General features: G+C 65.0%; 50 protein-coding genes and 3 pseudogenes (1 of these 53 running past the window's edge). 32 read left to right on the top strand and 21 right to left on the bottom strand.

The genetic code is table 11. From position 1 onward, the window contains the following. Together SB771_RS15860 and SB771_RS15855 are read left to right on the top strand one after the other, a co-directional pair. On the top strand, window positions 1-112 hold the final stretch of the coding sequence (locus SB771_RS15860; protein WP_175658786.1) for an ABC transporter permease. The gene continues 656 nt to the left of window position 1, outside the view; 112 of the gene's 768 nt are visible here — the last part of the coding sequence; its start codon lies beyond the left edge, outside the window; it ends in the stop codon at window positions 110-112. A 219-nt stretch (window positions 113-331) separates the two neighbouring features. Then, window positions 332-1006, top strand: coding sequence for a lytic transglycosylase domain-containing protein (locus tag SB771_RS15855; protein WP_175658785.1), 675 nt, complete (start codon window positions 332-334; stop codon window positions 1004-1006). A 194-nt stretch (window positions 1007-1200) separates the two neighbouring features. Here SB771_RS15855 and SB771_RS15850 read toward each other — a convergent pair whose 3' ends face one another. From SB771_RS15850 to SB771_RS15815, 8 genes are all read right to left on the bottom strand, one after another. Further along, window positions 1201-2553, bottom strand: coding sequence for a HipA domain-containing protein (locus SB771_RS15850; protein ID WP_175658784.1), 1353 nt, complete (start codon window positions 2551-2553; stop codon window positions 1201-1203). Further along, window positions 2553-2879, bottom strand: coding sequence for a helix-turn-helix domain-containing protein (locus tag SB771_RS15845; protein WP_175658783.1), 327 nt, complete (start codon window positions 2877-2879; stop codon window positions 2553-2555). Before SB771_RS15845 ends, SB771_RS15850 begins: the two co-directional genes overlap by 1 nt. Before the next feature lie 243 nt (window positions 2880-3122). Beyond that, window positions 3123-3563: a dihydroneopterin aldolase gene (locus SB771_RS15840; RefSeq protein WP_006749884.1), complete on the bottom strand. Its 441-nt coding sequence runs from the start codon at window positions 3561-3563 to the stop codon at window positions 3123-3125. Beyond that, the gene (locus SB771_RS15835) at window positions 3560-4189 is read right to left on the bottom strand and encodes a sarcosine oxidase subunit gamma (RefSeq protein ID WP_175658782.1); all 630 of its coding nucleotides are present in this window, start codon (window positions 4187-4189) and stop codon (window positions 3560-3562) included. Before SB771_RS15835 ends, SB771_RS15840 begins: the two co-directional genes overlap by 4 nt. Further along, the gene (locus SB771_RS15830) at window positions 4179-7190 is read right to left on the bottom strand and encodes a sarcosine oxidase subunit alpha family protein (RefSeq protein ID WP_175658781.1); all 3012 of its coding nucleotides are present in this window, start codon (window positions 7188-7190) and stop codon (window positions 4179-4181) included. Before SB771_RS15830 ends, SB771_RS15835 begins: the two co-directional genes overlap by 11 nt. Further along, complete coding sequence (locus SB771_RS15825; RefSeq protein WP_166722563.1) at window positions 7187-7501, bottom strand: sarcosine oxidase subunit delta; 315 nt, start codon at window positions 7499-7501, stop codon at window positions 7187-7189. Before SB771_RS15825 ends, SB771_RS15830 begins: the two co-directional genes overlap by 4 nt. 25 nt (window positions 7502-7526) lie before the next feature. Continuing rightward, complete coding sequence (locus SB771_RS15820) at window positions 7527-8771, bottom strand: sarcosine oxidase subunit beta family protein (protein WP_006480591.1); 1245 nt, start codon at window positions 8769-8771, stop codon at window positions 7527-7529. A 15-nt stretch (window positions 8772-8786) separates the two neighbouring features. Continuing rightward, entirely contained in the window at window positions 8787-10172 is a 1386-nt protein-coding gene (locus SB771_RS15815; protein WP_006749888.1) for an L-serine ammonia-lyase, read from the bottom strand. A gap of 262 nt (window positions 10173-10434) precedes the next feature. Here SB771_RS15815 and SB771_RS15810 point away from each other — a divergent pair, with 262 nt between their 5' ends. Beyond that, window positions 10435-11517 (top strand): GlxA family transcriptional regulator, encoded by a 1083-nt coding sequence (locus tag SB771_RS15810; RefSeq protein WP_175658780.1) that lies wholly within the window; start codon window positions 10435-10437, stop codon window positions 11515-11517. Between the two features lie 444 nt (window positions 11518-11961). Here SB771_RS15810 and SB771_RS15805 read toward each other — a convergent pair. Together SB771_RS15805 and argP are read right to left on the bottom strand one after the other, a co-directional pair. Further along, window positions 11962-12282: pseudogene (locus SB771_RS15805) on the bottom strand (transposase); the annotation flags it as partial. Between the two features lie 14 nt (window positions 12283-12296). Next, window positions 12297-13220 carry an HTH-type transcriptional regulator ArgP gene (gene argP / locus SB771_RS15800; RefSeq protein WP_244096773.1) on the bottom strand — a complete coding sequence of 308 codons (924 nt, stop codon included), beginning with the start codon at window positions 13218-13220 and terminating at the stop codon, window positions 12297-12299. Window positions 13221-13944: 724 nt separating this feature from the next. On the opposite strand from argP, the gene SB771_RS15795 reads away from it, so the two are divergent. From SB771_RS15795 to SB771_RS15755, 9 genes are read left to right on the top strand one after another with little or no spacing between them, the layout of a single operon-like run. Then, complete coding sequence (locus tag SB771_RS15795; RefSeq protein WP_175658779.1) at window positions 13945-14574, top strand: LysE family transporter; 630 nt, start codon at window positions 13945-13947, stop codon at window positions 14572-14574. Between the two features lie 20 nt (window positions 14575-14594). Beyond that, window positions 14595-16484 carry a non-ribosomal peptide synthetase gene (locus SB771_RS15790; RefSeq protein ID WP_175658778.1) on the top strand — a complete coding sequence of 630 codons (1890 nt, stop codon included), beginning with the start codon at window positions 14595-14597 and terminating at the stop codon, window positions 16482-16484. Between the two features lie 7 nt (window positions 16485-16491). Continuing rightward, window positions 16492-19506, top strand: a complete 3015-nt coding sequence (locus SB771_RS15785) for a beta-ketoacyl synthase N-terminal-like domain-containing protein (RefSeq protein ID WP_175658777.1) — start codon at window positions 16492-16494, stop codon at window positions 19504-19506. Further along, window positions 19499-20653 carry a MupA/Atu3671 family FMN-dependent luciferase-like monooxygenase gene (locus SB771_RS15780; RefSeq protein WP_175658776.1) on the top strand — a complete coding sequence of 385 codons (1155 nt, stop codon included), beginning with the start codon at window positions 19499-19501 and terminating at the stop codon, window positions 20651-20653. The genes SB771_RS15785 and SB771_RS15780 overlap by 8 nt, the downstream gene beginning before the upstream one ends. Continuing rightward, window positions 20650-21180 (top strand): gamma carbonic anhydrase family protein, encoded by a 531-nt coding sequence (locus SB771_RS15775; protein ID WP_175658775.1) that lies wholly within the window; start codon window positions 20650-20652, stop codon window positions 21178-21180. Before SB771_RS15780 ends, SB771_RS15775 begins: the two co-directional genes overlap by 4 nt. Then, window positions 21177-21944, top strand: coding sequence for a thioesterase II family protein (locus SB771_RS15770; RefSeq protein WP_175658774.1), 768 nt, complete (start codon window positions 21177-21179; stop codon window positions 21942-21944). Before SB771_RS15775 ends, SB771_RS15770 begins: the two co-directional genes overlap by 4 nt. After that, window positions 21937-22758, top strand: a complete 822-nt coding sequence (locus SB771_RS15765) for a transporter substrate-binding domain-containing protein (protein WP_175658773.1) — start codon at window positions 21937-21939, stop codon at window positions 22756-22758. Before SB771_RS15770 ends, SB771_RS15765 begins: the two co-directional genes overlap by 8 nt. A gap of 41 nt (window positions 22759-22799) precedes the next feature. Then, a complete protein-coding gene (locus tag SB771_RS15760) occupies window positions 22800-24110 on the top strand; it encodes a homoserine dehydrogenase (protein WP_175658772.1) in 1311 nt (436 codons plus the stop codon). After that, a complete protein-coding gene (locus SB771_RS15755; protein ID WP_175658771.1) occupies window positions 24107-24871 on the top strand; it encodes an NAD(P)H-flavin reductase in 765 nt (254 codons plus the stop codon). Before SB771_RS15760 ends, SB771_RS15755 begins: the two co-directional genes overlap by 4 nt. 133 nt (window positions 24872-25004) lie before the next feature. Here the strand turns inward: SB771_RS15755 and SB771_RS15750 are convergent. Continuing rightward, window positions 25005-25180, bottom strand: a pseudogene (locus tag SB771_RS15750) (IS481 family transposase); the annotation flags it as partial. A gap of 187 nt (window positions 25181-25367) precedes the next feature. Here SB771_RS15750 and SB771_RS15745 point away from each other — a divergent pair. The 7 genes from SB771_RS15745 to denD all read left to right on the top strand — a co-directional run bounded on the left by SB771_RS15745 (window position 25368) and on the right by denD (window position 32295). Further along, on the top strand, window positions 25368-26072 hold the full coding sequence (locus tag SB771_RS15745) for a FadR/GntR family transcriptional regulator (protein WP_175658770.1): 705 nt from the start codon (window positions 25368-25370) through the stop codon (window positions 26070-26072). A gap of 70 nt (window positions 26073-26142) precedes the next feature. Continuing rightward, window positions 26143-27033: an L-threonate dehydrogenase gene (gene ltnD, locus SB771_RS15740; RefSeq protein ID WP_175658769.1), complete on the top strand. Its 891-nt coding sequence runs from the start codon at window positions 26143-26145 to the stop codon at window positions 27031-27033. Between the two features lie 19 nt (window positions 27034-27052). Beyond that, entirely contained in the window at window positions 27053-28351 is a 1299-nt protein-coding gene (gene otnK, locus SB771_RS15735; RefSeq protein ID WP_175658768.1) for a 3-oxo-tetronate kinase, read from the top strand. Further along, window positions 28351-28989, top strand: coding sequence for an aldolase (locus SB771_RS15730; RefSeq protein ID WP_410721192.1), 639 nt, complete (start codon window positions 28351-28353; stop codon window positions 28987-28989). Before otnK ends, SB771_RS15730 begins: the two co-directional genes overlap by 1 nt. A gap of 139 nt (window positions 28990-29128) precedes the next feature. Continuing rightward, window positions 29129-30454, top strand: coding sequence for an MFS transporter (locus tag SB771_RS15725; protein WP_175658766.1), 1326 nt, complete (start codon window positions 29129-29131; stop codon window positions 30452-30454). Between the two features lie 64 nt (window positions 30455-30518). Then, window positions 30519-31295 (top strand): 2-oxo-tetronate isomerase, encoded by a 777-nt coding sequence (gene otnI / locus SB771_RS15720; RefSeq protein WP_175658765.1) that lies wholly within the window; start codon window positions 30519-30521, stop codon window positions 31293-31295. A 28-nt stretch (window positions 31296-31323) separates the two neighbouring features. Further along, on the top strand, window positions 31324-32295 hold the full coding sequence (denD, locus tag SB771_RS15715; protein ID WP_175658764.1) for a D-erythronate dehydrogenase: 972 nt from the start codon (window positions 31324-31326) through the stop codon (window positions 32293-32295). A gap of 57 nt (window positions 32296-32352) precedes the next feature. On the opposite strand, the gene SB771_RS15710 is transcribed toward denD, so the two are convergent. Both SB771_RS15710 and hpnI read right to left on the bottom strand, forming a co-directional pair. Next, a complete protein-coding gene (locus tag SB771_RS15710; protein ID WP_175658763.1) occupies window positions 32353-33441 on the bottom strand; it encodes a lysylphosphatidylglycerol synthase domain-containing protein in 1089 nt (362 codons plus the stop codon). After that, the gene (gene hpnI, locus SB771_RS15705) at window positions 33438-34607 is read right to left on the bottom strand and encodes a bacteriohopanetetrol glucosamine biosynthesis glycosyltransferase HpnI (RefSeq protein WP_175658762.1); all 1170 of its coding nucleotides are present in this window, start codon (window positions 34605-34607) and stop codon (window positions 33438-33440) included. Before hpnI ends, SB771_RS15710 begins: the two co-directional genes overlap by 4 nt. 406 nt (window positions 34608-35013) lie before the next feature. Here hpnI and SB771_RS15700 point away from each other — a divergent pair, with 406 nt between their 5' ends. Next, complete coding sequence (locus SB771_RS15700; protein ID WP_175658761.1) at window positions 35014-35541, top strand: cytochrome b; 528 nt, start codon at window positions 35014-35016, stop codon at window positions 35539-35541. 209 nt (window positions 35542-35750) lie between these two features. On the opposite strand, the gene SB771_RS15695 is transcribed toward SB771_RS15700, so the two are convergent. Further along, complete coding sequence (locus tag SB771_RS15695; RefSeq protein ID WP_175658760.1) at window positions 35751-36029, bottom strand: DUF4148 domain-containing protein; 279 nt, start codon at window positions 36027-36029, stop codon at window positions 35751-35753. A 71-nt stretch (window positions 36030-36100) separates the two neighbouring features. Next, on the bottom strand, window positions 36101-36445 hold the full coding sequence (locus tag SB771_RS15690) for a DUF4148 domain-containing protein (protein ID WP_175658759.1): 345 nt from the start codon (window positions 36443-36445) through the stop codon (window positions 36101-36103). 204 nt (window positions 36446-36649) lie between these two features. Between SB771_RS15690 and SB771_RS15685 the strand changes: the two genes are divergently transcribed. After that, window positions 36650-37339, top strand: coding sequence for an aspartyl/asparaginyl beta-hydroxylase domain-containing protein (locus SB771_RS15685; protein WP_175658758.1), 690 nt, complete (start codon window positions 36650-36652; stop codon window positions 37337-37339). 28 nt (window positions 37340-37367) lie between these two features. Here SB771_RS15685 and SB771_RS15680 read toward each other — a convergent pair whose 3' ends face one another. After that, entirely contained in the window at window positions 37368-38309 is a 942-nt protein-coding gene (locus tag SB771_RS15680) for a LysR substrate-binding domain-containing protein (RefSeq protein ID WP_175658757.1), read from the bottom strand. Window positions 38310-38385: 76 nt separating this feature from the next. On the opposite strand from SB771_RS15680, the gene SB771_RS15675 reads away from it, so the two are divergent. From SB771_RS15675 to SB771_RS15665, 3 genes are all read left to right on the top strand, one after another. Next, complete coding sequence (locus tag SB771_RS15675; protein ID WP_011659528.1) at window positions 38386-38784, top strand: nuclear transport factor 2 family protein; 399 nt, start codon at window positions 38386-38388, stop codon at window positions 38782-38784. A gap of 137 nt (window positions 38785-38921) precedes the next feature. Next, entirely contained in the window at window positions 38922-39191 is a 270-nt protein-coding gene (locus SB771_RS15670) for a MoaD/ThiS family protein (protein WP_011659529.1), read from the top strand. Between the two features lie 55 nt (window positions 39192-39246). Then, the gene (locus SB771_RS15665; RefSeq protein ID WP_175658756.1) at window positions 39247-40395 is read left to right on the top strand and encodes a WD40/YVTN/BNR-like repeat-containing protein; all 1149 of its coding nucleotides are present in this window, start codon (window positions 39247-39249) and stop codon (window positions 40393-40395) included. Between the two features lie 101 nt (window positions 40396-40496). Here SB771_RS15665 and SB771_RS15660 read toward each other — a convergent pair whose 3' ends face one another. The 4 genes and pseudogenes from SB771_RS15660 to SB771_RS15645 all read right to left on the bottom strand — a co-directional run. After that, entirely contained in the window at window positions 40497-41444 is a 948-nt protein-coding gene (locus SB771_RS15660) for a choline ABC transporter substrate-binding protein (protein WP_006757406.1), read from the bottom strand. A gap of 110 nt (window positions 41445-41554) precedes the next feature. After that, a complete protein-coding gene (locus SB771_RS15655; protein ID WP_006749908.1) occupies window positions 41555-42553 on the bottom strand; it encodes a GlxA family transcriptional regulator in 999 nt (332 codons plus the stop codon). A gap of 118 nt (window positions 42554-42671) precedes the next feature. Then, window positions 42672-43568: a choline ABC transporter permease subunit gene (choW, locus tag SB771_RS15650; protein WP_006749909.1), complete on the bottom strand. Its 897-nt coding sequence runs from the start codon at window positions 43566-43568 to the stop codon at window positions 42672-42674. After that, window positions 43561-44852, bottom strand: a pseudogene (locus tag SB771_RS15645) (quaternary amine ABC transporter ATP-binding protein); the annotation flags it as partial. The gene choW and the pseudogene SB771_RS15645, both read right to left, overlap by 8 nt. On the opposite strand from SB771_RS15645, the gene SB771_RS15640 reads away from it, so the two are divergent. From SB771_RS15640 to SB771_RS15630, 3 genes are read left to right on the top strand one after another with little or no spacing between them, the layout of a single operon-like run. Further along, entirely contained in the window at window positions 44831-45319 is a 489-nt protein-coding gene (locus tag SB771_RS15640; protein ID WP_175658755.1) for a hypothetical protein, read from the top strand. The pseudogene SB771_RS15645 and the gene SB771_RS15640 overlap by 22 nt on opposite strands. Before the next feature lie 24 nt (window positions 45320-45343). Continuing rightward, window positions 45344-48745 (top strand): DUF2339 domain-containing protein, encoded by a 3402-nt coding sequence (locus SB771_RS15635; protein ID WP_175658754.1) that lies wholly within the window; start codon window positions 45344-45346, stop codon window positions 48743-48745. Continuing rightward, window positions 48742-50079, top strand: coding sequence for a DUF3999 domain-containing protein (locus tag SB771_RS15630; RefSeq protein WP_175658753.1), 1338 nt, complete (start codon window positions 48742-48744; stop codon window positions 50077-50079). Before SB771_RS15635 ends, SB771_RS15630 begins: the two co-directional genes overlap by 4 nt. A gap of 157 nt (window positions 50080-50236) precedes the next feature. On the opposite strand, the gene SB771_RS15625 is transcribed toward SB771_RS15630, so the two are convergent. Beyond that, entirely contained in the window at window positions 50237-51025 is a 789-nt protein-coding gene (locus SB771_RS15625) for a GNAT family N-acetyltransferase (protein WP_175658752.1), read from the bottom strand. 257 nt (window positions 51026-51282) lie between these two features. On the opposite strand from SB771_RS15625, the gene SB771_RS15620 reads away from it, so the two are divergent. From SB771_RS15620 to SB771_RS15600, 5 genes are all read left to right on the top strand, one after another. Then, window positions 51283-51588, top strand: a complete 306-nt coding sequence (locus SB771_RS15620; protein ID WP_165753762.1) for an NIPSNAP family protein — start codon at window positions 51283-51285, stop codon at window positions 51586-51588. Between the two features lie 300 nt (window positions 51589-51888). Further along, a complete protein-coding gene (locus SB771_RS15615) occupies window positions 51889-52539 on the top strand; it encodes an NADPH-dependent FMN reductase (RefSeq protein WP_041491524.1) in 651 nt (216 codons plus the stop codon). A gap of 222 nt (window positions 52540-52761) precedes the next feature. Continuing rightward, the gene (locus SB771_RS15610) at window positions 52762-52980 is read left to right on the top strand and encodes a hypothetical protein (protein WP_006749916.1); all 219 of its coding nucleotides are present in this window, start codon (window positions 52762-52764) and stop codon (window positions 52978-52980) included. Between the two features lie 91 nt (window positions 52981-53071). After that, window positions 53072-53974, top strand: coding sequence for a ferritin-like domain-containing protein (locus tag SB771_RS15605; protein ID WP_175658751.1), 903 nt, complete (start codon window positions 53072-53074; stop codon window positions 53972-53974). A 1076-nt stretch (window positions 53975-55050) separates the two neighbouring features. Next, on the top strand, window positions 55051-57119 hold a 2069-nt coding region (locus SB771_RS15600; RefSeq protein ID WP_410721807.1), incomplete at its 3' end, for an ESPR-type extended signal peptide-containing protein.

Below are 57119 nucleotides of genomic sequence, written 5' to 3'. Positions count from 1 at the left end.
CTCGAACACTGCGTTCGTGCTGCAGGGCGGCGTGATCGTCGGGCTGCTCGCCGTGCTGGTCAGCGATGCGATCGGCGCGCTGGCACGGGTGGCGAGTGCGCGGCGGCCGTAGCAAACGCCTGACGTCGCGGCTCTGCGCGGGAAAAAGACGGCGCGACAAAAAATCGGGGCGGGCTTGATCCGGACTCCGATGCGTGTTCGTGCAACGATCCCGTCTGCGCACGGCGTGCGGCGACACAAGCCTACAGCATGCTTTCATTCGAGCCCGTGCTCGAACGCGTCAGACGATTGGCCGATATACTATGCGCCTCCCATTTCCCCGCACTACACCATGCGACGACGGTTTTTCTGGCTGATCGTGCTTTCGCTCGGCATTGCGCAACAGGCTTCGGCGCAGCAGGCGCCCGCGCTGCCTGCGTCCGCGCCCGAAGCGGCCGCATCCGCGCCGGCCGCGGCATCTGCGCCGCTCGCCAACGCCAACGATCAGCCAAACGAAGCAAACCGCCGCATCACGTCGTACCTGACGAAGAAATTCGGTCTCGCGAAGGAGCGCGCCGCGCGGCTCGCCGATATCGTGAGCGTCACTGCAACGAAATATTCGCTGCCTCCCGCACTCGTTTACGCGATTATCTCGATCGAATCGCGGTTCCAGGAAAAGGCGCGCGGCCAGCATGGCGCGACCGGGCTGATGCAGGTCGTGCCGGCCGCCCATCGCGGCCTGCTGCGCAACGTGAAGGATCTCACCGAGCCGAATGCGAACGTCGAGGCCGGCTCCAAGATCCTGTCGGGCTATGTGCGGGCGGCCGGCGGCAACGTGCAGGCCGGGCTCAAGAGCTACGGCGGATCGAATGCGTATGCGGCGAAGGTGATGCAGCGGGTCGACGCGTTCAGGTTCGTGCTCGAACCTGACGACGATGCGAAAGCCGCGAGCGACGGCAACGCGCGCATGGTGCCGGTCAGCGATCCGGCGGCAGGGTCGCCCGCCGCAAGCCGCAACGCGAAGTAAGCAAGCCGCATGGCCGCACGTTCGTGCGTGGCTATCCTGACGCAGCAGAACGCAGACGGCATCCATCGCCTGTCACGCTCGCGCGAAATGCGTGCGCAGAAACTCGATGAAAACCTGCGTCTTTAATCGTCTTCAGGCGAACGCCGTCCCACGCACGATCGGTGTCGCGGCAATTGCAGGCGAACCGCGCGAGCTCAGAGCAGTTCCACGTTGACCTTGGGCACCATGGGTGCAATGCGAAGCACACGATCGGCCTGATCCCGAACGTACGCCGAAATACGGCGCACCCATGCCTGCTCGTCGCCCGCATAGATGTCCGATTGCGCCAGCTCGGGAGCCAGTTTCGCAGCCAGGGTCGCCATTCGCGTCATTTCGCGTGCAACGAGTGCCGGCCGGATCTGCGCACGATGTGCGAAGTCTGCGAGCGCGAAGGCGGTCAGCTCCTCGGTACGGAACACGTCTCCGTACGCCATCGCCATGTCTTGTACATAGGCGTCCCCGTATACGTTCACGCAGACCAGATCGTACAGCGGCGCCGGATCGAGCCCGCCGCTGCTGACGAAAAACGAAATGTTCTTGCCATGCGCGTCGCTGTTGCCGATCAGCAGTTGCAACAATGCCCAGCGCAGCATGGCCGAACGCGCGGCGGCCGGCGTCTCGAGCGACGGCGTCAACGAGAACAGTCGCTCGAAGCTCACGCCTTCACGGATATTGCGTACGTCCTCGTTGTTACCGAGATTGCGCTCGTACTTGAGCGTCGCCGGTAAATCGAGGGCCTGGCACCCATCGATGATATGAAGTCGCCGCACCGCGCTCACGCGGTGCGGATCGGCCGGGTCGGTCGTCACGATCCGGTCGAATCGTTCGATCAGCAGAATCGGTTCGGGGATGCGCCGAATCTCGACATGCGCGACCGGCAGGCCCATGCGAGCCGCCAGCGTCATGCAGAAATGCTCGTTGGCGACCATGCACGGCGCATTCGGGCTACGCGACTCGGGCTTGAGAATATGCGAACTGCTGAGCGCGCCATCGACAAGCGAGAACTGCTCGCCCTCGACGAGCACCTGCAACTTGTCCTGATGACCGGCGATCGACAGGCGCACCTGATCGTCCCACACGGCAAACGGGATCGCATCGCGCTTGCGGATACGGTCGGTCAGCTCTTCCACCGAAATCGGCCGGCGCACAGGTTCGGGGCTTTCGGGCACCCGCGCGGCCGAATCGTCGGCGCGAATGAAGCTCAACGCGCCGACCGGCTCCTTGCCGAGCATCCGGATCAGGCCGAAGACATTGTCCTTCGATATCTGATACATCGATGCGGCCACGTCGAGCGCGCGGCCCTCGGGCAGCAAGTTGCCCACGAAGCGCTGGACCGCGCCCGCCGGCGGCTTGCCGCCATCGAGCGGAATGCACGGCGATAACGCGAACGCATCGCCACGCGCGAGCCACGCCGGGTCGTACGAAAAGCCGTAATCGTCACGACCGGCGTCGTAAGTCAGTTGCCCGACGGGCGAGCCGTCGGTCGAGACGCGCAGGCGATGGACCATTACGCGCCCTCCTGCGAATCAGGTGACGCGGCACGCTTCTGCATATGCTCGCGCACTGCGTTGCGCGCCGCCGGTACGTCGCGTTTCGGCACGACGAGCAGATTGAGGCCGAGGCCGTCCAGTACCTTGAATAGCTTGTCGACACTCACCGCGCGGCCGTTCTCGAGCCGCGACAGCACGTCCTTGGAGACGCCGAGCATGTCGGCCGCATCATCGATCCGCATTTGGTTCTGCGCGCGTCGGTTGCGCACGAGCGCCCCCAGCGCTGCGAGATCGAGCGCGAGCGGGTCGGGGGCCGCGATCGGTCGCGGTAAGGTACGCGCCATAATTCCGGGATTTCAGGAACAAAGCGCTGACGCCCCGTGCCCGATCACATAGTTACGAGAATATCGGAATTATAGTTGACCGCCGGCCGAAAGCCCAATTATTCCGATATTTCAGGAACAATGCAGGACACAGCGTCTCATCGCCCTTTGTTCCGATATTTCAGGAACTAAAACAAGCGCGGCGACGCTTCCGCGCCGCCGCCCGAGCTGCGACCGAATCGCCCGCGAGCGGGCATCACCCGCTCACAACTGCCCCGCCGCCCCCGTCCACCGCAGGTAATCCCCACGCGTCCAGTCGAGCGACACGCCGACGCGCTTCGTCCCCGGCCGGATCTTCGGCTTGTACATCGACAGCGTCAGCGACTCCAGCGCCGGCCATTCGCGAAACGACAGCACCGCGAGATCGGCGACGAGCGTTTCGAGCAGCCGCGTATGCGGCTTGTGCGACAGGAACGATGCGACACGCGCGCAGTAGCCGTCGTAGTCGATCCACTCGCCCTGCTCGCTCGGCTCGCAGCGATACCCGAGCCGCGCATCGATCACGATCGGCTGCGGCGCCTCGTGCTCGTGCGCGTGGATGCCGATGCGCGCGGGCACCTTCAGTTCGTCGACGAACACGCTCCACCCGCGCCCGCGCAGGCGCGGCGCGTCGATCGCCACGAACGGTTCGTCGAACGGCTTCATGATGCGAGCGGCGCCGCGGCGTCGAGCATGATCCGCACGAAATAATCGGCGAAGCTGCGGCGCAGGACGATCTCGAACGTATCGTCGCCGGTCGGGATCAGCGTGATCGGCGACTTGAAGTAGTGCGACTGCGCGCACTGGCCCGGCTTGAGCACGCGCGGATGCAGATCGAGCGGGCAGCCGCGCGCGATCACGTCGCGCACGCGTTCGCCGCTGACCTCGACGACCGTATAGCCGCTGCCGACGTCGACAGCCGCCGCATACGAACCCTGCACGGCCTCCGCGAGCTGCGCCTCGAGCACGCCCGCCTGGACGGGCCCGTTCGAGCGCACGAGCCACTCGTCGGGACCGAGCCAGAGCACGTCGTACTCGGCGGCGCGCGCCACCGTGTTCGGCGCCGACGGCGGCCGGCAGCCGACCACGCGCTCGAACGCGCTGACGAATGCCGGGTCGCCCAGCTCGCCGCGCACATTGACGAGATCGAGGAACGGCCGCTCGCGCAGCGTGAACTTCTTCGATGCGCGCGCCTGATGCGGCTTCAGCACATCGGCCGAGCCGACGAGCGGCGATTCAAGCGTCACGCCCGCGCCTGCCACCGGCGTCTGGTTTCTCGTTTCATTCCACATGCTGGCGCACCCCTTCGGTATCGTAGAAAACCGGGCTCGAGATCTTCGCGGTGACGCGCTTGCCGTTGGCCAGCGGAATCACGACGCTCTCGCCCATCTTGTTCAGGCCGCCCTTCACCACCGCCAGCGCAATCGAGCGCTTCAGGATCGGGCTGTAATAACTCGACGTCACGTGGCCGATCATCGGCGTCGGATCGACCGTCGACACCTGCGTGTCCTTCGCGATGATCTGCGCGCCTTCCGGCAGCACGAACTGTTCGTCTTCGGTCAGCAGGCCGACGAACTGCTTGCGGCCTTCCTTCGACGTATCCGAGCGCGACAGCGAACGCTTGCCGAGGAAGTCCTTCGACTTCGCGACGAGCCCGCCCATCCCGAGGTCGTACGGCGTAACCGAGCCGTCGGTGTCCTGGCCGACGATGATGTAGCCCTTCTCCGCGCGCAGCACGTGCATCGTCTCGGTGCCGTACGGCGTGATGTCGAACTCGGCACCGGCCGCCATCAGCGCTTCCCACACCGCGCGGCCCGCATTGGCCGGCACGTTCACTTCGTACGCGAGCTCGCCGGAGAAGCTGATCCGCATCACGCGCGCCTTCGCGCCCGCGACGGTGCCGTTCCGGTAGCTCATGAACGGGAACTCCTCGTTGCCGAAGTCGATGTCCTGGCACACCTTCTGCACGACCTTGCGGCTCTTCGGGCCGACCACCGCGAATGTCGCCCAGTGATCGGTAACGGACGCGAGCCGCACCTTCATGTCGGGCCATTCGGTCTGCAGCCAGCGCTCGAGCCACGTGAGCACGCGCGCCGCGCCGCCGGTGGTCGTCGTCATCATGAAATGCTGGTCGGCGAGGCGCACCGTCACGCCGTCGTCGAACACCATCCCGTTTTCGTCGAGCATCAGCCCGTAGCGGCACTTGCCGATTTCGAGCTTGTTCCACGGGTTCGTGTACATCCAGTTCAGCAGCTTCACCGCGTCCGGACCCTGGATGTCGATCTTGCCGAGCGTCGACGCGTCGAGGATACCGACACCGTTGCGCACCGCGAGGCATTCGCGCTTCACGGCCGCATGCAGGTCCTCGCCGTTCTTCGGGAAATACCACGGCCGCTTCCAGTTGCCGACGTCCTCGAACAGCGCGCCGTGCTCGACGTGCCATTCATGCACGGCCGTCTTGCGGATCGGGTCGAGGAAATCGCCGGTCTCGCGGCCCGCGAACGTACCGAACGACACCGGCGTGTAGTTCGGGCGGAACGTCGTCGTGCCAGTTTCGGGAATCGTCTTGCCGAGCGCCTGCGCGAGGATCGCCATCCCGTTGATGTTGCCGAGCTTGCCCTGGTCGGTGCCGAAGCCCATCGCGGTGTAGCGCTTCACGTGCTCGACCGACTCGAAGCCTTCGCGTGCGGCCAGCAGGATGTCGGCGGCCGCCACGTCGTTCTGGAAGTCGACGAACTGCTTCGGCCCGCGTGCGGCGTCCTCGCGGCTGCCGACGAGCCACAACGGCTGCAGCGCGCCTTCGACGGTTTCAGCGACCTGCGGCGCGGCCACGCGCTGCGGAGCCGCGAAGCCGGCGGCCTTCGCCGCTTCGACACCCGCGTCGAGTGCGAGCCGCAGCGCACGTGCGAGACCGAACTCGCCCGCGGCCGCACCAACGCTCGCCTCGGCCTGCACGGGCTTGCCCGGCAGGAAGCACGCCTTCTCGTCGTTCCAGCACGCCTTGCCGCCGGACTGCGCGAACAGGTGCAGCACCGGGCTGAAGCCGCCCGACATCGCGACGAGGTCGCACGGCAGCGACTGCAGCTTGCTGCCGGTCTGGCCGTTCGTGTAGGACGCGACGTCGACCGACGATACGCGCCACTTACCCGAAGCGGCCGTCACCACGGCACCGCTCATTACCGTCACGCCCTGCCGCTTCGCGGCGGCAGGCAGCGCGCCGTTCGACGACGCACGCGAATCGACGACCGTCACCTTCGCACCGCACGCCTTCAGGTCGAGCGCGGTCTGGTACGCACGATCGTTGTTCGTGAACACGACCACGTTGCGGCCCGGCATCACGCCGTAGCGATGCACGTAGGTGGACACCGCGCCGGCGAGCATCACGCCCGGCAGGTCGTTGTTGCCGAACACGATCGGACGCTCGTGCGCGCCGGTCGCGAGGATCACGCGCTTCGCGCGGACCTTCCACAGCAGCTCGCGGGTGCCCTTGCGCATCGACACCGGCTGGTGATCGGTCAGGCGCTGCGTGATCGTCACGAGGTTGTGGTCCTGGTAACCGAACGCGGTGCTGCGCGACAGGATCGTCACGTCGGGCAGCTTGCGCAGCTCGGCCTCGATCTTCTCGACCCATTGCTGCGCCGGCTTCCCGTCGATTTCCGCGCGGCACGACAGCAGGCTGCCGCCGAGCTCGCGCTGGTCGTCGACGAGGATCACGCGCGCGCCGGCCGTCGCGGCCGCATGCGCGGCGGCGAGGCCCGACGGGCCACCGCCGACCACGAGCACGTCGCAGTGCGCGTAGCATTTATCGTAGCGATCGGCGTCGAGCACCTCGGGCGCCTTGCCGAGGCCGGCGGCCTCGCGGATCTTCTCTTCGTACTTCGGCCACATGTTGCGCGGCCACATGAAGGTCTTGTAGTAGAACCCGGCCGGCATGAAGCGCGAGAACTTCTGGTTGATCGCGTACTTGTCGTTCTCGAGCGACGGCTCGGCGTTCACGCTCGTCGCGACGAGGCCCTGGTACAGCTCGATCTCGGTCGCGCGCGCGTTCGGCACCGTGTACGGGCCGGACTCGAGCTGCACGACGGCATTCGGTTCCGCGACGTCCGCCGTCACGATCCCGCGCGGACGGTGGTACTTGAAGCTGCGCGCGACGAAGTGCACGCCGTTCGCGAGCAGCGCGGACGCGAGCGTGTCGCCCTGGAAGCCCTGATACGTGCGGCCGTTGAACGTGAACGTCAGCGGAATCGCGCGATTGATGCGGCCCCCGGTGCCGAGGCGGTCTTTCTGGCTCATTTGCTCGTGCCCTCTTCGTGTGCGTTGCCGGCAGCCGCGCCACTATTGGCAGCCCCGCCGAACTTTTCGTAGCCCTTGATATCGTAGGTCACCGTGTCGCGCGTGACCTTGAACCAGCGGCGGCAGCCCTGCGTGTGCAGCCACTGCTCGCGATGCAGCCCGCGCTTGTTCTCGCGCATGAACACGTATTCGCCCCATTCGCGGTCGGTCATGTTCTCGTTCGCCACCGGGCGCACGATGTCGGCTTCACCGCCGCACGTGAACTCGGATTCGGCGCGCGGCCCGCACCACGGACATTCGATCAGCAACATGTTTCTTTCTCCTTCAGTGCGGGGATTAGTGCGCGACGGCGGCAGCGCCGTGCTCGTCGATCAGGTGGCCGGTGTAGAAGCGGTCGAGTGCAAACGGTGCGTTCAGCGGATGCGGTTCGTCGCGGGCGATCGTGTGCGCGAACACCCAGCCCGAGCCCGGCGTCGCCTTGAAGCCGCCGGTGCCCCACCCGCAGTTGAAATAGAGGCCCTTCACGTCGGTCTTGGTGATGATCGGGCACGCGTCCGGCGACACGTCGACGATGCCGCCCCACTGGCGGTTCATCCGCACGCGCGAGAACACCGGGAACATCTCGACGATCGCCTGCAGCGTGCTTTCGATGATGTGGAAGCTGCCGCGCTGGCCGAAGCCCGTGTACTGGTCGATACCCGCGCCGATCACGAGGTCGCCCTTATCGGACTGGCTGATGTACGCATGCACCGCGTTCGACATGATCACCGAGTTGACCACCGGCTTGATCGGCTCGGACACCAGCGCCTGCAGCGGGTGGCTTTCGATCGGCAGGCGCACGCCGGCCATGTCGGCGAGCGTCGTCGTGTTGCCGGCCGCGACCACCGCGACCTTTTTCGCCTTGATGAAGCCCTTCACCGTATCGACGCCAACCACCGCGCCGCCTTCGCGGCGAATGCCCGTGACCTGGCAGTTCTGGATGATGTCGACACCGGCGCGGTCCGCGCCGCGCGCGAAGCCCCAGGCCACCGCGTCGTGACGCGCGACGCCCGCACGGCGCTGGATCGATGCGCCGAGCACCGGGTAGCGGCTGTTCAGGTTGATCGTCGGCTCGATTTCCTTGATCTGCGCGGGCGTCAGGAATTCGGCGTCGACGCCGTTCAGCCGGTTCGCGTTCACGCGGCGCTCGGTGTCACGCACGTCCTGCAGCGTGTGCGCGAGGTTCATCACGCCGCGCTGGCTGAACATCACGTTGTAGTTGAGATCCTGCGACAGCCCTTCCCACAGCTTCATCGCCTTCTCGTACAGCGCGGCCGATTCGTCCCACAGGTAGTTCGAGCGCACGATCGTCGTGTTGCGCGCGGTGTTGCCGCCGCCGATCCAGCCCTTCTCGAGGATCGCGACGTTCGTGATGCCGTGCTCCTTCGCGAGGTAGTAGGCGGTCGCGAGGCCGTGGCCGCCGCCGCCGACGATCACGACGTCGTATTCCTTCTTCGGTTCCGGGCTCTTCCACTGCTTTTCCCAGTTCTCGTGATATGAGAGGCCGTTGCGGAACAGGCTGAATATCGAGTAGCGGCTCATGTTAGTGATCCTTCGTTAGCATTCGATGACGTTCACGGCAAGACCGCCGCGCGACGTTTCCTTGTATTTCGTCTTCATGTCGGCACCCGTCTCGCGCATCGTCTTGATCACCGAATCAAGCGACACGTAGTGCTGGCCGTTCCCCTTGAGCGCCATCCGCGACGCGTTCAGCGCCTTGATCGCGCCCATCGCGTTGCGTTCGATGCACGGAATCTGCACGAGCCCGCCGACCGGGTCGCAGGTCATGCCGAGGTTGTGCTCCATGCCGATCTCGGCCGCGTTCTCGACCTGGTCGGGCGTGCCGCCCATCACCGCGGCGAGCGCGGCCGCGGCCATCGAGCACGCGACGCCCACTTCGCCCTGGCAACCGACTTCCGCGCCGGAAATCGACGCCGTTTCCTTGTAGATGATCCCGATCGCCGCGGCCGTCAGCAGGAATTCGACGATGCCGGCTTCGTTCGAGCCCGGCACGAATTTCACGTAGTAGTGCAGCACCGCGGGAATCACGCCGGCCGCGCCGTTGGTGGGCGCGGTGACGACGCGGCCGCCCGCCGCGTTCTCTTCGTTGACGGCCATCGCATACAGGTTGACCCAGTCGAGCATCGACAGCGGGTCGCGCAGCGACTCTTCCGAACGCGCACGCAGGTGCCCGTTCATCTCGGCCGCACGGCGCTTCACGCGCATCGGGCCCGGCAGTTCGCCCTCGACCTTGCAGCCGCGCTCGACGCATGCCGCCATCGTGCGCCAGATCGCGAGCAGCCCGGCGCGCACTTCGTCCTCGGGACGCAGCGCGCATTCGTTGCGCAGCATCACCTCGGCGATCGACAGCCCGTGTTCGCGGCACTGGCGCATCAGGTCGTCTCCGGTACGGAACGGATACGGCACTTCGACCGCCGCGCGCACGCCGTTCACGCGATCGCCGTCGCGGTTGACGACGAAGCCGCCGCCGACCGAGTAATACTCTTTCTCGACGAGCAGCTGGCCATGCTCGTCGAACGCCTGGAAGCGCATCCCGTTCGGATGCACGATGCTCGTGCCGCTCATCAGCTTGCGATAGAAGCCGATGTTCTCCTTCTCGTCGAAGCGGATCGTCTGCTTGCCGAGCAGCGTCAGCGACTTCTCCGCGCGGATCCCGGCGAGCCGCGGTTCGATCAGGTCCGGATCGATCGTGTCCGGCAGATGGCCCTCGAGACCGAGCAGCACCGCCTTGTCGGTGCCGTGGCCCTTGCCCGTTGCACCGAGCGAGCCGTATAGTTCGACCCGCACGCGGCGCACGAAGCCGAGCAGGTTCGCGTCCTCGATGTGCGATGCGAAGCGGCACGCGGCGATCATCGGGCCGACCGTGTGCGAACTGGACGGGCCGATGCCGATCTTGAACAGGTCGAACGCGCTGACGTTCATCTGGCTTCCTCTGGGTGGGCGTACGTGAAATGTCGTTGGCATCAGTACATCAAAGCGTAAAATTGGCAGATAGAACAAAAACGGCATCGGCGTGGGATAGCGCCGCCAAGCCCCGCGCAAGGCGGCCGGAAAGTGCGTTTTGGCGATGGTTCGCGACGCAAAAGCACAAGTCGGCCGGCGCCTGCACCGCCCGGCAGACGTACCCCGCAAACCGAGTGAAACGAGTGAGACCTGCCTTTCCGGCGTGACGAGATTGACCGCGATGACACCCGACGTACCCGCTTCCCCCCTCGCCGAACCGGCGCCGCAGCGCATCCGCTTCGGCATCGTGCTGCTGCCGAACTTCACGCTCACGGCCTTCTCGGGTTTCGTCGACATGCTGCGGCTGTCGGCCGACGACGGCGACTACAGCAAGCCCGTGCGCTGCGCGTGGAGCGTGATCGGCGAAACGCTGGCGCCGGTGCGCGCGAGTTGCGGGATCCAGATCACGCCGTGGGAAACCTTCGATGGGGCCGAACCATTCGACTACGTGGTCGTGGTCGGCGGGCTGCTGCACTCGGGGCCGCAAGCCGGCCCCGAAACGCTCGAGTTCATCCGCCGCGCGGCGACGGCCGGCGCGACGGTCGTCGGGATCTGCACGGGCGTGTTCACGCTGATGCGCGCGAAGGTGCTCGACGGCTATCGCACCTGCGTGAGCTGGTTCCACTACTGGGATTTCATCGAGCGCTTCCCGAGCGCCGATCCCGACCTGCTGATCGCCGACCGCCTGTTCGTGATCGACCAGCGCCGCATTACCTGCTCGGGCGGCCGCGCGTCGATCGACGTCGCCGCCGCGATCCTGCTGCGCCATTTCGACCATGCGACCGTGCAGAAGGCGCTGCGCATCCTGCTCGTCGGCGAGATGCAGAAAGGCAATGCGCCGCAACCGCATCCGCCGGGACTCGAGCCAGCCACGCACCCGAAGGTCAAGCGCGCGATTCTTCTGATGGAACAGCATGTCGGGCGCTCGCTGCCGCTCGAGGAACTCGCGTGCAAGCTCGACATGTCGACGCGCCAGCTCGAGCGTCTGTTCAAGGCCGAAACGGGCAGGAGCCCGCAGGCGTTCGCGAAGCAGGTGCGGCTGCGCACGGCCGCGTGGCTGCTGACCAGTTCCGACCGCACCGTCGCCGATATCGCGTCGAGCTGCGGGTTCGCCGACGCGTCGCACCTCGGGCGTGAGTTCCGCAAGCAGTTCGGTGTGCCGCCGGCGGCGTATCGGGAGCGCGGCGGGGAAGTGGCGGAAGTCGGTGCGGTGGCAGACGAGAACGAGCCGCTATCTCAAACCCATCTCATTTCCTCGGACTGACCGTCGCCGATCCTTCGGGCTGAATCAACCGCAGCTACCGATCGATTTCGGAATTTCGCGAAAGGCAGCCTTTCGCGAAATTTATTATTCGAATACCGATTGATTTCGATAACTATCGTTCACATCTACAGATGTTCGCGATCTAAATTCCATGGAGGAAAAGGACTCGAGAGCTGCATCGATCCGGCACCATCTCATCATGTCTAGTAAAACCGGGCCTGACGGCCTCAATGATCAATGCAGCGAAGCTCAAGGACCGACCGTAAAACTGTCAGACCTCAATCTCCTTTCGCTGAACGTCAGCAAAATTGGAACCCAAAGCTGGCGATGATCATACCGTCTTGATGACAAAGACTGCACGTACCAAATCGGTCACTGGCCAGAGGTCGACTCGCAGAAGGACGCGAACGCCGAGCCGCAGAGCGGGTCGTAAAAGCGGTTTTGAGCGCCAGCCGAATGCTGGTGCACACGCACGATGGCCGAGTCGAGCAGCATACATTTATCTCTGTCTCGTCGGACACGGCGTGCGCCAAGCGTTCCCAAGCGCCTTTGCGACGCCACCGGGAGTAGCGCATGTACACCATATGCCATCGGCCGAACTCTTTCGACAAAATCTCACCAAGGGCAGCCGGTACGGCCGGTCCAGAGGCGAGCTTCGACGAACCGCTGATTGTCGGTCGCCGTGCGCCCTGGATCGCCTTTCTTGCTCGGCAGAACGGATTCGACTCGTGTCCATACTTCATCGTTCGATAACGTTCGAATCATCTTGGCCCGCTTGTTCAGTCATTGGATGTTTCTACGGCATCCGTCGTCAATGCAACCCTCGCCGTCTCCACGAGGAGCTCGCTGACCTGACGAGCCATTGGCGGTTCCCGTCGCCAGCGGTGCCAATAAAGCGGCACCCGCAACTGAATCGAAGGCGCGAGGTCGATTAGTTCGCCCAACCGCAACAGATGCGCGACCTGTTTGGCCGGCACGACGCCATACCCGCTGCCCAATTGAATCGCGCTCAACCGCGCCATCGGCGACGGGAAGTAATGCTTCACATAGCGGTCCACGTTCACTCCGAACAGTAGCCGAAAAAATTCGTCGTGCAGTGAGTCCTTGCGATTGCACAGGATCGCGGGCACTCGAATCGCCTCGTGCAACTTTAGACCGCCAGAGAAGTGAGCCTTTGCGAACGCCTGGGTTGCCACGCACCGGTATTCCATCGCACCCAGCGGTAGAGATTCGAATCCCTTTGCGGGCTTTGGTTCGGTGCAGACGCAGCCCGTGACTTCGCCGCGTAAAAGCATGGGCCATGTATGGTTCTGATCCTCCACCACGACCTCAAGTGCCACCGGTATTCTCTCCAGTAACGCATGCGAGCACTCGCCGAACCATGTGGCGAGCGAATCCGCATTCACCGCGATGCTCAGCCGTGCGCGTTCATGCTGTTTGCGTGATGACCCGACCTGGAGATAGACCTCCTGCTCCAGCAGGCGCACAGCGTTGACGTGGCGAAGCACGATTTCGCCCATCGGGGTAGGCAACACCGGATTTTCACGAATCAGTAGCACCCGACACAAGATCGCCTCGAGCGTCTTGATGCGCTGTGAAACCGCGCCGCGCGTGATGTTGAGGACCAACGCTGCCCTCTCGAAGCTCTGGTGTTCGACGACAGTGGCAAATGTTTCCAACTGACAGCGATCTAGCATACTCATTCCTGTTCAAGCTCATTTAATCTCTAAAGGCCACGATATCGGATGCTGTAAGGTGCGTGCGGCGCGGGGCCGACGGAGATCAGAAAGGAGCAGTGCATTATCGAATGCCTGTTATTCGGCTGCAATCTAGGTTGGAGCTACTCTCCGGAAAATTACACATGAATGAAATTGACGTCAAGCCAGACCAAGCGCTCGAAAATTAGTGGACCGAATCCGCGAAGCGCTCACATGCACGACATACGCCCGCCGATGCAGCCGGATTTTTTTGATATAGAATATATTTAAATTATTTCTTTCAAATCTTTCATTTTTACCGACGGTCATTTTTCCTAAATGGCGCTCATAATTCTGAAATTCCGAGTAGTCTTAAGCCGTGGTTCGCATGGTGAATAGAAATACTTAAACTGAACTGCGGAGCGGCGCAATTTTCCCGAAGCTCAGTCCATTGTTTTAAAACGCAAATTTCGTACAACTTTAGATATGTAAGTCACGACCTTCCACGCTTCTATTTTGATTGATTGCCAGACCTAACTCAGGTTCGCAATTTTCTTACTCCATTTGTTATCGTGTTTGGGAAGCACCAATGGTCGATCTGCGCCGATGTGCACTCCGCCTCGTCCAGCAGGTTTTATCCGTTGCTATTCCATCAAATATTATTCTATTGAGGCAGCCGACCGTTCAGTCGGCAGAATTTTCTCAGAGCTGGCACTAACTATCGACATTTATGAAATTCGAAATCTGGCTTACCTGCTTTCTTTCGTCGTGGATATTTTCACTTTCGCCCGGAGCCGGCTCCGTTTTTTCGATGACGAATGGGCTCAATCACGGATTCAGGCGCGGCTATTTCGGTGTCTTTGGCCTGATTCTCGGTTTGTGGGTGGTGTTTCTCGCGGTGGTCGTCGGGTTGGGTGCGTTGATCAAGACCTCGCCAATGGCTTTCAACCTGCTGAAATGGGCGGGCGTCGGCTATCTGTTTTATCTCGGCTTCAAGCAATGGACGTCCAAGGGATCGCCGATTTCGGTGAGCCGCGAAAACGGCAGCCGAGTCGGGCTGATGACGCTGCTATCCAAAGGCCTGGCGCTCAATGTTGTCAACCCGAAGGGCTACATCTTCATGCTGGCGGTGATCCCGCAATTCATCGACTACAACATGCCGCTGCGCGATCAATACGTGGCGATCGCCCTGACATTCGCGTTCACCGACCTGGTCGTCATGGCCTGCTACACGGGTCTCGCGGCCAAGGCACTGACGTATCTGAAGACCGAAGCGCAAATGCGTATGTTGAACAAGGTTTTCGGAGGACTATTCATGGTGGCGGCCGCGGTGCTCGCAACGTTCCATCAAGCGCATTGAGCAAACTCTCGGACCCGGCCATGTCAAGCAGCCAAATCAGATTCGATCCGCCGCGGCAGTCTTTCGATCCTGTATACGTCCTGTTTCGCCGCTCGTGTACGCAACATCCGGAACACATCGCGATTGAATGCGGCGAACAAAAAATCACCTACGCGCATCTGCTGGATCAGGTGAGCGCCATCGGGGCACTGTTGCTTGCGCACGGCGTCGGGGAAAGCCAGGTCGTGGCGATTCACGGGCAGCGATCCGCGCACGCGATTGCCAGCACGCTTGCAGCATGGTCGATTGGCGCGACAGTAACGATGATCGATGCGTCGATCCCCGAGGAGCGTCGGCGCTTGATGTTGACCACGGTCTCGGTCGGCGCCCTCCTTCATTGGGGAACGCCGTTCGAACTACGAGGCGTGCTAGCGCTCGACGTGCGCGAAGCAATACAGAACTGGAACGAGCCTGAAAGCGCACACGGTGACGCTGAGCGAAGCTTCCCTGGCGACCGCGCCTACATCGCCTTCACATCTGGTTCGACCGGCCGGCCGAAGGCGATCGCCGGCAGTCACAACGGCCTCGCGCATTTCGTCGACTGGCAGAGCAAAGAGTTCGGGATCGGGCCTGGGGACCGCCTCGCGCACTTCACGAATCTCTCGTTTGACGTGTGGTTCCGCGATGTTTTCACGCCGTTGATCAGCGGCGCGACCATATGCATTCCCACGTCCGAAGCGCGCGCGGAATCCGTTTTTGCGTTCCTGCGCGACAGCGCAATCACAGCGATGCATCTCGTGCCGTCCATCGCGAATCTGTGGATCAACACGCATACACCGGTCACTGCGATCGACACGCTGAAGCATGCCTTCTTTGCCGGCGAGCCACTGGAAGGCGCGCTCATCCGGAAGTGGCGCGACGCGTTTCCGCAGTGCACGATCGTCAATCTGTATGGCCCGACCGAGACGACGCTGGCGAAGCATTTCAAGCGGATCGGTGCCGACGTGGCAGACGGTATCCAGTCGGTAGGACTGAATCTACCCGGTTCGATGACCTACATTACCGCGGAGGACGGCCATCTTTGCGAGCAGGGTGAAACGGGCGAAATCTGCATTGCCACACCATATCGCTCACAGGGTTACCTAATAGGCTCGGAGCTCGTTCCAACCTTCCTGGAAGGGTTACTCCCCGAATTGACGAACCTGCCGATCTATCGGACCGGCGACCTCGGCCGGCGTAATTCCAAAGGCGAGATCGAAATTCTTGGCCGCAAGGACGATCAGATCAAGATCAACGGAGTGCGCATCGACCTGCTCGAAGTGAAGTCGGTGATCGCATCGCATCCGAGCGTACGCGACGCGTTCGTGTGTGCGCGGCAGGGCCGCTTCACGAAATCGATCGTCGCTTTCATCGAATCGGAGGAGCGTAGCGAAGAGACGTTCCTCGCGTATCTGCGCGAGCGTCTGCCCGACGTGATGATCCCGTCTCAACTACATTTCCGCGATGCGTTGCCGCGTTTGCCGAACGGCAAGACGGACCGCAAGTCGTTGACGGAGTTCGCCAATCGCCCTACGTCGGTCGCGCCGGTTCGCCTGCTCGAACAGCCGCACTCGACCGCCGAGCAGGTCGAGGCAATCTGGTCGGAAATTCTTGCGTATTCGGGACTGCATCCGACTCTCAACTTCTTCGACGCCGGCGGCAATTCGCTGTTGATCGTCGCGCTTCACGAAAGAATCGAAAAGCATTTCTCTCTCAACATTCCGTTGGTTCGTCTGTTCCGCGACACGACGATCGAGACGCAGAGCCGGATGATCGCCGCGCTATTGCAAGGCGAAGGTGGCGCGATCGAATGCCCGGCCAGCCGCTCCGACGCACGTGTTATGAGCAGAAATCGAATTATTGCGGCGCGAACCGCGGCAAGGAATATGTGAGACCGATATGGACAACAAAGACCTTAGAAGCGATGTTGAAACAAGCGACGTGAGTGCGATCGCAATCGTGGCGATGGAATGTCGCGTCCCGCAGGCCGACAGTGTCGACGCGCTCTGGAAACTTCTGCTGGACGAAAAATGCACCCTCACCGATCTCGACGACGAGCAACTGCGTCTTGCCGGCGTGCCCGAAGCGGTCTTCAGCAAGCCCGGATATGTGAAGCGAGCCGGCCTGCTGAAGGATATCGATCTCTTCGATGCCGGCTACTTCGAAATCGGTGCACGTGAGGCGGACGTGCTCGACGTGCAGCAACGTCTGATGCTGGAGTCGTCCCTCACGCTGCTCAATCGCGCCAACATCGACCCGGCGCGTTATGACGGGCGCATTGGCGTGTTCGCCGGGTCGTCGTTCAGCTCGTATCTGTTCGGGATTCTGGAGCGCGACGACCTGCTGGACACGCTCGGCGAAATGGTGATTCGGCACGGCAACGACAAGGATTTTCTCGCGACGCGCGTCTCCTACAAGCTGAATCTGAAAGGCCCCAGCGTGAATGTGCAGACGTCCTGTTCGACCGGACTAGTCTCCGTTCACTCGGCATGCCAGAGCCTGCTGCTCAACGAGTGCGACACCGCGATTGCAGGCGCGGTCTGCGTGCGCTTTCCGCAGGAGACCGGTTATCCGTATCAGGAAGACGGGGTGCTGTCGCCGGACGGCAACTGCCGCCCGTTCTCGGCCAACGCGAACGGCACCATATTCACCAACGGCCTCGGCCTCGTCCTGCTGAAGCGCTTGAGCGATGCGGTGCAGGACGGCGACGACATCGTAGCCGTGATCCGGGCATCCGCCATCAACAACGACGGCGCGACCAAGGTCGGATTCACCGCGCCTAGCGTGGCGGGGCAGGTGGAAGTGTTGCGCGACGCGATCATGGTGTCGGGTATCGATCCTGCTGACATGCAATACGTCGAGGCACACGGCACGGGTACTGCGCTCGGCGATCCGATCGAAGTGGAAGCCATCCGCCAGGCATATGGTGAAACCGGCAAATCGTGCGGCATCGGCTCGCTGAAGGGCAACTTCGGCCACTTCAACATTGCGGCCGGCGTGATCGGGTTGATCAAGGCCGCGCTGATCCTGAAACACAAGCTGATTCCAGCGACCCTGTACGCAAGCGAAGTCAATGCACACCTCGGTCTTGCGGACTCGCGTTTCCATGTGGTGAACCAGCATCGCAAACTCGATACCTCGGGCGATCAGTTTGTCGCGGTGAGCGCATTTGGCATGGGCGGCACGAACAGTCACGTCATTCTTCAGAACCGTGAAGCGCTGCCGATTCAGGACAGTGTGGAAGACGGTCAGTACCGAATCTTCACGTTGTCGGCAAAATCCGAGAGCGCATTAAACAACCTCATGGCAGAGTATCGCCGCTTCTTTGCCGGCGTTCCGACCGTGCCTGCTGTCTCATTCGCCGACGCGGCGCACACGGCCTACTTCGGACGGCCGCTGCTGTCCGAACGCATTGCGTTCGTCGCGCGTAACGCAAAGGAGGCGCTAGCGTCGTTGGAAGCGGGCCGCTATCACCGTCATCTCAGCCGGGAGCGCGAGCCGGTTGCATTCGTGTTCGCAGGCCAGGGCACCCAGCATATCCAGATGGGTGCCGCGCTAGCAAAGGAATCGACGTCGTTTCGGGAAAACCTGGATCGCGTGCTCGATGTATTCGCCCGCGAGCAGGGTCTCGATCTCGCCTCTCATCTGTGGAACCCGGTCAGCGAGGCGGTGATCACGCGCACGGAGTTGACCCAGCCGCTGCTATTCGCCGTTGAGTACGCACTCGCAGAAACCTTGATCGGGGTGGGCGCGGTGCCGAACGTGGTGCTGGGGCACAGTCTCGGTGAACTAGTGGCGGCTGCCATCGCCGGCGTGTTCGACTTGTCGACCGCAGCTGCGGTGATCGTGAAGCGAGCGCAATGCATGGCGGCTTGTGAACCCGGCTGTATGATCGTGGTGGATAGCCTGACAGGCCTCGAACGCCTCCTGAACGATCGCGAGATCGCGCTGGCGGCGCACAATGCACCTAGCCAGTACGTCGTATCGGGAACGGCCGCCCACATCGAGACGGCGATCGAAGTGCTGCGCGCGCAAGGGCGCAGCGCGCATCGTCTCGCGACGTCTCACGCATTCCATTCGCCAATGATGGCCGACGCGGCGGCCGAATTCCACTCGTTCATGAAAGACATTCCGTTCGGCGATGCACGCATTCCGATCGTCTCCAACGTGACGGGTAGCGTGCTCACCGAGTACGAATACAAGAATCCGAACTATTGGTCCGATCATCTGGTGCGCACAGTGCAGTTTGCCAAGTCAACGCAGACCCTCGTTGACATGGACGTGGTTCGCTATATCGCGATTGGACACGGCTACGCGATCAGCAATCTGCTGAAACTGAACCTACCCGAAAGCGGGACGAGCATCGTGCAGGCTCTGGGCGGCATCGACGAAGAGTACGCGTCGTTCCTGAACGTGATCGCGTTCTACTGGACTGCCTCGAACCGGATCGCAATCGAATCGTTCGTGAAGGGCCGGCGCAAGGTCGCGTTGCCGGTCTATCCTTTCGATAGAACGCGGCATTGGGTGGAGCCCGTGATCGGTTTCGCGCGTCGCGGCTCGCGGCCGCTCGCGGCCACTGCGTCTGAAGTGACGAACGTGGAAACAGCATCCGATCTGGCGGCAGCAACGCGCGCTGCAGAACGGGAAAAGTTGGCAGACTCGGCGTCTACCGACAACCCTGTGGAAGACATGATCGCCGAGATCTACATAACGTATCTCGGGGTGGACAAAATTGATCGCCAGTTGTCGTTCTTCGAACTCGGTGGCAATTCATTGCTCGCGATTCAGTTGATTAACCGCTTGCGTGAGACGTTCTGTATTGACATTCCGTTGCGCGGCTTCTACGAAAGCAGCTCGATTGCCGAGTTGTCGCGACACGTCGCGAACCGTTTGCTGGAAGCCGAAAATGTCTGAAGTCGCCAGCCTTACTCCCGAGCAGGTTACCCTGCTGCGCGAAAAATTGCGCGGATTCGAACCGGGCGCGTCGTCGAGCATCACCATGTCGCGCAAGCCGGACGTGCTACCCGATCTCGGAATCATTTTCTTCTCGGGCATCAGCGCGGGATGCTCGCCGTACGATCTGCTGCTCGAAGTCGCGGAGTTCGTCGATGCCAACGGTTTCAAGGCGATCTGGACCCCTGAGCGCCACTTCACCGAGGTCGGCGGCGCGTATCCGAATCCGTCTATTCTTGCCGCCGCTCTCGCGACCCGTACGAAAAACGTGCGTCTGCGCGCGGGCAGCATTAATCTGCCCTTGCACGACCCGATTCGCGTCGCGGAGGAATGGGCAGTGGTTGATAACCTGTCGCAGGGCCGGGTGGATCTTGCGGTGGCGCCGGGATGGCACGTTCGAGACTTCGTGTTGAAGCCGGAGAACTTTGCGTCACGTTCGAATGTGCTAAACGCGTACCGCGATCAGCTTCAGCAACTGTGGCGCGGCGAAGCGATCGAAAAGCAGGACGCCAACGGCGATCGCCAGACGATCGTCAGCTACCCGCGCCCGGTGCAACCGGTTCTACCGCTCTGGCTGACTACGTCTCAGAAGGAGGACGCGTGGCGCTTTGCAGGCGAGAACAACTTCAACGTACTTTCTGCGTTGATCAATTTTGGCCCGAACGAGCTCGCAAAACGAATCCGCATCTACCGCGAGGCGCGCGAGTCGGTCGGACTCAAGCCGGAAGACGGCGTGATCTCGTTGATGTTGCACACCTATGTGGACGATACCTTCGACAAGGCGGTGGAACTCGTGCGCCCCGCTCTGACGGAATATCTGAAGTCGTTCGTGACACAGCACCAGACCGCGAACAACGGCAGCGACCAGAAGGCCAGCACGTTAAACGCACTGGGCAAGGACAAAGACGACTTTGTCGAAATGGTCTTCTCGCGCTATATCGACACGAGTTCGCTAATCGGTGATCCGACGCATGCGGAAAAGATATTGCGCGACTTCAAGGCGATGGGGGTCGATGAAATTGCCTGCCTGGTCGATTTCGGCGTGCGGAAGGAGGAGGTCCTCAAAAGTCTGCGGATGCTGGCCATGTTGATAGGAACCGAACGATGAAAACCTATAGCTTCAACGGCGTCAGTCCGCAAATTCACCCCGACGCCTGGGTCTTCGAAGACGCTGTGATTATCGGCGACGTACAGATCGGACCGAACGTGAGCATCTGGCCTGGTGTCATCATTCGGGGGGACAAGGAGCGGATCGTCATCGGCGCGGCCAGCAATGTCCAGGAGCGCGCGGTACTGCATGCGGACCCTGGCTTTCCGCTCGTGATCGGCGAGGGTGTCACCGTTGGTCATTGTGCCGTACTGCACGGCTGCACCGTCGGTACGTATAGCGTGATCGGGATCGGCGCGATCTTGCTGAACGGCGTGCGTGTAGGCGACTCGTGTCTCGTGACGGCGGGCGCGTTGCTCAGCGCGGGTCCGGCTTACGCCTCGGGTTCGATGATTGCCGGCAGTCCCGCCAGGGTGCTGATCAACCTCAGCGATAGCGACATCCGTAATCTGAAGGATACGGCGGTCGAGTATCAAGAGCTGGCCGCTCTTTACCGACGGGAGTCGGTGCTGACGGAAGGCGCATGACTCCCCCCGACAAAGCACGTATGTTCAGCGATACCCGCCTTCTTCGGCATTACCTTTCGCCATGGCCCGACACGCCCGACCTGCTCGTATGCTTTCCCCACGCGGGCGCCGGCGTCTCAGCATTCGCCGGCTGGCCGCAAAAACTGGCGCATGTCGCGAGCGTGGCGCTGGTCCAGTTGCCTGGCCGGGAAGACCGTTTGAGCGAGCCGTTGACGCAATCGCTTCACGATGTGTCCGGGCAGATTGCTGTTGAGCTGGCGCGGTCGAACGCGCGACGGCTCTTCCTATTCGGCCACAGCATGGGCGCGCGCGTGGCGTGGTCCGTTGCAAGTAGGCTCTGGAACGACCACGGCGTGACGCCGGTCGTAATCCTCTCGGCGGGATCGCCGCACACATCGGACTCACTGACCGACACCAGTTCATCCGCATTACATGCATGGTTCGACCGCATGGGCGAGCACTTTCCCGCCGAGCTTGAAAACGCCGAGTTACTGGCGCTCTTTCGAATCACGCTCGCAGCGGACCTTGCCTGGCTGAGGGCTTTTCCATTTACGCCCGCCGTTGCGTTGCCAGTGGATCTTCATTGCTTCCACGGCGCGCGCGACAGTCTCGTGACGCGAGAGCTGATGATGCTCTGGCGTCATTACACGTCGGCCGCATTCACGTTGACCGAAATGCCGGGAGGCCATCTGTATCAAATGAGCGCTCAGACCGAACTGCTGGCATCAATGCAAAAACTGATCAAGGACCACGCGCATGCCTGAGTCCGCTTTGGATAAACTCGAACGCGGCACGATACATGTCGGATTTCAACGGCACACGCCACCTTTCTCCTACGCGCTCGGAGATGGCTTCGCGCCCACCGGCTACTCGGTAGCGCTTTTCAAGCAGGTACTGGAAAGGATTCGCCGCCGGCTCGGGCTGGGCCGCGTCGATGTGATACCCGTGGAGGTGACGTCGGCGAACCGACTTGATCTTCTCGAGCGTGGATTCATCGATATCGAATGCGGCTCCACGACGATTACCGCGGAGCGCCAGAAGAGCGCGTCGTTCAGCCGACCGATCTTCCATACGGCGCACCGTATCCTCACGAGAGGTTCGACGGTCACCCTGCAGTTGGCGTCGTCTGGCATGATCGTTGTCACTGGGATCCAGTCTTCGACGAGCCATGCTGCTTTGCTCGCGGAATCGTCGCTGCCGTTCCGCTTCACGTTCGTGGGGTGCCCGGATATTTTTTCCGCGTTCGAGCGCTTCCGCACCGATCACCGAACGCACGCGATGGTGGCCGACGAAGTGATTCTTCGATCGCTGCTGGCGCGCTCAGGATCCGCCGGGCAGCAGCTTCTGCCCAATTGCCTTGGCGGTGAGTGCTACGGCTTCCTGATGCGCAAGGACGACGCAGCCTTCCGAACGCTGATCGACGAAGAACTGGACGCATTCACTCACAGCCCCGGCTTCGCGCGGCTATACGAAGCGTGGTTCATGCGCGAACTGCCCGATCTGGGCTTCAGCCTCGATTTGCCGATGTCTGAAGCGTTGCGTCAAATGGTGCGGCCACAGGCTGCGGCGGCACGTTGAGCGCCGGATAAATACTGTCATTCAGAAGCGTTGGGAAGCATATGAAAGTTGGAGTACTGGGATTCGGCACGGTAGCCGCGGCTACCGTGCACAAGTTCATCGAGAACCGCGAAGTGATCGCCGCGAAGACGAGCACCGAAATCGACATTGTGGCAGTCGCCACGCGTTCCGTGGCGCGGGCTGCCGGGCACGTACCGCAAGGTTGTGAGATTTCCGCCGACTGCTGGGAGGTGGTGAACGATTCGCGCATCGACGTAGTGATCGAACTGATCGGTGGCGTGGAGGTAGCACGTGAACTCGTGCTGCGCGCGATTGCCAATGGCAAGCATGTCATCACGGCCAACAAGGCTCTGCTCGCGATGCACGGCGAGGAAATCATGCAGCTCGCCGAGCAGCGGCGCGTATGCGTGTTGTTCGAAGGCGCGGTGGCGGTATCGATTCCCATCGTGAGGACACTGAAGGAATCCGCTGCGGCGAATCGCGTGACCTCGGTCGTGGGCATTCTCAATGGCACGTCGAACTACATCCTGTCACGAATGAGCGAGAACGGCACGAGCTTCTCTGATGCGCTCGCCGACGCGCAAAAGAAAGGTTATGCCGAAGCCGATCCGTCGATGGACATTGAAGGCATTGACGCCGCGCACAAGATCGCCTTGCTGTCGTCGCTGGCATTCGGTGTTCCGGTCGATTTCGCGGCCGTGCAATATCGCGGCATCACCGACATCGCGCGTGAAGATATTGACCTCGCGAATGAGATGGGCTACGCACTGCGGCTGATCGCACAGGCGCAACTGCAGGACAACTGTATTTACACCAGCGTCGCGCCCACACTTGTCCCCGCAAGCTCTATGCTGGCGCAGGTCCGTAGCTCAATGAACGGCATCGAACTGGTCGGCGATTTGTTCGGCCGCGCGTTTTTCTACGGTTCGGGCGCGGGCGGCGTGCAGACGGCAAGCGCAATCCTCGCCGACTTGATCGAACTTGCACGGCGCGAAAAGGATGGCGAATATGCCAGCGCGTTCAACATGGGCTTTCGGCGCACCACAATCGAGCGCAAGGAAACCATGCATACGGACGACCGCAGCAGCCGGTTCTATCTGCGCATGCGTTTCGAGGATGCGGTCGGCGTGCTGACGAACGTCAGCGCGATCCTCGCTGGCGCGGATATTTCGTTGAGCAGGCTGTGCCAGAACGACGGCGTCGGCGCGGTCACCGATGTCGTCGCGGTGACGCACGCGGTTTCGTGGCGCAGACTGCGGAGCATTGTGCCGACGCTGCAACGACTCACGGGGCGCGATTACGAAGTGGTAGTTTATCCGGTGCTTGACGAGCCCACGGAAGTGACGGTATGAGCAACTCCCTGCGTACGTCGGCGAACGGTAGCGAGATTGCGGAAGCGACGGTACAGAATGCGAGCAAGGTGACATGCCGTGTCGCGCGCGTCGAAGCCACGTCGTCCGAGATTCGCCGCATCTGGCTCGAACTCGCTGACCCAGCCTTCGCGTGGCGGCCCGGCCAGTACATTGACCTGATCCGGGAAGACGGCGCTCGTCGCAGTTTTTCGATTGCAAACCGCTGCAGCTATGACGGCATTGTCGAATTGCATGTGCGCCTGCAAGGGACGGGGCGTTTCGTAGACAGCGTGCTTGACTCTGTCATAGCGCGGGCGGTGTTGTGGATTGAGGGACCATTCGGCGATTTCCGGTTCCATCGCAATTCGCAGTGCGACCGTACGGAGGCGATCTTCGTTGCCGGCGGCACCGGCTTCGGGCCATTCAAGGCGATCATCGAGGAACTCGTTGCGGTGGGCGAGCGACGCCCGCTCCATCTCTACTGGGGCGGCCGGTCAGCCGACGACCTCTACCTCGAACAGTGGTTGTTCGAGCAAGGTGACGCGCTTCCGCAGCTCCGCTACGTGCCGGTGCTGAGCGACGTGCAACCCGGACAGGTGAACGAAACGCGCACAGGCCTCGTGCATCGAGCGGTCATGGACGACTTCCCGGATTTGCGCAAGTGCGACGTGTATGTGTGCGGGTCGCCAGAACTCGTGCAGGCCGCGCGCACCGATTTGGCCGATCTATGTGGCTTGCCGTCGTCGCAGTTCTTTTGCTAGCGCGTGTTATGCACTTTCAAAAATATGGAACGCCATGAGTGTGCTGCAAAGTGACGAAGACGACGAAATGCAATCCGGCGAGGTTTCGGGCGAGCGCTTCAACTGAGGTGAAACTATGTCCCTGAATCACACAGTTGTGAAGCGTCAAGAGGTCCGTTCTCGACGCGGGAAGTCGGGCCATTGGCGCAACGCCGGCGATGGCGCTATATGCCCGATGCCAGTTGTAGCATTTTGCCGACTCGCCAATGCTTCGCTGCGATGAGTTGAGCTCTGGTATGTCCCTGCGTAGGCCCGCTCTCGCACCACGGCACCGGCGCGACCAGCATGATTCGCCCAGATCGCCAAACCCGCACGATCGCCGCACGTTCCCCTCTAATTGGAACCGATTCCAATCAACTTGCCCGACGTTCGCGGATCGTTGATTGAGGGTTATTCCGGATGCTGATGCTCGTCCAAATTTGTATGATGACCACATCACCTTACAAACCAGAGCGCCATGTTCGAGAAAATTCCCGCCCGTGCGATGAGCGACCACGTCGCGCAGCAGCTGCTCAAGCAGATCGAAGCCGGCAGTTTCTCGGCCAGCGGCAAGTTGCCGACGGAAGCCGTCCTCGCGCAGGAATTCGGCGTGAGCCGCACGGTGATCCGCGAGGCGATCTCGCGGCTGAAGAACGAAGGCGTGGTCGAGCCGCGCCAGGGCAGCGGCGTGTACGTGAACCAGCACGGCGCGATCCGGCCGCTGCGGATCGACTACGCGGAAGCCGTCGAGGCCAGCTCGCTGCCGCACCTGCTCGCGGTGCGCCGCGCGATCGAGGCTGAAGTCGCGGCCGAAGCCGCGCTGCACCACACCGCCGACGACATGGCCGACATCGACGACGCGCTGCGCAAGATCGACGCTGCGGCGGCCGACGGGCGCGACGGCGTCGCGGAAGACGTTGCGTTCCACCGCACGATCGCGGCCGTCACCGGCAACCCGTATTTCCTGAAGACGCTGCAGTTCCTGAACCAGTACCTCGAGGCCGGCGTGAAGGTCACGCGGCGCAACGAAGCGACGCGCGAGGATTTCTCGCGGCAGGTGCGCGAGGAACACGCGGCGATCGCCGACGCGATCCGCGCGCGCGACCCGATGGCGGCGCGCAACGCGGCACGCACGCACATGTACAACGCCGCGCGCCGTCTCGCGGAAGCCGGCATCTGCTGAAGCCGGCGGCGGTGCCCGACCGGGCGCCGCCACCGTCCCGAACCTCTTCCCGAATCGATCAAGGTTGACCATGTCACGAAATGTTGGAGTCATCGGCCTCGGCGCAATGGGCCTGGGCGTCGCCCGCTCGCTGCTGCGCGCGGGGTTCCGCGTGCACGCATGCGACGTGCGCGACACCGTGCTGCAGACGTTCGCGGCCGAAGGCGGCGTGGCCTGCGCGAGCCCGGCCGAACTCGGCGCGCAGTGCGACGTCGTCGTCACGCTCGTCGTCAATGCCGCGCAGACTGAAACGGTGCTGTTCGGCGAGCACGGCGCGGTCGCGGCGATGAAGCCGGGCGGTGTCGTAATCGCGAGCGCGACCGTCGCACCCGACTTCGCGGTTGCGCTCGGCGCGCGCATCGAGGCCGCGGGCCTGCAGATGCTCGACGCCCCGGTGTCCGGCGGCGCCGCGCGCGCGGCGTCGGGCGAGATGACGATGATGACGTCGGGCCCCGCCGCCGCGTATGCGGGCTGCGACGACGTGCTCGCCGCGATGGCCGCCAAGGTCTATCGCCTCGGCGACGCGCACGGTATTGGCTCGAAGGTGAAGATCATCAACCAGCTGCTGGCCGGCGTGCATATCGCGGCGGCGGCGGAGGCGATGGCGCTCGGCCTGCGCGAAGGCGTCGACGCCGACGCGCTGTACGACGTGATCACGCACAGCGCCGGCAATTCGTGGATGTTCGAGAACCGCGTGCCGCACATCCTGAACGGCGACTACACGCCGCTGTCGGCCGTCGACATCTTCGTGAAGGATCTCGGCCTCGTGCTCGATACCGCGCGCCGCAGCAAGTTCCCGCTGCCGCTGTCGGCCACCGCGCACCAGATGTTCATGAGCGCGTCGAGCGCCGGCCACGGCGGCGAGGACGATTCCGCCGTGATCAAGACTTTCCCCGGCATCACGCTGCCGCCCGCCCGCTGATTCGAACGACGCTCCTGCCATGACCGCTTCCGCTTCCCGTCCCCTGCTCGGCTGCATCGCCGACGATTTCACCGGCGCGACCGATCTCGCGAACATGCTCGTCAAGAGCGGCATGCGTACCGTGCAGACGATCGGCGTGCCCGCCGACGGCGCTGCGCTCGACACCATGGTCGGCGCCGATGCGATCGTCGTCGCGCTGAAGTCGCGCACGATTCCCGCCGCCGACGCCGTCGCGCAATCGCTCGCCGCTTACGCATGGCTGCGCGCGCAGGGCTGCCGACAATTCTTCTTCAAGTACTGCTCGACGTTCGACTCGACCGATGCGGGCAACATCGGGCCCGTCGCCGACGCGCTGCTCGATGCGGCCGGCGGCGGCTTCGCGATCGCGTGCCCGGCGTTCCCCGAGAACGGCCGCACGATCTTTCGCGGCCACCTGTTCGTCGGCGACGTTCCCCTGAACGAATCGGGCATGGAGCACCACCCGCTCACGCCGATGAAGGACGCCAACCTCGTGCGCGTGCTGCAGCGGCAGACGACGTCGAAGGTCGGCCTGATCCGCTACGACACGATCGCGCAGGGCGCGGCCGCCGTACGTGCGCGCATCGACGCGCTGCGCGCGGACGGCATGCGTTTCGCGATCGCCGACGCACTGTCGGACCACGACCTCCACGTGCTCGGCGAAGCGTGCGCGAACCTGCCGCTCGTCACGGGCGGCTCGGGCGTCGCGCTCGGTCTGCCGGAGAATTTCCGCCGCGCGGGGCTGCTGCCCGAGCGCGACAACGCGGCCTCGCTACCGCGCATCGACGGGTTGTCGGCCGTGCTCGCCGGCAGCGCGTCGAAGGCGACCAACGCGCAGGTCGCCGCGTGGCGCGAAAGCCGTCCGAGCTTCCGGATCGATCCGCTCGCGGCGTCGCGCGGCGAACCCGTCGTCGACGACGCACTCGCATTCGCGCGCTCGCACCTGCCGCAACCCGTGCTGATTTATGCGACCACGTCGCCCGACGAAGTGAAGGCCGTCCAGCAGGCGCTCGGCGTCGAAGCGGCCGGCCATCTCGTCGAAAGCACGCTCGCGGCGATCGCCCGCGGCCTGCGCGAGCTCGGCGTGCGCAAGTTCGTCGTCGCCGGCGGCGAAACGTCCGGCGCGGTCGTGCAGGCGCTCGACGTGAAGTCGCTGCAGATCGGCGCGCAGATCGACCCCGGCGTGCCGGCCACCGCCACCATCGACGCGCAGCCGCTCGGCCTCGCGCTGAAGTCCGGCAACTTCGGCACGGTGGACTTTTTCGACAAGGCGCTGCGCGCGCTCGACGGAGCCGCATGATGCGCGACGAAACGAAACTGCGCGAAGAGATCTGCGTCGTCGGCGCGAGCCTGTATGCGCGCGGCCATGCGGTCGGCAGCGCCGGCAACATCAGCGCGCGGCTTGCCGACGGCTGGCTGATCACGCCGACCGATGCGTGCCTCGGCCGGCTCGACCCGAACGACATCGCGAAGGTCGGCCTCGACGGCCAGCCGGTATCGGGCGGCAAGCCGTCGAAGACGCTCGCGCTGCATCGCGGGATCTACGCGCGCAACACGGAAGCCAACGGCATCGTCCACACGCATTCGACGCACCTCGTCGCGCTGACGCTCGCGGGCGTATGGCGCGACACCGACGTGCTGCCGCCGATCACGCCGTACTACGTGATGAAGGTCGGCCACATTCCGCTGATCCGCTATCGCCGCCCCGGCGACCCGGCCGTCGCGGCCGAAGTCGCGGCGCTCGCCGACCAGGTGCGTGGCGTGCTGCTCGAGCGCCTCGGCCCGGTGATGTGGGGGCAGTCGGTGTCGCACGCGTCGTATGCGCTCGAGGAACTCGAGGAAACCGCGCGGCTATGGCTGATGACGCATCCGAAGCCCGAGCCGCTGTCCGACGCCGCACTCGACGAACTGCGCCAGGCCTTCGGCGTGCGCTGGTAGCGCGACGCATCGCGCACAGGCCACGCGCAAACGACGTACCGATTCCCATGCCCGCCGTGTGCGCGGGCCCTTGCCTCAGCACACACACATGATCCGGCGGCGTACGCGCCGCCGGCACACAACATCGATGGAGACGACGATGACTGCTCTCGACGCGGCCGCAAGCCGCTCGCCCGCCGTGCCCGCCCAATCGGCCGAGCTCGACCGCACCTACAAGAAAGTGTTCTGGCGCATCGTGCCGTTCCTGATGCTCTGCTACGTGGTCGCGTATCTCGACCGCGTGAACGTCGGCTTCGCGAAGCTGCAGATGTCGCAGGACCTTGCGTTCAGCGAAACCGTGTTCGGCCTCGGTGCCGGCATCTTCTTCCTCGGCTACTTCCTGTTCGAGCTGCCGAGCAACCTGCTGATGCACCGCCTCGGCGCGCGCATCTGGATCGCGCGGATCATGATCACGTGGGGCCTGCTATCGGCCGTGTTCGCATTCGTCAGGACACCGACACAGTTCTACGTGCTGCGCTTTCTGCTCGGTCTCGCGGAAGCCGGCTTCTATCCGGGCGTGATCCTGTATCTCACGTACTGGTTCCCGTCGCATCGCCGCGCGAAGATCATCGCGGTGTTCATGTCGGCGATTCCGGTGTCGGGCATCTTCGGCAACCCGCTGTCGGGCTGGATCATGGAACGCTTTCACGGCGGCTCCGGCTTTCACGGCTGGCAGTGGATGTTCATGATCGAGGCCGTGCCGGCCGTTCTCGTCGGCATCGCGACGATCCTGTATCTCGACAACAGCATCCGCGGCGCGAAGTGGCTCGACGAGCGCGAGAAGCAGCTGCTCGAGGATGAAATCGCCGCGCAGCCGCAGGAGCAGCAGAAGCACGGCCATTCGCTGAAGGCCGTGTTCGCCGACCCGCGCATGTGGTGGATGTCGCTGATCTACTTCGCGTTCGTCACCGGCCAGTACGGGCTCACGTTCTGGATGCCGACGCTCGTCAAGTCGACCGGCATCACCGATACGTTGCAGATCGGCCTGCTGTCGGCAATTCCGTTCGTCGTCGCGATCGTCGTGATGAACCTGTTCGGCCACAGCGCGGACAAGCACCGCGAACGCCGCTGGCACCTGATCGTGCCGGCGCTGATGGGCGCCGTCGGGTTTGCGGTCGCCGCGTCGTACTCGCACAATACGGCGGTGTCGATCGTGTTCCTGTCGCTCGCGGCGGGCGGCGTGCTGACCTGCGCACCGCTGTTCTGGTCGCTGCCGACCGCGTTCCTCGCCGGCTCCGCCGCGGCCGCCGGGATCGCGATCATCAACTCGGTCGGCAACCTCGCCGGGTTCGCGAGCCCGTACGTGATCGGCTACCTGAAGGACCTCACGCACAGCACGTCGTCCGGCATGTACGTGCTCGCGTCGATGCTCGTGATCGGTGCGATCGCCGTGTGGCTCACGCCCGCGAAACTCGTGAACCGCTGAGCCTGCCGCCATTCGACGCGGGGCGCCGTGCGCCCCGCTCCATTCATTCACAGGAACCGCTGCCATGCCCCGCTTCGCCGCCAACCTCTCGATGATGTATACCGAGCACGCGTTCCTCGAACGCTTCGCCGCTGCCGCCTCCGACGGCTTCAAGGCCGTCGAGTACCTGTTCCCGTACGACTTCGCCGCCGCGGACATCCGCGCGCGGCTCGACGCGCACAACCTCGAGCAGGCGCTGTTCAACGCGCCGCCCGGCGACTGGGCCGCCGGCGAACGCGGGATCGCGTCGCTGCCGGGCCGCGAGGACGAGTTCCGGCGCGGCATCGACCAGGCGCTTGACTATGCGCGCGTGCTCGGCAACAAGAAGCTGCACGTGATGGCCGGGATGGTCGCGCCGGGCGCCGACCGCGCGCGCCATCGCGACACCTACCTGGCGAACCTGCGGCATGCGGCGCAGGCCGCCTTCGCGCACGGCATCACGATCCTGATCGAGCCGATCAACCAGCGCGACATGCCCGGCTATTTCCTGAGCCGCCAGGACGATGCGCACGAGATCTGCGCGGAAGTCGGCGCGCCGAACCTGAAGGTGCAGTTCGACTGCTATCACTGCCAGATCGTCGAGGGCGACCTCGCGATGAAGCTCAAGCGCGATTTCGCGGGCATCGGCCACATCCAGATCGCCGGCGTGCCCGAGCGCCACGAGCCGGATATCGGCGAGCTCAACTACCCGTACCTGTTCGCGCTGATCGATGCGCTCGGCTACGACGGCTGGATCGGCTGCGAGTATCGCCCGAAGGCCGGCACGTCCGAAGGCCTCGGCTGGCTCAAGCCGTATCTGTAATTCAAGCATTCCTAAGAGGGCAACGAACATGAAAGTACTGATCACCGGCGGCGCCGGCTTTCTCGGCCAGCGTCTCGCGCGCACGCTGCTCGAGCGCGGCGAGCTGACCGGCCCCGACGGCCGGACCGCCAAGATCGACGAGCTGGTGCTGCTCGACGTCGTCGAAGGCAGCGATTTCGGCGATGCGCGCGTGACGTCGATCGTCGGCGACATCGCCGATCGCGCGGTGCTCGAAAGCGCGATCGACACGCAGACGGGCGCGATCTTCCACCTCGCGGCGATCGTCAGCGGGCAGGCGGAAGCCGATTTCGATCTCGGCATGCGGATCAACCTCGACGCGTCGCGCACGCTGCTCGAGGTGTGCCGCGCGCGCGGCCATCGTCCGCGCGTCGTTTTCACGAGCTCGGTGGCCGTCTACGGCGGTGTACTGCCCGACGTCGTGCAGGACGACACCGCGCTGAATCCGCAATCGTCATACGGTGCGGAGAAGGCGATCGCCGAGTTGCTGCTGTGCGACTACGCGCGGCGCGGCTTCGTCGACGGCCGCGTGCTGCGGCTGCCGACCATCAGCGTGCGGCCGGGCCGCCCGAACGCGGCCGCGTCTTCGTTCGCGAGCGGCATCATCCGCGAGCCGCTGAACGGCCAGGAAAGCGTGTGCCCGGTGCCGGGGTCGACGCGCTTGTGGCTGCTGTCGCCGCGCGGCGCGATCGACGCACTCGTCGCCGGTTGTGAAATCGACAGCGAGAAGCTCGGCAACAAGCGCGTGATCAATCTGCCCGGCCTGTCGGTGTCGGTCGACGAGATGATCGCGGCGCTGCGCGAAGTCGCGGGCGATGACGTCGTGAAGCTGATCCGCCATGCGCCGGACGAGCGCGTCGAGAAGATCGTCGGCAGCTGGCCGGGCCGCTGGGACACGACGCGCGCGGAAGCGCTCGGGCTGAAGGGTGACACGTCGTTCGCGGACGTGATCCGCAGCCATATCGCCGACGAACGGCGTTGACGGCCACGCCGCCGAGCGGGCAAGAACCGCCCGTGCGGCAGGCCCCGCCGGGCCGCATCAGCGCGGCCTGGCGGACTTCCCGACGCGCATCGATGCGCGCTTCGCCCCGCCCGGCGGGCGCGCCGCGCCGGCCGCGTGCTGCCACGCCAGCAAACCCGGCAGATAGAACAGCAGATCGCGCACGCGCCGCGCACCAGCCAGCGCCAGACAGGTCGGCGCGTCGAAACCGAGCAGTCCGCCGATCAGCACGAACCCGCCCTCCTGCACGCCCAGCCCGCCCGGCATCATGAACGCGATGCTGCTCAGCAACTGGATCAGCGCCTCGATCGCGAGCGCCTGCGCGAACGTCGGATCGGCGCCGAGGAAGCGCAGCGCGACCCAGATTTCCAGCGCATGCCCCGCGAACTGCAGCGTCTGCCAGATCGTGAGATAGCGCACGACGATGCCGGTCCTGCGCCAGATCATCCGGATGGACTGATCGGTGCGCGCCGATTCGCCGACCAGCGCCACCACCTTCCCGCTCGTGATGCGGTTGAGCGCGCGCATCGCCCGCTCGAACGGCCGCGCATGCTGCACCAGTGCGAACAGCAGCAGCACCGGCACCATCGCCGCCATCCCGATGGCGAGCTGCGCGGCCACCCGCGCGGCATCGGACGAGCCACGGTCGAGCACGTAGCCGATCGCGACCAGCGCGAACACCAGCTGGCTGATCAGCGTCAACTGCATGTCGGCGACGAGGCTCGCCACGATGGTCGCCGGCCGCACGCCCGCCTGCCGCAGCAAGCTGAACGACACGAGTTCGCCGCCGATCCGCGCGACCGGCAACAGCCCGTTGATCGATTCGCGAATCCAGACGAGCTTCAGCATCGCCCAGAAGGACGGCCGGCGCCGGCCGCGGATCAGCATCCGCCAATCCCATGCATTCGCGAGCATCGGCAGCACGTGAACCAGCGCGGCGAGCAGCAACCCGGCGCCGGCGGCCTGCAGCCGGTGCAGGACCGTCAATGGATGCTCGCGCCAGATCAGCCATACGGCGATGGCCAGCCCGGCGAGTGCGGCGATGCGTCCCGCATGCCGGAGCCGCCCGTCGCGATAGGTAGACAGCCGGCCCGCGCCTTCATCGTCGGATTGCGTGTCGTGCGTCATGGTTTCCCCGCCGGCGACAGCAAACCCTCGCGGTCGACGCGAAAGCGCGTGCCGCGCCAGATGACATGCGACGAGAAGAAGCTCGACACGAAGATCAGGAACTGCACCAGATCGACGAACGGCAACCAGCGCGCGCCGCGCAGGCTCGCGCCGATCGCGCGCGCCGTTCTCACCATCAGCAGCGCCCGTGCGGCAAGCGCGGCCACCGTCAGCGCGCAGGCGGCCGCCGTGCCGCCGGACAGCAGCAGCGCCAGCAGTGCGAGCGGCACCGGATGCATCAGCACCGAACCGGCATGACCGCCCCGGTCCGCCGCCCGGATCGTGCAACTCCAGCGCAATTCGTGCGCGTACAGGTTGGCGAACGTGTCGTCGACACACGCATGCCCGACGACAAACGGCGGAACCACGACCCGCGCCCCGATCTGCCGCACCGCTTCGCCCAGCGCGTGATCCTCGGCGAGGTGATGCGCGAAACGCGCGAGGCCGCCGATGCGTTCGAGCGTCGCGCGCGTGATCGCGATCGTCTGGCCGAAGCACGGACGCGCGCGACCGATGAAGAGCCCGGTGATCACACCCGGCAGGAAATGGTAGTTCGTCATCGCGACCGCAACGCCGGGCCAGAAACCCGGCGATGCGACGCCGCGATACACGCTCGTCACGATGCCGACCTCCGGCTGCTGTAGCGCGCCGACGACGGCGCGCAAATAATCGCGCTCGACCACCACGTCGCTGTCGGCAAGGCACAGCACCGAATGCTCCGCGTGTTCGAGCATGTTCGCGAGATTGGCGACCTTGCGGTTGGGGCCGTACAGCCGTGCATCGGCGACGACCGTGATGTTGGCATCCGGATAGCGCGCACGCAGCGCCTCGACGGCTTTAAGCGCGGCGTCGCCTGCGTCATGCACGCCGAACAGGTGCTGAACCGGTCCCGGATAATCCTGGACGAAGAAGCTTTCGAGATGCTGACCTAGATGCCATTCGTCGCCGTGCAACGGCTTCGCGACGGTGACACCCGGAAAATCGCGCGGCATCGCCGCCGCGCGGGAAAAGAACCGGCCGACCAGCACGCTGGCCGCGATCGTATAGGCAATGCCCAGCAGCACGCCCAACCCGCAAACGAACGACATCGCCCGGGCCAGCGCGTGCACCACCTGCAGCCACTCCATGCCTCTCTCCCGAGGTTTTCCGTGCGACTGCAATGCCGGTATTGGCCCCGCGCGCACGGTTTCATCCATGCACGCAGCCGGATCGATTGCGATCGAGCCGGATGTGAAGGATGACCAACAGACGGTACGCGCAATCAGATGACATGACTATCGCGCGTCGAATACGGCGCTGGCAACCTTACGATCCGACAGGATCGCAGTCGCGACGACGCCCCATTCATCAAATGTCATCGTGGTGAAAAATGCCTTGGGTACAACCTGGGGGCCCGCGCGGCGATCGGCAAAGGGGCGCGCCATCGCTCGATCGACCGGACACACTCGATGTGCGGCCGCACACTTAAAGTTTCGTTAAGCATTCGGCCGTAGAATCCGCCGGAAGATACAGTCCCCCTTGCCAGGAGCCTTCATGCCCACGCCCGCCCGATATGACGCAGTCGCCCGTGTTCTTCACTGGCTCATCGTCGTGCTTCTGGTCGCGCAGTACGCGATCGGCTGGACGATGCCCGACGTGCATCGCGACACACACCCGGTCGGGCTGATCGCCGCGCACCTGATCGTGGGCACCGCGCTGCTCGCCGCGATGGCTTGTCGCGTGCTCTGGCGCGCGACGCATCGTCCACCCGCCGACGAACTGTCGCCCACGATGCGTGCGTTGTCCGGCGCAACGCATATCGCGCTCTATGCGCTGCTGATCGTGGTGCCGTTGCTCGGCTGGATCAACGCGTCATCGCGCGCGTGGGCCGTGACGCTGTTCGGCATCGTGCCGTTGCCAGCACTGTCGGCAGCCGGGTCGGGATTCGGGCACGCGATGGGCGACGTGCACGGGATCCTCGCGTGGGTGCTGTTCGGTGGTGTGTGCCTTCACGTCGCAGCCGCGATCGCGCATCGTTTCGTCCTGCGCGACCAGGTCATGCAGCGGATGATGCCCTGGTGATCTCGTCACTCGCGTCCCTGCTCATTCCGCGATCGACCCGCGCGCCCAGCGGAATCGCGTGACCAGATGATCGCGGCGCCGCGCGAAGCGGCGCGCAATCGACGGCATGGCCGTGCGTGCGGTTCGATCAGGTCGCGTGCCGCGAACGGCATGCGTATTGCCGTCACGCGAACACGACGGCCTGAAGAGACACACGTACATGTCGACACCTAGTTGTCGAGCTGCGCCGGCATGACGGAGGCCGGCGCATCCGCGGCGGCCGCGGCCGCCATCCTCGCGCGATCCTGCTCGACGAGCTTCGCCTGCGCGGCCTGAATGTCCGCGGGATATTCGCCGTCATCGCCCTTCGACGGGTCGTAACCCGCCGCTTCCAGACGAATCAGCTCGTCGCGAACCTGTGCGCGCGTGAGCGGCGCATTCGTTTGCGCGAATGCGGACTGACCGGAAATCGCGCCGATCATCATCAGTAGTGCGATACAAGTTTTCATCATGAACTCCTTCAATGTTTCGTGCGGATCAAGCGTGGTGAATGTCGAACCCGGCGCAGCGGGCCTTCAGGTCAGCTTCCGAAGTACGGCGTGCAGAAGCTCACGGGCCCCACGCACGCGGCCGCGCGCGGACGGGACGGCAGCGTCGCCTGCCTTCCCGCATCGGAAGCCGCCGCCGGATCGCTGCCGATCGCGGTCTCGGCCTGATGCTGCGGCATCTGTTCGGCCTGCTGCTGGAACAGCGGGCTAACCGCGGGATACGACGTGTCGGTCACGAAGCGCAACCCGTTGTTTTCGGCGTCGATCAGTTCCTGCCTGACCTGCGCGCGCGTCAGTTCCCGGGCCGACGCGGGCGTCGCGACACTCGCGACGGAAATCGCCGCCACCGTGGCGGCCACCAGCCAATGCGTGTTCATGCTCCACTCCTTCGAAAGTCAACGAGACGGCGTGCTACATCCCGTATGACGACGGCCGGTGCGCGTTTATTCCCGGAATTCCTGGGCGCCCGTTACGGACGTTCACCGAACTGTCATTCTTTCGTCAGCCGGCGTAACCTGACGTAATGCGGCCCCACCGCGCGTGGGGCAGACTGACGACACCTTGTGGATCGGTCCTGGATCATGTCCGTTGCCTACGACTACGCAGCCGGCCTGCTTCGCACGCTGTACGACCGCCATATCGATAGTGGCGCGGTGCTCGACACGGCCGCGTTCCCCGATGCCGAGCGCTTCATCCGTGCGTGGCCGGCCATCCGCGCGGAAGCGCTCGACGTCGCGCGCGACCTGCCGCGCATTCCGCGCTTTCACGAGATCATGCGCGAGCAGCACGACATCTCGGCCAACGATGCGCGCGACTGGCGGATGTTCATCATGCAGGCTTACGGCCAGCCGTTCCCACGCAACCTGTCGCGCTGCCCGACCGTCGAATCGATCATCGCGGCATCGCCCGACGTGCTGTCCGCGTCGCTGTCGTTTCTCTCGCCGGGCAAGCACATCCCGCCGCACCGCGGGCCGTTCCGCGGCATCCTGCGCGGCTATCTGGTGTTGTCGATGCCGAAGCGCGCGGACGGCACGCCGGCCGCCGTGCTGAAGGTCGACGGCCACGAATACCGGCTCGACGAAGGCCGCTTCCTGCTATGGGACGACACGTTCGTGCATGAGGTGTGGAACGACAGCGACGAAGTCCGGATCGTGCTGCTGCTCGATATCCGCCGGCGCGGCATGCCGCGCTTGCTGACGTGGCTGTCGAATGCGGTGATCGGCATCGTGCGGATCGGGATCCGCATACGCGGGCGGTCGATTCCGGTCTAGCAAGACGCCCGGCGCACGCGCGTTGCGATCAATCGTCGCGCGCAAGACGCGTCATGACCTCCGTGAGCGCCTGAATCGCGGGTTGCGCCGCGCGTTGCACCGGGTACACGAGGTAGTAGCCCAAACCGTTGCGCACCACCTCGGAAAACGGCGCGACCAGCGTGCCGGCTGCCAGCCGATCCGCCGCCATGCGCGGATCGCCGATCGCGACGCCGTGCGCCTGGGCCGCGGCTGTCAGCGTCAGTTCGAGCGTATCGAATACGAGCCCCGTGCGCGGGTCGATCTGCGTGGCGCCCACGGCGTCGAGCCAGCATCGCCATTCGTCGCGATTGCGCGCGGGATGCAGCAGCGTCACCCGCGCGAGATCGGCTGCCGACTGCAACGACGCGCCCACCTCACGCGTACACATCGGCGTCAGGTATTCGTCGAATAGCGGGACCGCCACCATGCCCGCCCAATTGCCGGTGCCACGCACGACGATCGCATCGAAATCGGCGTCGGTGAAATCCGGCGTGTCGTCCGCCGACGTGTGAATGCGCAATTCGGTCCGCGGCAGCGCGTGATTGAGCGCCGACAGCCGCGGCAGCAGCCAGCGAATCGCGAACGTGGATGGCAGCCGCAACGTCAGCGTCGACGCGGCATGCGCATGGGCGTGAGCGTGTCGCGCCAGTTGCGCGAGGACGTCGACGGCCACCGTCAGCAATGCGCCACCTTCCGTGGTCAACGTCAATCCCGACGGATGACGGACGAACAACGCACATCGGTAGTGCGCTTCCAGTTGCTGCACCTGGCGGCTCACCGCGCCTTGAGTCCGGCACAGATGCTCGGCGGCCCGGTTGAAGCTGCCCAGTTCGGCGGCGGCGACAAACGCCTGGAACGCCGTGAGCGGCGGCAGCGCGCGCGTCAGATCCGCGAGCGGGTATGCGCGGGCGGCATGCCCGGGTTGCGGATTTTTCGTTTGTTCGGTCATCGCGGCATCGCTATCGTGGTTGCACCGGCGCGACGGCTGTCGCGGACGGCTCGTCAACAATCAGCGGAGAAATATCATGGTTTCGTCGTCCGACGCACTTTACACGCGACAGGTCGATACCTACCTGAAGACACTCGAGCGCGGCGACGTCGCCGCGATCTGTGCATTGTTCACGCCGGACGCGCGGATATTCTCGCCGTTTCTCGGCTGGATGGCGCCGCAGCCCTTCTTCGAAAAAGTCGCGGCGGCATCCGGACAAAGCCGGATCACGCCGATCGACATCTGCGTCAGCGCGACGGGCGCACGCCGGGCCACCGGCTATTTCACGTACGACTGGGGACTGAAAGACGGCTCCGCGGTGCAATTCGAGTGCGTCGACGTATTCGAATTCGACGACGACGCGCGCATCGAGCGCATGATCATCGTCTACGACACGCATCCGATTCGAAGCACGGTCGGCGACAAGTACGCGTAACCGGGCAAGCGCGCCGCGACCATTGCGCGGCGCAGCAACGGCACATCGCCGCCGGCCGCACGGCGATGTCGCTGCCGGCCCGATCGATCGCCTAAACTACAGACCGTCCCCCTGCGCGGCTCCTGCCAGCCCCTGCCATGGCCCACCTCTTCTTCGCGGCGTCGATCCAGCGGCATATCGACACGCCCGAGCGCGACGTCGACGCACGCACGCTCGGCGAAGCGCTTGAAACCGTCTTCGGCGAACAGCCGCGGCTGCGCGGCTACATCGTCGACGATCAGGGTGCGCTGAGAAAGCATCTGTCGGTGTTCATCGACGGCCAGCCGGTGCGCGACCGGCAACACCTGTCCGATGCGCTCGGCGACGCGAGCCGCGTCTATGTCGTGCAGGCGTTGTCCGGCGGATAAAGGGACGCATCTCATCGAAGCAAGCGCCCGATCGCGCGCACAGGAGACACCCGACATGAACGATCGACTGCTCGTCGCGACCCGCAAGGGCCTGTTCGTGCTGCACGCCGACGGCAACGGCGGCTGGTCGCTCGGCGAGCCGCACTTCATCGGCGAGCCGGTCAGCATGGCGCTGGCCGATCCGCGCGACGGCACGCTGTATGCGGCGCTCAACCTCGGCCATTTCGGCGTCAAACTGCATCGCCGCCGCGCGGGCGCGGCCGACTGGGAAGAATGCGCGGTTCCGGTATATCCGCCACAGCCCGCCGACGCGCTGCGCGCCAACGTCGGCGCACATGCCGGCGACGCCGACGCGGGCGACGAAGCGCCCGCCCCGCCCCGGCCGCCGTGGACACTTCAGCAGATCTGGTCGCTCGAAGCCGGCGGCGCCGACGAGCCGGGCGTACTGTGGGCCGGCACGATACCGGGCGGGCTGTTCCGCTCCGGCGACGGCGGAGATTCGTGGGAGCTCAACCGCGCATTGTGGGACCGGCCGGAGCGCCCCGAATGGTTCGGCGGCGGCTACGACGCGCCGGGCATTCATTCGGTGATGGTCGATCCGCGCGACAGCCGGCACGTGACGATCGGCATCTCGTGCGGCGGCGTGTGGCAGACCTTCGACGGCGGCGCGACCTGGCGCGTGAGCGCCGACGGCATGGAAGCCGATTACATGCCGCCCGAGCGGCGCGGCGAGCCCAACGTGCAGGACCCGCATCGCGTCGTGCAGTGCGCGGCCAATCCCGATGTGCTGTGGACCCAGCATCATTGCGCGATCTTCCGCTCGACCGACGGCGCCGCGCACTGGCAGCGCATCGAAGCGCAGCCGTCGAGCTTCGGCTTTGCGGTTGCCGTGCATCCGGCCGACCCCGACACCGCGTGGTTCGTGCCGGCCGTGAAAGATGCGTGCCGGATTCCGGTGAACGGCCGGTTCGTCGTCACGCGCACGCGCGACGGCGGCCGCAGTTTCGAGAGCCTGTCGAACGGATTGCCGCCCGCACCGGCCTACGACCTCGTGTATCGGCACGGGCTCGCGGTGGATGACACCGGCACGCGTCTCGCGATAGGGTCGACGACGGGCGGGTTATGGACTTCCGGTGACGGCGGCGAGAACTGGCGGCAGGTTTCCGCGCATTTGCCGCCGGTGTATTGCGTGCGGTTCGGGTAACGACGCGGCTTAAGCGGCCGGGCCGTGGAAGCAGCCCTCTCGCGACCGGCATCGAGACGACACTGCCTCGATGCCGGTGCGGGACGTGGATGCCCTGCCGCTCAATGCACGCCGAGATAAGCCTTCACCGCCGGCAGCCCCGGCTTGCCGTCAAGCGTCGTCACGCCGGCCAGCCACTTCTCGAGCGATTGCGGGTTCGCCTTCAGCCACGCGGCGGCGGCCTTGTTCGGGTCTTCCTTGTTCATGATCGGCACCATCACGTGGTTCTCGATCGCCGTCGTGAACTGCAGGTTCGACACGAACTTCGCGACGTTCGGGCAGCGCTGCGCGTAGTCGGGCGGCGTGGCCGTCAGCACCTTCGCCTCACCGTAGTTCGGGCCGAACACGTCGTCGCCGCCGGTCAGATAATCGATCTTCATCTGCACGTTCATCGGATGCGGTTCCCAGCCGAGAAACACGATCCACTGTTTGTCGCGGGCCGCGCGGTTCACCTCGATCAGCATCCCGGCCTCGCTCGACTCGACCAGCTTGAACTTGCCGAGGCCGAACTGATTGGTGTCGATCATCTTCTTGATGAGCGCATTGCCGTCGTTGCCCGGCTCGATCCCGTAGATCTTGCCGTTGAGCTTGTCCGCGTACTTCTGGATGTCGGCGAACGACTTCAGGCCGCCCTGGTACACGTAGTCAGGCACCGCGAGCGTGTATTTCGCACCGGTCAGGTTCGGCGTGGCGAGCACCTTGATCGTGCCGGCCTTCGTGAACGGCTGGATGATCGGGTCCATCGTCGGCGACCAGTAGCCGAGGAACACGTCGATCTGCTTGCTCTTGATGCCGGCGAACGTGATCGGCACCGACGCGATCGTCTTGGTCGGCGCGTAGCCGAGCCCCTGCAGCATCGTCGACGCGAGGCCGGTGGTGGCCGCGATGTCGGACCAGCCGACGTCCGCGAAGCGCACGTTCTTGCACACGGGCGGGTCGGCCGCATACACCGCCGACATCGGCGCGGCGATCCCGATCCCGCATACCGTTGCGATCAATAGGCGCTTCATCTGTCTTCTCCTCAAAGTGACGTCGTTTTTCATGGTTGCGGGATCGATGGTTGAAGCCGCGCGCCGCGATCCCGGCGGCGTCGCGGACCGAACGGCTCGCGCGGGCCGCGTCAACGGCCCGGCAGCCGCCGTTCGTAACTCGGTGCGTGACCGAACTGCGCGCGATACGCCTTGCTGAAGTGACACGGCGAATGGAATCCGCACGTCGTCGTCACGCGCGCGATCGACGCATCGGTCGTGCGCAGCAGGTCGCGCGCGCGTTTGAGCCGCAGCGTCAGGTAATAGTGGGTCGGCGATACGTTCAGGTACACCTTGAACATGCGCTGCAAGTGCCGCTGCGACAGCCGCACGAGCCGCGCGAGTTCCTCGAGCGACAGCGGCTCCTCGATGTTCGCCTCCATCAGGCGCACGACCTCGATCAGTTCCGCGCGCGAGAAGCCGACGCGCGCATCGACCGGAATCGGCTGTGTGTCGGTCGAGCTGCGGATGCGCTCGAGGATGAACTGTTCGGACACCTGCGCGGCGAGCTGCTGGCCGAAGCGCATGCCGACGAGGTTCAGCATCAGGTCGAGCGGCGCGGTGCCACCGGTACAGGTGAGCCGGTCGCGATCGACGACGAACAGCTCGTCGGCGAACCCCACCTGCGGAAACTCCGCATGCAGCGCGGACAGGTTCTCCCAGTGCACGGTGCAGCGATAGCCGTCGAGCAGCCCGCCGGACATCAATGCATACGCGCCGGTGCAGATGCCGCCCAGCGGCAGCCCGCGTTCGGCGAGCGCCGCGAGCGTGTCGCGCGCGCCGTCGTCGACCACGTCGCGGATGCGAATCCCGCCGCACACGATCATCACGTCGGGCAGGTTCGTGTAGTCGAGCGCCTGGGTCGGCCGCACCGCGATGCCGTTGCTGGCATGCACGGGGGCGCCGTCGAGCGAATAGATCGACCACTGGTAATGGTCGGCGCGCCCGACATAGTTCGCCATCCGAAGCACTTCGACCGCGCTCGAGAACGCGATCATCGAAAAATTCGGCAGCGTAAGAAAGCCGAAATGGGCGAGGGACGAAACCGGTGAAACGCAAGCGGCGGGCACGGCGGCAGCGGCGGACGTCACATCGGGCTCCTGGCGAACGGTTGAGCAGGTTGCAGGACGCCAGTTCCGCGGCGCACGCCGCGGAAAACCGGTGTCGAATCGGAGAAGGCGGCCGGAAGATGTACCGGCCGCCGGTGGCTCAGGCTTGAGCGGGCGCGCCCTTCGCGCGGAACACCTGCTTCAGGCCCGAGAACAGCGGTGCTTTCACGGTGCCCGGCGCGCGGCCGAAGCTTTCGGTGATGCGGTCGAGAATGATCGCGAGCAGCACGACCGACAGACCGCTTTCGAAACCGAGGCCGATGTCGAGGCGCTGGATACTCGCGAGCACGTCGTTGCCGAGGCCGCCCGCGCCGACCATCGACGCGATGATGACCATCGACAGCGCCATCATGATCGTCTGGTTCACGCCCTGCATGATCGACGGCAGCGCGTTCGGGAACTGCACCTTGTACAGCAGCTGCCACGGCGTGCAGCCGAATGCCTGGCCGGCTTCGACGATCTCGCGGTTCACGTGACGGATGCCGAGGCTCGTCAGGCGCACGGCCGGCGGCATCGCGAAGATCACCGTCGACAGGATCCCCGGCACGCGGCCGAGACCGAACAGCATCGCGGCCGGAATCAGGTAGACGAATGCGGGCATCGTCTGCATCAGGTCGAGGATCGGACGCACGATCGCGGCGACCAGCTTGCTCTTCGCGGCCCAGATGCCGAGCGGGATGCCGAGCACGAGGCTGATGATCGTCGACGACAGCGTGAGACCGAGCGTGATGACCGTCTGGTCCCAGAAGCCCGTCGCGAAGATCAGCAGCAGCGACAAGGTGGTGAACAGCGCGAAGCGCCAGCCCACGCGCCACAGTCCGACGCCGATGAAGATCGCCATCATCAGCCACATCGGGATCGCCTGCAGTCCGTGCTCGACGAACGCGGCGAGGCCCTCGATCGCGCGGCCGATCGCATCGAACGTTGCCGCGTCATGGTCGAGCAGGTAGTGAACGGACCGGTCGACCCAGGTACCGAGCGGAATCATTTCAGACATGGGAACCTCGCGAACGCGTGATGGCTTTCAGGATGAGTGCGCGGTCGACCGAACCGCAGTAGCAGCCGTCGTCGTCGACGACGGGCAGTGCATTCGGGCTTGCGACCACGCGCGCGACGACATGATCGAGCGTCGCGTCGCGCCGGATGCTTTCGATCGGCCGCACGGACGGCGTGTCCTGACCGAGCGCATCGCGCGTGACGAAGCCGCGGATCTTGCGTGCGGCGTCGAGCACGAACGCGTATTCGGCGCTGCCGTTCAGCGTCGCCGCGACGTTCGCCGCATCGAACTTCGACATGGTCGGCACGGCGCCCGTCTGCATCAGGTCGCCGGCGGTGAGGTAGCGGCTGGTGTCGATGCCGTCGAAGAACGCGCGCACGTAATCGTCGGCCGGGTTCGCGATGATGTCCTGCGGCGTGCCGACCTGCACGAGCCGGCCGCCTTCCATGATCGCGATGCGGTTGCCGATGCGCAGCGCCTCTTCCAGATCGTGCGACACGAACATGATCGTGCGGCGCTGTTCCTTCTGCAGTTGCAGCAGCACGTCCTGCATTTCGCGGCGCTTGAGCGGATCGAGCGCGGAGAACGCCTCGTCCATGATCATCAGCGACGGGTTCACGGCGAGCGCGCGGGCCAGGCCGACGCGCTGCTGCATCCCGCCCGACAGCTCGGACGGCAGCTTGTGCGCGAACGGTGCGAGACCGACCTGCTCGAGCACGTCCATGGCCCGGCGTTCGCGCTCCTTCTTGCCGACGCCGCCGACCTCGAGGCCGAACGCGGCGTTCGACACCACGGTGCGATGCGGCATCAGCGCGAACGACTGGAACACCATGCTCATGTCCTTGCGGCGCAGCGCGGTCAGCTCCGAGCGGCGTGCCGACGCAACGTCGAGCCCGTCGATCAGCACCTTTCCGGCGCTGGGATCGACCAGCCGATTCACGAGGCGGATCAACGTGGATTTGCCGGAGCCGGACAGGCCCATCAGCACGAATATTTCGCCTTCCTGCACGTCGAACGATACGTTGTGCACGCCGACGACCTGACCGGTACGCTTGAGCACATCGTCTTTCGTTGCACCGGCGGCGAGCATGTCGAGCGCCTGCTGCGGGTTACTTCCAAATACCTTGCACAGACCTTCGACCACGACCTTGGGGGCATCCATTGAAACCTTCTCCTCGTGTAGCGGGGACTAACGCGTCGCATAGCGTGCCTACATAGTTGCCAGAAAAAACCCCGACCTGCCGACGAATTACGACAAACGCTTGCGCAAATACGACACGGCCTCCAGCCCCGCCCGGCGGGCCGCAGCGCGCGGCGGCACCCGTTTGCGGCAACGCAATACGCGCACAGCCAGCACTGGCGGGCATCGGGTGTCGGACTTGTGCGCAGCAGCGCGGTGTGCATCGCATGGCGTTTTGCGCCAATTCGCGTCGAGGGGCGCGTCGTTTTACGACAATTTCACGTCCGTTCCGGGGCCGCTCTGCTCAGACGAAAGAAAACACTGCTTTCACCGGAAAAAGCATGACCGTGCAAAAGGCCGCGCGGCGACACCGAACGGCGCACGCCGTGATACCGCGCCAACCCTGAAAATCCGCGACGAGCGCTGTGATACATTCCCCGCAAACACGCTGATCGCGACGTTGCCGCGGGCCGTTTACCGATGGTACGCCGATGGCGCGCGCGTGCCGGTTCGCCTGCCGGCCATACCGAAACAGCCTCGATCAGGCCGCGCGATGATCGAAGGACGATAACGAAATGAGAGAGGGAGCAAGGCGATGAATTGGGCCTTTGCCGCAATCGGCTTCATCGCGGGCGGTATCGCCGCATTATTCGGGGATTTCTCGGTCGCCAACGGCTCGCTGCTGGGTGCGGTGGCCGGGTTCTGCATCGGCCACGCGCTGCGGCAACGCACGCGCAACGGCGATGACGCGCCACCCGGCGCGTTCGCGATGTCCACACCGCCCGCAACACCGCAATCCCCACCCGTTCTGCTCGCCGATCGCGTCGCGCGCCTCGAAGCGACGGTCGAGACGCTGACGCGCGAGCTCGATGTGCTGCGCGGCCAGCTCGCCGGCGCGAAAGCCGGTGCTGCCGCGACCGGCAGCGCCACGCAGGCCCCGTCGGCCACGCCGGCCACCGTCCCGCCGCCGGCCACGCTTCCGCCACGACCCTCCGTGCGGCCCGCCATCGCGAGCGCCGGCACGCCAGCGTCGACGTCCATGCCGACTCCCGCACCGATTCCCGCACCGGCAGTCGCCGCGCGGGCGAGCGACGCGACGGCCGCCGCCGGTGCACCGACGAATGCACCCGCAGCCGCAGCCCGCCCGATCCCGCCCGCTCCGCCCGCGCCCCGCGAACCCGGCATCGCCGACCGCGCATTCCGCGCCGCGCGCGACTGGCTGCTCGGCGGCAACACGGTCGTGCGGGTCGGGATCATCGTGCTGTTCTTCGGCGTCGCGTTCCTGCTCAAGTACGCGGCCGACAACAGCATGCTGCCGATCGAATTCCGTCTCGCCGGCACGGCGCTCGCCGCGGCCGCGCTGCTCGCGATCGGCTGGCGCGTGCGTGCACGCCGCGCCGCGTATGGCCTCGTGCTCCAGGGCGGCGGCATCGGCATCCTGTACCTGACGATCTTCGCCGCGACCAAGCTCTACGCGCTGCTGCCGGTCGGCGCCGCGTTCCCGCTGATGGTCGCGGTGTGCGCGCTGAGCGCGTTCCTCGCGGTGAAGCAGAACGCGTTGCCGCTCGCGTTCATGGGCAGCGCGGGCGGCTTTCTCGCGCCGGTGCTGCTGTCGACCGGCCAGGGCAACCATGTCGCGCTGTTCAGTTACTACGCATTACTGAATGCGGGCATCTTCGCGATCGCGTGGTTCAAGGCCTGGCGTCCGCTGAACCTGCTCGGCTTCGTGTTCACGTTCACGATCGGCTCGGCGTGGGGCGTGACAGCCTACCGCCCCGCGCTGTTCGCGAGCACCGAGCCGTTCCTGATCCTGTTCTTCCTGATGTATGTCGGCATCGCGCTGCTGTATGCGGTGAAACGCGAACTGGCGTTGCGGCACTACGTGGACGGCACGCTCGTGTTCGGCACGCCGATCGTCGCGACCGCGCTGCAGGCGGCGCTCGTGAAGGACATCCCGTTCGGGCTCGCGTGGAGCGCCGTCGCGCTGTCGGCGTTCTACGTCGCGCTGGCCGCGTGGCTCACGCGGCGCCGCGAGCGCCTCGCGCTGCTGTTCGAATCCACGCTCGCGCTCGCGGTGATCTTCGCGACGCTCGCGGTGCCGCTCGCGTTCTCGGGCCCGACGACCAGCGCCGCATGGGCGATCGAAGGCGCGGCCGTCGTCTGGCTCGGCGTGCGCGAGAAACGCCTGCTGCGGTTCGGCTTCGGGCTGCTGATGCAGGTGGCCGCGGCCGGCGCATTCTTCACGAGCCTGCTCGGGCCGGCCGACACCACCGCACTGCCCGTGCTCAACGGCCCGACCATCGCGATGCTGCTGATCGCGCTCGCCGGCCTGTTCACCGGCTGGTGGCTGCACGGACGCGACGAAGCGCGCGCGTGGCACGCGTGGATGCCGGAGGTCGGCGCCGCGGCTGCCGCGTGGGGGCTGCTGTGGTGGGTCGGCGGCGGGCTGCATGAGATCCTCGTCTACGCGAGCCGTCACGTCGATCTGCATGCGGACCGCTTCGTCGTCGACGCGACCGCGCTGTTCGCGGCCGGCACCGCGTGGCTGGCACACGTCGCGCGCCGCAAACTCGCGTGGCCGATCGCCGAATGGCCGGCGCTCGCGCTGACGCCGGTGCTCGCGCTGCTCGCGTGGCGCGCGTTCGATTCGCACGAAGCGCCGCTGTCGGGCATGGGCGCGTTTGCGTGGCCGATCGCCGTCGTCGCGTGCTATGCGCTGCTGCTGCGACAGTCGCGCGGCACGACGGCCGCGGGCGCAGCAGCGGAGACGGACAGGTCGGCCGTGGCAGCCATCCCCGCCCCCGTGCTCGCACCGCTGCACACGCTGATGTTCTGGACGTTGTGCGGGCTGTTCTCGCTCGAAGGCTTCTGGCGCCTGCGCGCGTTCGTGCCCGAAGGCGCGTGGAGCTGGAGCGCGTGGGCCTATGGCTTCGGCGCGCTGCTCCTGCTGGTGTCGGGCCCTGGCTCGCGGCTGCGCTGGCCGGTTGCCGCGTTCCCGCGTGCGTACCAGGTATGGGGTGCCGCACCGCTCGCCGCGTTGCTGGGATTGTGGAGCATCGCCAGCGTGACGAGCGACGGCGACGCGTCGCCGCTCTTCTGGCTGCCGCTGCTCAATCCGCTCGACGTCGCGCAACTGCTGATCTTCGTCGCGTTAGCCACCTGGCTGCGCCGCCTGAAGACGCTCGGCATCACCTGGCATCCGCTTGCGGCCGACCTCGCGGCGCTCGCGACCGTGTTCCTGTGGTTCAACGCGCTGCTGCTGCGCACGCTGCATCACCGTTTCCACCTGGCTTACGACATCGATACCGTGCTGTCGTCGTTCGGCATCCAGCAGGTGTTCATGGTCGGCTGGAGCCTGTTCGCGTTCGCCGGCATGTGGCTCACGCGCCGTGACGGCATCGCGCGCGTATGCGCGCTCGCGTCGCTGCCGCTGATCGTCGTGATGTGGGTCTGGACCTTCTATGCGAACTTCACGCAGGACGGCGGAAGCTGGGCGCGCATCCCGCTGCTCAATCCGCTCGATCTCGTGCTCGTCGTGGTCTATGCGCTCGCCGCATCGTGGTTCGTGCGCGCGCGCAAGCTCGGCTGGTCGTTCGACAACTATCGCGTCGAACTGCTGAGCGGGGCGGGCGCGACCGCATTCCTGTGGCTGAACGCGATCCTGCTGCGCACCTTGCATCACTGGGCCGGCGTGCCGTACGAATTCGGCGCAATGGCCGAATCGACGCTCGTGCAGGCTTCGGTGTCCGTGTACTGGACGCTCTGCGCGCTCGCGATCACGATCTGGGCCACGCGCCGCGGACTGCGTCCGCTGTGGTTCGTCGGCGCCGCGCTGCTCGCGCTCACGGTGATCAAGCTGTTCCTGTTCGACCTGTCGCACGTGACCGGCATCGAGCGCATCGTGTCGTTCATCGGCATCGGCGTGCTGCTGCTGTTGATCGGCTATTTCTCGCCGCTGCCGCCGAAGGCCGCGCTCCAACCGGACGACGCACGATGAAGCGACTCGCAGCCCTGCTCGGCCTGAGCCTGCTGACATCGTTCGCGGCGGCCGACGCCACGCCGGGCGCCGAACGCGTCGCCCGACGCTTCTCGCTCGATCTCGACGGCAGCGCCGCGTATTACCAGCTCACCGTGCCGCAAGCCGTGTACGCGGCAAGCCGGCGCGACGATCTCGGCGACGTGCGCATCTTCAACGGCGCCGGCGAGCCCGTGCCGTATTCGCTCGATGCGCCCGCGGCGGCGGCCGTGCCGCCGTCGCGCACGTCGGTGCACTGGTTCCCGCTGCCGCCTTCCCGCACCGACGACGGCCGCGCGCCGCTCGGCGTGTCGGTCGCGCCGGACGGCTCGCTGCGCGCGGCCGTTACCGCACCGGCTCGCGTGAAGCACGCGGCGGATCTCGTCGACCTGTCGCATGCCGACGGCGAAGTCGACGCGGTGCTCGTGCACGTGAGCGACGACAGCTATCAGGGGCGCGTCGCCGTCGAAGCGAGCGACGACCTGCGCAGTTGGCGCTCGCTCGGCAGCACGCAACTGCTGAAGGTCGGCCGCGGTGACGACGTGCTGGTGCAGGAACGCATCGCGCTGGAAGGCACGGGGTCGCGCTACCTGCGGCTCGACTGGCTCGACGGTGCGCCCGCGATCGGGTCGATCGAGATCGAAACACAACCGCACGATGCGCGCACGGCGGACGCCGCGGTCGTGCCGCGCCAATGGCGCGATGCCGTGCACGTGCGTGCCGGCGGCGCGCCCGGCGAGTATCTGTTCGACACCGACGGCACGTATCCGGTCGACCGCGTGCGCATCGACCTGCCGCAGCCGAATACGGTTGCGCGCGCAACCTTGCAGAGTCGCGCGGACGCGCAGGCGCCGTGGCGCGACGTCGCCGGCGCCGTGCTGTTCCGGCTGCAGGGCAAAGGCGCCGAACAGCGCAACCCGCCGCTGGCGTTCGCGCCGAATCCGGATCGCGCGTGGCGGATCGTCGTCGACATGCGCAACGGCGGCCTCGGCGGCGGTCAACCGGCCGTCGCGGTCGGCTGGCACCCCGCCGCGCTGACCTTCGTCGCGCGCGGCACGCCGCCGTTCACGCTCGGCGTCGGCAATGCGTCGCTGCCGTCGTCGGCCGTGAGCCGCGATGCGCTGCTGGTCGGCATGGCGCCGGAAGTGCGGCCCGCGCGCGTCGGCGCGGCGTTGCCGGCCCCGGCGATCGAGCCTGAGTCGGCCGCCAATACGGATGCGACGCGCCGTTACGTGCTGTGGGGCGCGCTGATCGTCGCGGTCGGTGTGCTCGGTACGATCGCATGGCGCCTCGCGAAAGGCGGCCGCGACGAGTAAGCTCGACACGCATTCGTGTCCTTCTTGATGCGCCGTTTACCGCACGTGCCTGCTTTTATCGACGATCGCAATGCGCGATCGCGTACGCTCGTCGCACGAATTCGCCGCGCGGGTCGTTCTCGGTACTGGCATGCGCGCCACGCAATCGGGCACGCCGTTACCGGGCCACGAAGCGACCATGCTGGCGCGGCCGCCACGGCGACGAGCGGCAGCTCGCGGCGCCCGCCGCACGCCGTGCCGCCCATCCGGTGACACGGCGCACGTGCGGGTCGCGCCGGGCCAGCGCGGCCACGCGCGACGGCAACGCATACGCGAGACGCCGCACGGCCGCCGCGCGCGCAGCCAGCCGCGACGCCGGCGACACGCGGCGCGCGAAGCGCACGACGGGCCGCTTGCAGAGGATCGCGCTGTCGTAGCGCTTGCCGGCGAAGCGCATCGTGTCGACGACCTCGAAACCCTGCGCGCCGTAGAACGCCAGCAGGTGCGAAGCGGGATGCGGCGTATCGAGCGCGAGCAGCGTATAGCCGCGCAACGCGGCCCACTGCTCGGCGAACGACAGCAGCAACGCGCCGATCCCGCGGCTCTGGCAGTCGGGATCCACGGCCACCTGCCGCACGCTCGCGACGCCTTCGCACCGGTACAGCGAACAAGCCGACGACGGATCGGTCGCATACAGCGTGGCCGTACCGACCACACGTCCGCCGCACACGGCGACGTAGCACTCGCCCGCTTGCGCGCGGCGGCGCGTGACGTCTTCGTCCTGGTCGACGCACGTGCAGTTCAGCCCCATCGCGCCGAGCCGCGCGAATGCGCGATGCAGCATCGGCGTGAGTTGCGCATAGCTGTCTACTGCCGGATCGAAACGCCGGACGATCACCCGATCGGCGCACACGGAAGGCAGCGCGGCAGCGGACCGTTCGGCGATCGCGTTCCAGGGTATCGGCATTGCAATACTCCGTGGTTGGGATGCCCGAAGTCTATGAGCGCGCCGGCCGCCGTCACAAGAAAAAATGTCGTAAAAGTTTGGGGAAACGCGCGCGGGCGAGACGGTTGCGACGGTGCGTGCGGCGGCTTTCGCGTGCGTCGTCGAGAACGCATGAAGGAACGCCGATCGTTGTTCGCGCAAGCAATGTCGCGCGCGTCGTTGACACGTGCGACGACTCCATCCAGACTCGCTGCTCCCCTACCGTACCGAGCGCGCTCATGGTCACCTGCTTCCTTCGCTACGTCATCGATCCGTACAAGCTCGAGCAGTTCGAAACCTACGGCAAGATGTGGATTCCGCTCGTCGAGCAATTCGGCGGCACGCATCACGGCTACTTCCTGCCATCCGAAGGCGCCAACAACATCGCGCTCGCGATGTTCTCGTTCCCGAGCCTCGCCGAGTACGAGCGCTACCGCGAACGCTCGATGGACGATCCGGCCTGCCAGGCCGCGTTCCGCTACGCGGATGAAACGCGCTGCATCGTCAGCTACGAGCGCAGCTTCTTCCGGCCGGTGTTCGAGTAACCGCCGCGCATCGCGCCCCCTTTCCGGCGGCGGACGAAAAAAAGCCCCGCCAGCATCCGCGCGGCGGGGCCAACCCATGTCAGTAGAGACATCATGGAGGAGACGAGCCCATCTTATCGAGGGCCGCACGCCTGCCCAACCAAGCATTTCTGCTATCCATCTGCGTCGCCGCGCGCACGCTCGCCCCGGGTGCACGGCATATCGATAGAACGAAAAGTCGTTTTCAGAGTGGCGGCGGGGTCGTTACCATCTGGTTTTAAGCCTGTGCTTAGCCGGGCAAGCCATCCCAAGGAGCGCCCCTTGACTGCATTCGATCAACACCGCCGCCCGTTCGTGGTCGGCATCGGCGGCACCACCCGCGCCGCGTCGTCGACCGAGCGCGCGCTGTCGTTCGCGCTGCGCGGCGCGCAAGCCGCCGGCGCACGCACGCGCCTGTTCGACGGCCCGTTCCTGCATACGCTGCCGCACTACGCCCCCGAACACAAGACGCTGACCGACGCGCAGCGAGAGCTGATCGACACCGTGCGCGAAGCCGATGCGATCGTCATCGCGACGCCCGGCTATCACGGCGGCGTGTCCGGCCTCGTCAAGAACGCGCTCGACACGCTCGAGGAACTGCGCGCCGACGAGCGCCCGTATCTCGACGGCCGCGCGGTCGGCCTGATCGTCACCGCCTACGGCTGGCAGGCCGCCGGCACCGTGCTGACGTCGCTGCGTTCGATCGTCCACGCGCTGCGCGGCTGGCCGACGCCGTTCGGCGCCACCGTGAACACGCTCGAAACGCGTTTCGACAGCGCCGACAGTTGTTCGGATCCGAAGGTCGTCGCGCAGCTCGAGACCGTCGGCGCGCAAGCAGCGGAATTCGCGCTCGCGTTCGCGTCGCATCGCGCGGCCTCGCATGCCGCATCGGTCGACGTGCTCGCCCCGGTGCTGAAGATCGCCAACCACTGACCGCAGTCTTCCCGCCGCCCGCGCCCGGCCGACGACGTTCGCCGCGCGCGGGCGATGCGCGTCCGAAGCGCCGGCCGCACCGCGCCGACGCCTCTGCTCCGTACCGGCTCCCCGCCCCGATAATGATTCGGCCCGCCACGTGATTTGCATTGGCCGAAAGATTGGTTCACGCGGGCGGCGCGTTTTCGTACGCTGAAAGCCCGAATCCTCCCTGCGTACGCCATGAACCGCACGATCCGCTACAAGGGTTACGAAGTCGCCCCCGCCGCCGCCCGGCTGCCGAACGGGCTGTTCGCCGCGAACCTGACGATCGAGAAGGCAAGCGGCGGCCCGTCGCCGCGCGCCGTGTCGTTCGACGCGATCGATTTCTTCTTCGAAGAGGAACACGCGCTCGCGTATGCGTCCCGCTGGGGACGCCTCTGGGTCGACACGCAGGCCTGAGCGCAGCGCCCGCAGCGAGGGTTCGCACGAAAATACGCGATGACGGAAGCTATGCAAGAATCTTTCGTCTTGTAATCGCATAACAACAGCCATGTCCGACACGCTGCAGGACGAGCATGTAGCGGCAGATTACGCCATGCGCAACTGGACCTTCGAGCGTCAGGGTCCGGTCAGGATCGGTTCCGATGCGCACCGGCAGATGTTCTGCCACATGCTGCTCGATACACACAACCCGTACAAACCGGCCGTCATCGACTGGCCCCCGCTCAAGCCCGACGAACGGAAGCGGCTCACGTCGCTGCCGATTTGGGACATCGCCGTCCAAACCGAAGGCCGCGCGTCGATCCGCGTGGCAACGTATGCGGCGACGATCGACGATCCGCTGCTGCGCCGCGCACTCGAGATGGACGGCGGCGAGGAAGCCCGCCACAAGGTCGTGCTGTCGAAGCTCGTCGAGGCATACGGCATCCGGCTTGCGCCGGAGCCGCCCTACCCGGCGCCCAAGGATCCCGAGTGGTCGTGGATGATGACGGGCTTCAGCGAATGCATCGACAGCTTCTTCGCGTTCGGCCTGTTCCGCTCCGCGCAGCGCTCCGGCTATTTCCCGCCCGAACTCGTTGATACCTTCGAGCCCGTGATTCAGGAGGAAGGCCGCCACATCCTGTTCTTCGTGAACTGGTACGCGTGGTACTGGCGCAATTTGCCGTGGTGGCGCCGGCCGTGGTTCTTCGCGCGCGTCGCGGCCGTGTGGGTGCACCTGGTCCGCGACCGCATCGGCATCGCCCGCGGAATCGACGCCGACGGCGTCGCGCGCGATGCGAACTTCCCGGCGACGAGCACCGCCGACATCGGCGAAACGCTGAACCCGCGCGAGCTGATCGAGCTGTGCCTGACCGAGAACGACCGGCGGATGGCCGGGTACGACAAGCGACTGCTGCGCCCGATGTTCGTCCCGCGCATGGCGCGCCTCGCGCTGCGGTTTCTGCGGAAGTAACGCTGCGGCGCACGGCGGCGGGTTGCTGGCGGCGCGGATTGGCGCGCGCGGCGGCCTGTCGGCGCCTTCTCCTGGACGGTGTGCCGCGGCGGCCGGACGGGGCGGTGCAATCCGACTCGCCGGGGCGCGGTTGCCGGCCGCGCGCCTACCGCCCGCCTACGAAAACGAACACACTGGGGCCCGGATTCGTTGCGCAACGCGCGACGTGACGTTGGCTTCCTCCCTCCAACTGACCGCGCGGATCGGCCGCATTCGCACGTCACCTCTCCTCCCGCGGAACGCCTTCCCCGGAAACAGGATCAAGTCGTTGTGGCGACGATCCGACATTTCCCGCTCGCTGAATCTGGTCCTGCAAGGGGGCGCGGTTCCAAGCTCGCCCAGACAGGCGATCTGACACCCGTCCAATCGTCCCCTCAATAGAACAAATTCGAAACGACGTTTCAATTACCGGGCGCGATGGGTCCGTAGCACTTTTTTACAACTTTATGACACCGACCGCCGTGGAATGCCCGTCCCACGGGCGCGCGCAGCCGGGGCGATGCGCAGATCAGCATATGCGCAGGCTCCTGTTTTTTATGTTTTCCCGAATTTAAAGAGACTGGCTTAATACAATTGAAAATCACAACAAAACCTTGAATTAATAAATTAACAAGCCACACAGATGCACGCGAGTTAGCATCCATCACAACATTACAAAACAGAAAGAATTACCTCAATCGCAAACGTTTGCGGTTTCATCCTTGTTACACATTGAGTCTGACGAAGTGTTTCCCGGCCCACAAATCAAGTCTATCTCGTTGATTTTTATAGGATATTTCATCCGTACCGGATTCAGCAACAGTCATACACGAAGCATTCCACTCACTTTCAAATACATTACTTTCGAATGCATCAAAACACGATCCATTAACCATCTTTTAACTTTTCAAACGCCCAATTTTTCACTGTTTGTCAATCTCCAAATATCACCTCAAATAAACTCCGCCCATCAATTTTGAGATCTCGCGCGATCGCACGGCATATTCATCTAACGAAAGAGACCGGTGTGTGGCGTGATTATTTGGAGGTAGCAGGGAATGAACCGCACATACCGCTCGATCTGGAACGAAGCCCTTGGCGCCTGGGTCGCGGCATCCGAACACGATTCGGCACGGGGTAAGCCGAACAAGTCGGCCGTTGTGGTCGCCGCCGTCGCGGCACTGACGATCGGGCTGCCCGGCTTCGCCGAGGCCAATACGCTCAACACACAGCAGACCTGCTTTACGGGCAGCAACAGCGCGGTCGGCCGCGTGAACCCGGGCGGCACGCAAAACCAGGCCGGCGACGGCTCCGGCACGTATTCGGTCGTGGCCGGGTGTAACTCCAACGGCAACGGCTGGACCGGCGTCACGGTTTATGGCTCGTTCGCACAGGCGACCGGCAACGGCGCGGTCGCCACCGGCATGCAGTCGTCGGCGGGGCTGTGGGGTGTCGCGGCCGGACTCGAAACCACCGCCAGCGGCGCCGGTGCCACCGCCCTCGGCTTCGGCTCGACGGCGAGCGCGCTGAACTCGGTCGCGATCGGCGGCGCGGGCGGCAACGGTACGACGCCGCTCTCGCAGGCAAACTCGACGCTCGCGTCGGGCGCGGGCTCGATCGCAATCGGCAGCAACGCAACGAAGGGCGCGCAGTCAGCCGCCGCGGACGGCATCGCGATCGGCGGACAGTCGTCCGTCGCATCGACCGCCACGTCGGGTATCGCCATCGGCCGCGGCGCGACCGTCAACGGGGTGTATGGCATCGCACAAGGTGACGGCGTCATCTCGGGCGCGACGGGCCAGAACGTGGCGATCGGTTCGTCCGGCACCACCGCGAACAGCGCCACGGCTACCGGCGGCGCGGTCGCGATCGGCAGAGGCCAGGTTGCAAGCGGCGACGGCGCCGTTGCGATCGGCGATCCGAACAGCGCGACCGGCACGGGCGCACTGGCGATCGGCGCGAACAACACGTCGAGCGGTTCGGGCGCCCTCGCGCTCGGCAATGGCAACTCGGCGAGCGGCACGGGCGCCGTCGCGCTCGGCAACAGCAGCACGGCGACCAACAGCTCGGTTGCCATCGGCAACGCCGCGACCGCGAACGTCGCGAATTCGGTCGCCCTCGGCGGCGGTTCGGTGACGACCAGCGCCGCGTCGGCGACGACGGGCGGCACGACGACCGTCAGCAACACAACGATCGGTGGCCAGACGTTCGGCAATTACGCGGGCGCGGGCTCGGCAGGCGGCGTCGTCAGCGTCGGTCAGCCGAATGGGGAACGCCGGATCCAGAACGTCGCGGCGGGCCTCGTCAGCGCGACGAGCACCGACGCGATCAACGGCAGCCAGCTCTTCGCCGTGGCAAGCACCACGACGTCGAGCATTACGAGCTTGTCGACTTCCGCGTCGACTGGGCTGTCGTCGGCTAATAGCTCGATCTCGTCGCTGTCGACTTCCACTTCGACCGGGATCAACTCGTTGTCTACAGGTCTGAGTTCGACCAATAGTTCGGTTACGTCGCTTTCGTCGTCCACGTCCACCGGCCTCTCGTCGGCTAGCAGCTCGATCGGTTCGCTGTCGACCGGCCTGAGCTCGACCAACAGCTCGGTCACGTCGCTCTCGTCGTCCACGTCGACCGGGCTGTCGTCGGCTAACAGCTCGATCACGTCGCTCTCCACGTCGACCTCGACCGGCCTGAGCTCGACCAACAGCTCAGTTACGTCGCTCTCGTCGTCCACGTCCACCGGCCTCTCGTCGGCTAATAGCTCGATCGGCTCGCTCTCGACGTCGACCTCGACCGGCATCAACTCGCTGTCGACCGGCCTCAGCTCGACCAATAGCTCGGTTACGTCGCTTTCGTCGTCAACGTCGACCGGACTCTCGTCGGCTAACAGCTCGATCGGCTCGCTCTCCACGTCGACCTCGACGGGCATCAACTCGCTGTCGACCGGCCTCAGCTCCACCAATAGCTCGGTTACGTCGCTTTCGTCGTCCACGTCCACCGGACTCTCGTCGGCTAATAGCTCGATTGGCTCGCTCTCCACGTCGACCTCGACCGGCATCAACTCGCTGTCGACCGGCCTCAGCTCCACCAATAGCTCGGTTACGTCGCTTTCGTCGTCCACGTCCACCGG

The organism is Burkholderia sp. SIMBA_051, assembly GCF_046534915.1.
In the GTDB taxonomy this organism is placed as follows: Bacteria; Pseudomonadota; Gammaproteobacteria; order Burkholderiales; family Burkholderiaceae; genus Burkholderia; species Burkholderia ambifaria.
Note: the sequence above shows the minus strand (reverse complement) of the source record. Positions and strands in the feature narration are given on the sequence as shown.

What these genes read in the sequence shown, in the direction of transcription:
- SB771_RS15670 (WP_011659529.1), top strand. Translation starts at nt 38,922, where the DNA reads ATGGCCCACCTCTTCTTCGCGGCGTCGATCCAGCGGCATATCGACACG.
- SB771_RS15710 (WP_175658763.1), bottom strand. Translation starts at nt 33,441, where the DNA reads ATGACGCACGACACGCAATCCGACGATGAAGGCGCGGGCCGGCTGTCT.
- choW (WP_006749909.1), bottom strand. Translation starts at nt 43,568, where the DNA reads ATGTCTGAAATGATTCCGCTCGGTACCTGGGTCGACCGGTCCGTTCAC.
- SB771_RS15690 (WP_175658759.1), bottom strand. Translation starts at nt 36,445, where the DNA reads ATGAACACGCATTGGCTGGTGGCCGCCACGGTGGCGGCGATTTCCGTC.
- SB771_RS15815 (WP_006749888.1), bottom strand. Translation starts at nt 10,172, where the DNA reads ATGAACGTCAGCGCGTTCGACCTGTTCAAGATCGGCATCGGCCCGTCC.
- denD (WP_175658764.1), top strand. Translation starts at nt 31,324, where the DNA reads ATGAAAGTACTGATCACCGGCGGCGCCGGCTTTCTCGGCCAGCGTCTC.
- SB771_RS15790 (WP_175658778.1), top strand. Translation starts at nt 14,595, where the DNA reads ATGTCAAGCAGCCAAATCAGATTCGATCCGCCGCGGCAGTCTTTCGAT.
- SB771_RS15825 (WP_166722563.1), bottom strand. Translation starts at nt 7,501, where the DNA reads ATGTTGCTGATCGAATGTCCGTGGTGCGGGCCGCGCGCCGAATCCGAG.
- SB771_RS15850 (WP_175658784.1), bottom strand. Translation starts at nt 2,553, where the DNA reads ATGGTCCATCGCCTGCGCGTCTCGACCGACGGCTCGCCCGTCGGGCAA.
- SB771_RS15605 (WP_175658751.1), top strand. Translation starts at nt 53,072, where the DNA reads ATGTCCGACACGCTGCAGGACGAGCATGTAGCGGCAGATTACGCCATG.
- SB771_RS15785 (WP_175658777.1), top strand. Translation starts at nt 16,492, where the DNA reads ATGGACAACAAAGACCTTAGAAGCGATGTTGAAACAAGCGACGTGAGT.
- otnI (WP_175658765.1), top strand. Translation starts at nt 30,519, where the DNA reads ATGCCCCGCTTCGCCGCCAACCTCTCGATGATGTATACCGAGCACGCG.
- SB771_RS15610 (WP_006749916.1), top strand. Translation starts at nt 52,762, where the DNA reads ATGAACCGCACGATCCGCTACAAGGGTTACGAAGTCGCCCCCGCCGCC.
- SB771_RS15675 (WP_011659528.1), top strand. Translation starts at nt 38,386, where the DNA reads ATGGTTTCGTCGTCCGACGCACTTTACACGCGACAGGTCGATACCTAC.
- hpnI (WP_175658762.1), bottom strand. Translation starts at nt 34,607, where the DNA reads ATGGAGTGGCTGCAGGTGGTGCACGCGCTGGCCCGGGCGATGTCGTTC.
- SB771_RS15835 (WP_175658782.1), bottom strand. Translation starts at nt 4,189, where the DNA reads ATGTGGAATGAAACGAGAAACCAGACGCCGGTGGCAGGCGCGGGCGTG.
- SB771_RS15820 (WP_006480591.1), bottom strand. Translation starts at nt 8,771, where the DNA reads ATGAGCCGCTACTCGATATTCAGCCTGTTCCGCAACGGCCTCTCATAT.
- SB771_RS15795 (WP_175658779.1), top strand. Translation starts at nt 13,945, where the DNA reads ATGAAATTCGAAATCTGGCTTACCTGCTTTCTTTCGTCGTGGATATTT.
- SB771_RS15630 (WP_175658753.1), top strand. Translation starts at nt 48,742, where the DNA reads ATGAAGCGACTCGCAGCCCTGCTCGGCCTGAGCCTGCTGACATCGTTC.
- SB771_RS15680 (WP_175658757.1), bottom strand. Translation starts at nt 38,309, where the DNA reads ATGACCGAACAAACGAAAAATCCGCAACCCGGGCATGCCGCCCGCGCA.
- SB771_RS15625 (WP_175658752.1), bottom strand. Translation starts at nt 51,025, where the DNA reads ATGCCGATACCCTGGAACGCGATCGCCGAACGGTCCGCTGCCGCGCTG.
- SB771_RS15855 (WP_175658785.1), top strand. Translation starts at nt 332, where the DNA reads ATGCGACGACGGTTTTTCTGGCTGATCGTGCTTTCGCTCGGCATTGCG.
- ltnD (WP_175658769.1), top strand. Translation starts at nt 26,143, where the DNA reads ATGTCACGAAATGTTGGAGTCATCGGCCTCGGCGCAATGGGCCTGGGC.
- argP (WP_244096773.1), bottom strand. Translation starts at nt 13,220, where the DNA reads ATGAGTATGCTAGATCGCTGTCAGTTGGAAACATTTGCCACTGTCGTC.
- SB771_RS15830 (WP_175658781.1), bottom strand. Translation starts at nt 7,190, where the DNA reads ATGAGCCAGAAAGACCGCCTCGGCACCGGGGGCCGCATCAATCGCGCG.
- SB771_RS15840 (WP_006749884.1), bottom strand. Translation starts at nt 3,563, where the DNA reads ATGAAGCCGTTCGACGAACCGTTCGTGGCGATCGACGCGCCGCGCCTG.
- SB771_RS15765 (WP_175658773.1), top strand. Translation starts at nt 21,937, where the DNA reads ATGCCTGAGTCCGCTTTGGATAAACTCGAACGCGGCACGATACATGTC.
- SB771_RS15700 (WP_175658761.1), top strand. Translation starts at nt 35,014, where the DNA reads ATGCCCACGCCCGCCCGATATGACGCAGTCGCCCGTGTTCTTCACTGG.
- SB771_RS15745 (WP_175658770.1), top strand. Translation starts at nt 25,368, where the DNA reads ATGTTCGAGAAAATTCCCGCCCGTGCGATGAGCGACCACGTCGCGCAG.
- SB771_RS15755 (WP_175658771.1), top strand. Translation starts at nt 24,107, where the DNA reads ATGAGCAACTCCCTGCGTACGTCGGCGAACGGTAGCGAGATTGCGGAA.
- otnK (WP_175658768.1), top strand. Translation starts at nt 27,053, where the DNA reads ATGACCGCTTCCGCTTCCCGTCCCCTGCTCGGCTGCATCGCCGACGAT.
- SB771_RS15775 (WP_175658775.1), top strand. Translation starts at nt 20,650, where the DNA reads ATGAAAACCTATAGCTTCAACGGCGTCAGTCCGCAAATTCACCCCGAC.
- SB771_RS15635 (WP_175658754.1), top strand. Translation starts at nt 45,344, where the DNA reads ATGAATTGGGCCTTTGCCGCAATCGGCTTCATCGCGGGCGGTATCGCC.
- SB771_RS15770 (WP_175658774.1), top strand. Translation starts at nt 21,177, where the DNA reads ATGACTCCCCCCGACAAAGCACGTATGTTCAGCGATACCCGCCTTCTT.
- SB771_RS15810 (WP_175658780.1), top strand. Translation starts at nt 10,435, where the DNA reads ATGACACCCGACGTACCCGCTTCCCCCCTCGCCGAACCGGCGCCGCAG.
- SB771_RS15695 (WP_175658760.1), bottom strand. Translation starts at nt 36,029, where the DNA reads ATGAAAACTTGTATCGCACTACTGATGATGATCGGCGCGATTTCCGGT.
- SB771_RS15620 (WP_165753762.1), top strand. Translation starts at nt 51,283, where the DNA reads ATGGTCACCTGCTTCCTTCGCTACGTCATCGATCCGTACAAGCTCGAG.
- SB771_RS15725 (WP_175658766.1), top strand. Translation starts at nt 29,129, where the DNA reads ATGACTGCTCTCGACGCGGCCGCAAGCCGCTCGCCCGCCGTGCCCGCC.
- SB771_RS15665 (WP_175658756.1), top strand. Translation starts at nt 39,247, where the DNA reads ATGAACGATCGACTGCTCGTCGCGACCCGCAAGGGCCTGTTCGTGCTG.
- SB771_RS15730 (WP_410721192.1), top strand. Translation starts at nt 28,351, where the DNA reads ATGCGCGACGAAACGAAACTGCGCGAAGAGATCTGCGTCGTCGGCGCG.
- SB771_RS15760 (WP_175658772.1), top strand. Translation starts at nt 22,800, where the DNA reads ATGAAAGTTGGAGTACTGGGATTCGGCACGGTAGCCGCGGCTACCGTG.
- SB771_RS15685 (WP_175658758.1), top strand. Translation starts at nt 36,650, where the DNA reads ATGTCCGTTGCCTACGACTACGCAGCCGGCCTGCTTCGCACGCTGTAC.
- SB771_RS15845 (WP_175658783.1), bottom strand. Translation starts at nt 2,879, where the DNA reads ATGGCGCGTACCTTACCGCGACCGATCGCGGCCCCCGACCCGCTCGCG.
- SB771_RS15780 (WP_175658776.1), top strand. Translation starts at nt 19,499, where the DNA reads ATGTCTGAAGTCGCCAGCCTTACTCCCGAGCAGGTTACCCTGCTGCGC.
- SB771_RS15660 (WP_006757406.1), bottom strand. Translation starts at nt 41,444, where the DNA reads ATGAAGCGCCTATTGATCGCAACGGTATGCGGGATCGGGATCGCCGCG.